General features: G+C 67.1%; 52 protein-coding genes (2 of these 52 cut by a window edge). 18 read left to right on the forward strand and 34 right to left on the reverse strand.

Features of this window, described 5'->3' with window-relative positions; genetic code table 11:
- Nucleotides 1-904, reverse strand: partial view of a tRNA 2-thiocytidine(32) synthetase TtcA gene (gene ttcA, locus AC5P98_RS16015; protein ID WP_032962383.1) — the 5' portion only. It extends 17 nt beyond the left edge of the window; the window shows 904 of its 921 coding nt (coding positions 1-904); it begins with the start codon at nt 902-904; its stop codon lies beyond the left edge, outside the window.
- 91 nt (nt 905-995) lie between these two features.
- Between ttcA and AC5P98_RS16020 the strand changes: the two genes are divergently transcribed.
- Nucleotides 996-1199, forward strand: a complete 204-nt coding sequence (locus AC5P98_RS16020) for a YdcH family protein (protein ID WP_032962381.1) — start codon at nt 996-998, stop codon at nt 1197-1199.
- A 100-nt stretch (nt 1200-1299) separates the two neighbouring features.
- Here AC5P98_RS16020 and plsB read toward each other — a convergent pair whose 3' ends face one another.
- The 5 genes from plsB to AC5P98_RS16045 all read right to left on the reverse strand — a co-directional run bounded on the left by plsB (nt 1300) and on the right by AC5P98_RS16045 (nt 7891).
- Nucleotides 1300-3936: a glycerol-3-phosphate 1-O-acyltransferase PlsB gene (plsB, locus tag AC5P98_RS16025; protein ID WP_032962379.1), complete on the reverse strand. Its 2637-nt coding sequence runs from the start codon at nt 3934-3936 to the stop codon at nt 1300-1302.
- Nucleotides 3936-4889: a hypothetical protein gene (locus AC5P98_RS16030; RefSeq protein ID WP_014645453.1), complete on the reverse strand. Its 954-nt coding sequence runs from the start codon at nt 4887-4889 to the stop codon at nt 3936-3938. Before AC5P98_RS16030 ends, plsB begins: the two co-directional genes overlap by 1 nt.
- 316 nt (nt 4890-5205) lie before the next feature.
- The gene (locus AC5P98_RS16035; RefSeq protein ID WP_032962376.1) at nt 5206-6027 is read right to left on the reverse strand and encodes a S1 family peptidase; all 822 of its coding nucleotides are present in this window, start codon (nt 6025-6027) and stop codon (nt 5206-5208) included.
- Between the two features lie 218 nt (nt 6028-6245).
- Nucleotides 6246-6971 (reverse strand): orotidine-5'-phosphate decarboxylase, encoded by a 726-nt coding sequence (pyrF, locus tag AC5P98_RS16040; RefSeq protein ID WP_032962374.1) that lies wholly within the window; start codon nt 6969-6971, stop codon nt 6246-6248.
- A complete protein-coding gene (locus tag AC5P98_RS16045) occupies nt 6968-7891 on the reverse strand; it encodes a 5'-nucleotidase, lipoprotein e(P4) family (protein WP_049408507.1) in 924 nt (307 codons plus the stop codon). The genes pyrF and AC5P98_RS16045 overlap by 4 nt, the downstream gene beginning before the upstream one ends.
- A gap of 101 nt (nt 7892-7992) precedes the next feature.
- Between AC5P98_RS16045 and AC5P98_RS16050 the strand changes: the two genes are divergently transcribed.
- Nucleotides 7993-8643 (forward strand): YceH family protein, encoded by a 651-nt coding sequence (locus AC5P98_RS16050; RefSeq protein ID WP_046427683.1) that lies wholly within the window; start codon nt 7993-7995, stop codon nt 8641-8643.
- Between the two features lie 131 nt (nt 8644-8774).
- Here the strand turns inward: AC5P98_RS16050 and AC5P98_RS16055 are convergent, their stop codons facing one another.
- Both AC5P98_RS16055 and AC5P98_RS16060 read right to left on the reverse strand, forming a co-directional pair.
- Nucleotides 8775-9299: a GNAT family N-acetyltransferase gene (locus tag AC5P98_RS16055; RefSeq protein ID WP_049408509.1), complete on the reverse strand. Its 525-nt coding sequence runs from the start codon at nt 9297-9299 to the stop codon at nt 8775-8777.
- A 259-nt stretch (nt 9300-9558) separates the two neighbouring features.
- On the reverse strand, nt 9559-11535 hold the full coding sequence (locus AC5P98_RS16060; protein ID WP_495230109.1) for a UvrD-helicase domain-containing protein: 1977 nt from the start codon (nt 11533-11535) through the stop codon (nt 9559-9561).
- A 99-nt stretch (nt 11536-11634) separates the two neighbouring features.
- Between AC5P98_RS16060 and AC5P98_RS16065 the strand changes: the two genes are divergently transcribed.
- The 3 genes from AC5P98_RS16065 (at nt 11635) to AC5P98_RS16075 (ending at nt 13704) form a co-directional block, all read left to right on the forward strand.
- On the forward strand, nt 11635-12306 hold the full coding sequence (locus AC5P98_RS16065; protein WP_049404934.1) for an SEL1-like repeat protein: 672 nt from the start codon (nt 11635-11637) through the stop codon (nt 12304-12306).
- Nucleotides 12307-12504: 198 nt separating this feature from the next.
- On the forward strand, nt 12505-13074 hold the full coding sequence (locus AC5P98_RS16070; protein WP_014645442.1) for an SEL1-like repeat protein: 570 nt from the start codon (nt 12505-12507) through the stop codon (nt 13072-13074).
- A gap of 9 nt (nt 13075-13083) precedes the next feature.
- Entirely contained in the window at nt 13084-13704 is a 621-nt protein-coding gene (locus AC5P98_RS16075) for a thymidine kinase (RefSeq protein WP_046427657.1), read from the forward strand.
- A gap of 525 nt (nt 13705-14229) precedes the next feature.
- Here AC5P98_RS16075 and AC5P98_RS16080 read toward each other — a convergent pair.
- From AC5P98_RS16080 to AC5P98_RS16100, 5 genes are all read right to left on the reverse strand, one after another.
- The gene (locus AC5P98_RS16080; RefSeq protein WP_014645440.1) at nt 14230-15834 is read right to left on the reverse strand and encodes an OpgD/OpgG family glucan biosynthesis protein; all 1605 of its coding nucleotides are present in this window, start codon (nt 15832-15834) and stop codon (nt 14230-14232) included.
- Between the two features lie 104 nt (nt 15835-15938).
- Nucleotides 15939-16751, reverse strand: coding sequence for a bifunctional DNA-formamidopyrimidine glycosylase/DNA-(apurinic or apyrimidinic site) lyase (mutM, locus tag AC5P98_RS16085; RefSeq protein ID WP_014645439.1), 813 nt, complete (start codon nt 16749-16751; stop codon nt 15939-15941).
- A 76-nt stretch (nt 16752-16827) separates the two neighbouring features.
- Nucleotides 16828-17646 (reverse strand): hypothetical protein, encoded by an 819-nt coding sequence (locus AC5P98_RS16090; protein WP_014645438.1) that lies wholly within the window; start codon nt 17644-17646, stop codon nt 16828-16830.
- 198 nt (nt 17647-17844) lie between these two features.
- Complete coding sequence (locus AC5P98_RS16095) at nt 17845-18177, reverse strand: EF-hand domain-containing protein (protein WP_014645437.1); 333 nt, start codon at nt 18175-18177, stop codon at nt 17845-17847.
- A complete protein-coding gene (locus AC5P98_RS16100; protein ID WP_014645436.1) occupies nt 18174-19376 on the reverse strand; it encodes a DesA family fatty acid desaturase in 1203 nt (400 codons plus the stop codon). The genes AC5P98_RS16095 and AC5P98_RS16100 overlap by 4 nt, the downstream gene beginning before the upstream one ends.
- A 151-nt stretch (nt 19377-19527) precedes the next feature.
- Here AC5P98_RS16100 and AC5P98_RS16105 point away from each other — a divergent pair, with 151 nt between their 5' ends.
- Nucleotides 19528-20349, forward strand: coding sequence for an ABC transporter ATP-binding protein (locus AC5P98_RS16105; RefSeq protein WP_032962356.1), 822 nt, complete (start codon nt 19528-19530; stop codon nt 20347-20349).
- A gap of 130 nt (nt 20350-20479) precedes the next feature.
- Here the strand turns inward: AC5P98_RS16105 and AC5P98_RS16110 are convergent, their stop codons facing one another.
- Complete coding sequence (locus AC5P98_RS16110; RefSeq protein WP_046427650.1) at nt 20480-21682, reverse strand: DUF4785 domain-containing protein; 1203 nt, start codon at nt 21680-21682, stop codon at nt 20480-20482.
- An 11-nt stretch (nt 21683-21693) separates the two neighbouring features.
- Complete coding sequence (locus AC5P98_RS16115; RefSeq protein WP_049408887.1) at nt 21694-22572, reverse strand: hypothetical protein; 879 nt, start codon at nt 22570-22572, stop codon at nt 21694-21696.
- 258 nt (nt 22573-22830) lie between these two features.
- Here AC5P98_RS16115 and AC5P98_RS16120 point away from each other — a divergent pair, with 258 nt between their 5' ends.
- Nucleotides 22831-23670 carry an acid phosphatase gene (locus AC5P98_RS16120; protein ID WP_049408886.1) on the forward strand — a complete coding sequence of 280 codons (840 nt, stop codon included), beginning with the start codon at nt 22831-22833 and terminating at the stop codon, nt 23668-23670.
- A 171-nt stretch (nt 23671-23841) separates the two neighbouring features.
- Here the strand turns inward: AC5P98_RS16120 and AC5P98_RS16125 are convergent, their stop codons facing one another.
- Nucleotides 23842-26112, reverse strand: coding sequence for a TonB-dependent receptor (locus tag AC5P98_RS16125; RefSeq protein ID WP_049408885.1), 2271 nt, complete (start codon nt 26110-26112; stop codon nt 23842-23844).
- A gap of 157 nt (nt 26113-26269) precedes the next feature.
- Here AC5P98_RS16125 and AC5P98_RS16130 point away from each other — a divergent pair, with 157 nt between their 5' ends.
- Both AC5P98_RS16130 and AC5P98_RS16135 read left to right on the forward strand, forming a co-directional pair.
- Nucleotides 26270-27289, forward strand: a complete 1020-nt coding sequence (locus AC5P98_RS16130; RefSeq protein WP_032962348.1) for a TIGR00266 family protein — start codon at nt 26270-26272, stop codon at nt 27287-27289.
- Between the two features lie 203 nt (nt 27290-27492).
- The gene (locus tag AC5P98_RS16135) at nt 27493-28485 is read left to right on the forward strand and encodes a patatin-like phospholipase family protein (protein ID WP_032958418.1); all 993 of its coding nucleotides are present in this window, start codon (nt 27493-27495) and stop codon (nt 28483-28485) included.
- A 39-nt stretch (nt 28486-28524) separates the two neighbouring features.
- Here the strand turns inward: AC5P98_RS16135 and AC5P98_RS16140 are convergent, their stop codons facing one another.
- Nucleotides 28525-29010 (reverse strand): Lrp/AsnC family transcriptional regulator, encoded by a 486-nt coding sequence (locus tag AC5P98_RS16140; protein ID WP_014645428.1) that lies wholly within the window; start codon nt 29008-29010, stop codon nt 28525-28527.
- A gap of 125 nt (nt 29011-29135) precedes the next feature.
- Between AC5P98_RS16140 and phhA the strand changes: the two genes are divergently transcribed.
- Nucleotides 29136-30029: a phenylalanine 4-monooxygenase gene (phhA, locus tag AC5P98_RS16145; RefSeq protein WP_014645427.1), complete on the forward strand. Its 894-nt coding sequence runs from the start codon at nt 29136-29138 to the stop codon at nt 30027-30029.
- 106 nt (nt 30030-30135) lie between these two features.
- Here the strand turns inward: phhA and AC5P98_RS16150 are convergent, their stop codons facing one another.
- Entirely contained in the window at nt 30136-31191 is a 1056-nt protein-coding gene (locus AC5P98_RS16150) for a LacI family DNA-binding transcriptional regulator (RefSeq protein WP_041862907.1), read from the reverse strand.
- A 240-nt stretch (nt 31192-31431) separates the two neighbouring features.
- Between AC5P98_RS16150 and AC5P98_RS16155 the strand changes: the two genes are divergently transcribed.
- The 4 genes from AC5P98_RS16155 to AC5P98_RS16170 all read left to right on the forward strand — a co-directional run bounded on the left by AC5P98_RS16155 (nt 31432) and on the right by AC5P98_RS16170 (nt 34462).
- Nucleotides 31432-32022 (forward strand): cysteine dioxygenase family protein, encoded by a 591-nt coding sequence (locus tag AC5P98_RS16155; RefSeq protein ID WP_049408884.1) that lies wholly within the window; start codon nt 31432-31434, stop codon nt 32020-32022.
- A 117-nt stretch (nt 32023-32139) separates the two neighbouring features.
- Nucleotides 32140-32778, forward strand: a complete 639-nt coding sequence (gene eda, locus AC5P98_RS16160) for a bifunctional 4-hydroxy-2-oxoglutarate aldolase/2-dehydro-3-deoxy-phosphogluconate aldolase (RefSeq protein ID WP_049408883.1) — start codon at nt 32140-32142, stop codon at nt 32776-32778.
- 96 nt (nt 32779-32874) lie between these two features.
- A complete protein-coding gene (adhP, locus tag AC5P98_RS16165; protein WP_014645423.1) occupies nt 32875-33903 on the forward strand; it encodes an alcohol dehydrogenase AdhP in 1029 nt (342 codons plus the stop codon).
- Between the two features lie 166 nt (nt 33904-34069).
- Nucleotides 34070-34462, forward strand: a complete 393-nt coding sequence (locus AC5P98_RS16170; RefSeq protein WP_049408881.1) for a hypothetical protein — start codon at nt 34070-34072, stop codon at nt 34460-34462.
- A 71-nt stretch (nt 34463-34533) separates the two neighbouring features.
- Here the strand turns inward: AC5P98_RS16170 and ligD are convergent, their stop codons facing one another.
- The 3 genes from ligD to AC5P98_RS16185 all read right to left on the reverse strand — a co-directional run bounded on the left by ligD (nt 34534) and on the right by AC5P98_RS16185 (nt 38513).
- Entirely contained in the window at nt 34534-37026 is a 2493-nt protein-coding gene (ligD, locus tag AC5P98_RS16175; RefSeq protein WP_049408880.1) for a DNA ligase D, read from the reverse strand.
- Nucleotides 37027-37029: 3 nt separating this feature from the next.
- Nucleotides 37030-37950: a non-homologous end joining protein Ku gene (gene ku / locus AC5P98_RS16180; protein WP_049408879.1), complete on the reverse strand. Its 921-nt coding sequence runs from the start codon at nt 37948-37950 to the stop codon at nt 37030-37032.
- A 164-nt stretch (nt 37951-38114) separates the two neighbouring features.
- On the reverse strand, nt 38115-38513 hold the full coding sequence (locus tag AC5P98_RS16185; protein ID WP_014035432.1) for a hypothetical protein: 399 nt from the start codon (nt 38511-38513) through the stop codon (nt 38115-38117).
- Nucleotides 38514-38660: 147 nt separating this feature from the next.
- Between AC5P98_RS16185 and AC5P98_RS16190 the strand changes: the two genes are divergently transcribed.
- Nucleotides 38661-39005, forward strand: a complete 345-nt coding sequence (locus AC5P98_RS16190) for a hypothetical protein (protein ID WP_049408878.1) — start codon at nt 38661-38663, stop codon at nt 39003-39005.
- 79 nt (nt 39006-39084) lie between these two features.
- On the opposite strand, the gene AC5P98_RS16195 is transcribed toward AC5P98_RS16190, so the two are convergent.
- Complete coding sequence (locus tag AC5P98_RS16195) at nt 39085-41178, reverse strand: TonB-dependent receptor family protein (protein WP_049408877.1); 2094 nt, start codon at nt 41176-41178, stop codon at nt 39085-39087.
- Nucleotides 41179-41349: 171 nt separating this feature from the next.
- Here AC5P98_RS16195 and AC5P98_RS16200 point away from each other — a divergent pair, with 171 nt between their 5' ends.
- The 3 genes from AC5P98_RS16200 to AC5P98_RS16210 all read left to right on the forward strand — a co-directional run bounded on the left by AC5P98_RS16200 (nt 41350) and on the right by AC5P98_RS16210 (nt 44725).
- The gene (locus AC5P98_RS16200) at nt 41350-42552 is read left to right on the forward strand and encodes an amino acid aminotransferase (RefSeq protein WP_014645417.1); all 1203 of its coding nucleotides are present in this window, start codon (nt 41350-41352) and stop codon (nt 42550-42552) included.
- Nucleotides 42553-42892: 340 nt separating this feature from the next.
- Nucleotides 42893-43909, forward strand: coding sequence for a class 1 fructose-bisphosphatase (locus AC5P98_RS16205; RefSeq protein ID WP_032957939.1), 1017 nt, complete (start codon nt 42893-42895; stop codon nt 43907-43909).
- A gap of 108 nt (nt 43910-44017) precedes the next feature.
- On the forward strand, nt 44018-44725 hold the full coding sequence (locus tag AC5P98_RS16210; protein ID WP_049408471.1) for a 2OG-Fe(II) oxygenase: 708 nt from the start codon (nt 44018-44020) through the stop codon (nt 44723-44725).
- Nucleotides 44726-44781: 56 nt separating this feature from the next.
- Here AC5P98_RS16210 and AC5P98_RS16215 read toward each other — a convergent pair whose 3' ends face one another.
- The 12 genes from AC5P98_RS16215 to gyrB form a co-directional block, all read right to left on the reverse strand.
- A complete protein-coding gene (locus AC5P98_RS16215) occupies nt 44782-45873 on the reverse strand; it encodes a PA0069 family radical SAM protein (protein ID WP_032957941.1) in 1092 nt (363 codons plus the stop codon).
- 142 nt (nt 45874-46015) lie between these two features.
- Nucleotides 46016-46759 (reverse strand): pyridoxine 5'-phosphate synthase, encoded by a 744-nt coding sequence (locus tag AC5P98_RS16220; RefSeq protein WP_014645413.1) that lies wholly within the window; start codon nt 46757-46759, stop codon nt 46016-46018.
- 9 nt (nt 46760-46768) lie between these two features.
- Nucleotides 46769-47038, reverse strand: coding sequence for a hypothetical protein (locus AC5P98_RS16225; RefSeq protein ID WP_014645412.1), 270 nt, complete (start codon nt 47036-47038; stop codon nt 46769-46771).
- Nucleotides 47039-47078: 40 nt separating this feature from the next.
- The gene (gene cls, locus AC5P98_RS16230; RefSeq protein WP_032957944.1) at nt 47079-48539 is read right to left on the reverse strand and encodes a cardiolipin synthase; all 1461 of its coding nucleotides are present in this window, start codon (nt 48537-48539) and stop codon (nt 47079-47081) included.
- Nucleotides 48540-48713: 174 nt separating this feature from the next.
- Nucleotides 48714-49127, reverse strand: a complete 414-nt coding sequence (locus tag AC5P98_RS16235; protein ID WP_005411740.1) for an ExbD/TolR family protein — start codon at nt 49125-49127, stop codon at nt 48714-48716.
- Nucleotides 49128-49130: 3 nt separating this feature from the next.
- Complete coding sequence (locus tag AC5P98_RS16240; protein WP_005421196.1) at nt 49131-49556, reverse strand: ExbD/TolR family protein; 426 nt, start codon at nt 49554-49556, stop codon at nt 49131-49133.
- A 61-nt stretch (nt 49557-49617) separates the two neighbouring features.
- Nucleotides 49618-50379, reverse strand: coding sequence for a TonB-system energizer ExbB (gene exbB, locus AC5P98_RS16245; protein WP_005411738.1), 762 nt, complete (start codon nt 50377-50379; stop codon nt 49618-49620).
- A gap of 94 nt (nt 50380-50473) precedes the next feature.
- Nucleotides 50474-51142, reverse strand: a complete 669-nt coding sequence (locus tag AC5P98_RS16250; RefSeq protein WP_049408447.1) for an energy transducer TonB — start codon at nt 51140-51142, stop codon at nt 50474-50476.
- A 143-nt stretch (nt 51143-51285) separates the two neighbouring features.
- A complete protein-coding gene (locus AC5P98_RS16255) occupies nt 51286-52479 on the reverse strand; it encodes a tetratricopeptide repeat protein (protein WP_014035419.1) in 1194 nt (397 codons plus the stop codon).
- Nucleotides 52480-52611: 132 nt separating this feature from the next.
- Nucleotides 52612-53418: a M48 family metallopeptidase gene (locus tag AC5P98_RS16260; protein WP_049408445.1), complete on the reverse strand. Its 807-nt coding sequence runs from the start codon at nt 53416-53418 to the stop codon at nt 52612-52614.
- 71 nt (nt 53419-53489) lie between these two features.
- A complete protein-coding gene (locus AC5P98_RS16265; RefSeq protein WP_032958467.1) occupies nt 53490-54338 on the reverse strand; it encodes a CPBP family intramembrane glutamic endopeptidase in 849 nt (282 codons plus the stop codon).
- 67 nt (nt 54339-54405) lie between these two features.
- On the reverse strand, nt 54406-56327 hold the 3' portion of the coding sequence (gene gyrB, locus AC5P98_RS16270; protein WP_014645407.1) for a DNA topoisomerase (ATP-hydrolyzing) subunit B. 538 nt of this gene lie beyond the right edge of the window; 1922 of the gene's 2460 nt are visible here — the last part of the coding sequence; the start codon falls outside the window, past its right edge; it ends in the stop codon at nt 54406-54408.

Here is a 56327-nt window from a genome sequence, read left to right on the forward strand (position 1 = left end):
CGGGATCTGCGTCGGCGTCGGCCGGGGAGCCGGCCAGCCAGGCATGGGCGTCGGGCAGCGGCGCGTCGTCGCGACGGCCCAGCGCCATGAAGTCGAACAGGGTGGTGTCGGCCAGCTGCGAGGGCCGGACTTCACCCATGGCGCGCGCGATCTGCTCGATGCGGCCCGGGTGGTCCTTTTCCCATTGCTTCAGCATCAGGCCGACCTGGCGGCGCTGCAGGTTCTCCTGGCTGCCGCACAGGTTGCAGGGAATGATCGGGAACCGGCGTGCCTGCGCGTACTCGACGATGTCACTCTCGCGCACGTAGGCCAGCGGCCGGATCACCACGTGCCTGCCGTCGTCGCTGCGCAGCTTCGGCGGCATGCCCGACAGCTTGGCGTGGTGGAACAGGTTCATGAAGAACGTGGCCACCATGTCGTCGCGGTGGTGGCCCAGCGCGATCTTGGTGAAGCCGTGGGTCTCGGCGTAGTTGTACAGCGCGCCACGACGCAGGCGCGAGCACAGCGAACACATGGTCTTGCCTTCCGGGATGACCCGGCTGACCACCGAATAGGTGTCCTGCTCGATGATGTGGTACGGCACGCCCAGGCCTGCCAGGTATTCCGGCAGCACGTGCTCGGGGAAGTCCGGCTGCTTCTGGTCCAGGTTCACCGCCACCAGCTCGAACGGCACTGGCGCCTTCTTCTGCAGCTGCAGCAGCACGTCCAGCAGGGTGTAGCTGTCCTTGCCGCCGGACAGGCACACCATGACCTTGTCGCCGGCCTCGATCATGCCGAAGTCGGCAATCGCCTCGCCGACCTGGCGGCGCAGGCGCTTGGCCAGCTTGTGCTGCTCGCGCTCGGCCACGCGCGGATCGCGGGCGGCGCGCGGTGGGGGATCGGGAAGGGAAATCACGGCACTCATGGGTTCCATTCTAACGGCTCGGAGCCGCCCCGGCCGGGGATCGGGATTCCCCTCTCCCGGCGGTCATCATCGCTGTGTATGCTCGGAGGCTGTGGACACCTACAGCCCCGCCGAGATCGTCGAGCGCCTCGTCGCCCTGCGCGCCGAGCACCGCCTGCTGGATGAACAGATCACCCGCATGGCCGCCAACGGCGAGGACGAGCTGGAGTCCAAGCGCCTGAAGCGGCGCAAGCTGCAGCTGAAGGACTGCATCGCCAGGCTGGAAAGCCTGCAGATTCCCGACGAGCCGGCCTGAGCGGTGGCCCATCCACGCATGGCGTGGACCTACTGCTTCGCCCCGGTAGATGCCAACCTTGGTTGGCATGCCGTTCGCCGGGCAGGACCCGGCGCTGCCTTCAATCCTGCGGCGCAGGCTCGTCCGGGCGGGCCGCTTCCGGGCTGACCCGTTCGATGGTGTGGCGCAGCTCACGGCCCAGGATGAACTTGGCATCCTTGGCCCAGGCATCCAGGCGCTCGTCGAACAGCAGCTTGCTGTTCTCGTCCGGCCACACCAGGCGCAGTTCGCGCAGCTTCTGGATGAAGCCACGGAACAGGGACTTGTCGAAGAACTCCGGCGCGGCCGGCGCATAGAGCAGGCTCAGCCGCTGCGCGGCCTGCTGGCACAGGCTTTCCAGCTCGGCAGCGCCGAGCACGCCCGGGCCGTTCTTCACCAGCACCGAGATGGCAATGTAATAGCGCTCGAACGCCTGCTGCAGCGAATGGCCGATCGCGCGCAGGCGGAACACCTCGTCGGTCTGCCCGGTATTGCGCGCCAGGATGCCGCCGTCGTCATCGTTGACGTTCTGCAGCAGGCCCTCGCGCACGAACACATCGATGGTCCGGTCGATTCGCTGGGCGAACTCGTCCTCGCTCCACGGCAGGAACAGCTCGGCCTGGAGGAACGGGTACACCGTACGGCCCAGCTGGACCAGGCCGGTGCGGCTCATGCGGCGGTTGTTCTGGAAGCAGCAGGCCACCCACGACGAGGCGGTGAACAGGTGCACCACGTTGTTGCGGAAGTAGCTCAGCAGCACTGCGGTGTCGCCACTGACGCTGAGCACATCGCCCAGCGGGTGCTTGATGCGGGTGAGGACGTTGATTTCCTCGGCGTGGGCGATGATCCGCTCCGGCGAGTGCGGCGTCACCGTCACCCGGTCCGAGTACGGCATCTCGACCAGCAGGGTCTTGCACAGTTCGATCTGCGCGATCAGGTCGGCCTCGCCCATCGCGTGCTTCGGCGTGGACAGCAGGGCCAGCGCCAGCAGGTTGATCGGGTTGACGTCGGCGGCGCCATTGATGCGCACCTGGATGCGTTCGGCCAGCGTGTCCACCGTGGTCGACAGCCAGGCCGGCTTTTCGTCCTCGGACACCGCCTCGCCCTTCCACTCCGGCGCCTTCTCGGCCAGCACGTCGTTCAGCGCGATCGGCTCGCCGAAGTTCACCACCACCTGGCCGTAGTTCTGCTTGAGCACCTTGGGGATGCCCCACAGCAGCGACCAGATCGATTCCTTCTCCTTCGGCCGGCCGGACAGTTCGTCCAGGTAGCTGCCGCCTTCCATCAGCTTCTCGTAGCCGATGTAGATGGGCTGGAACAGCACCGGCTTGCGCGGCTGGCGCAGGAACGCGCGCAGCGTCATCGAGATCATGCCGCCCTTGGGCTGCAGCAGCCGGCCGGTACGCGAGCGGCCGCCTTCGACGAAGTACTCCAGCGAGTAGCCGCCGGCCACCAGCTGCGCGACGTATTCGCTGAGCACCGCCGAGTACAGCGCGTTGCCACGGATCGAGCGGCGGATGAAGAATGCACCGCCCTTGCGCAGCAGGGTGCCGACCACCGGCAGGTTCAGGTTGATGCCGGCCACGATGTGCGGCGGCACGATGCCACGGTCGTACAGCAGGTAGGACAGCAGCAGGTAGTCCATGTGGCTGCGGTGGCTGGGCACGTAGACCACTTCGTGCCCCGGCGCGGCGGCCTTGAACTTGTCCAGGTGGTGCACCAGCACGCCCGCATAGATGCGGTTCCACACGTGGCTGAGCATGAAGCTGGCCGAGCGCACTACCGGGCTGGAATAGTCCGCAGCGATTTCCCAGGCGTAGGCGTGTGCCTTCTTCCAGGCATCGGCCGGCTTTGAGTTGTCGCGCTTGGCCTGTGCGGCGATCGCTTCGCGTACCGGCTCGGCGGCCAGCACCTGGTCCACCAGCAGGCGCCGGGTCGACAGGTCGGGGCCGATCACCGATTCACGGATGCGTCGGAAGTGCGTACGCAGCACGCGCTGCAGCTTGCGCACCGTGCGCTCCGGCTCCAGGCCTTCATCGACGGTGTTGCGCAGGGAGATCGGCGGGGCGAAGCGGACGATGGTGCTGCGGCCGTTGAGCAGCACCGCCAGCAGGCGACGGAAGCGGCCGACCAGTGCCCAGTTTTCCGAGAACAGCACCGCGAACCAACCGCTCTGCTTGTCCGGGGCGCGGCCGACGAAGATCGACACCGGCACCAGGTGCACGTCCAGGTCATCGCGAACGCGGTGCGCCTGCAGGACCTTGGCCAGCGAGTCGGAGTGGGTCTTGGCGCCGCGCTGCTCGGGAATCAGCGAGTTGCTGGAGCTGCGCCGCGACAGCGCCAGGTAGGCGCGCTTGCGGCCGGTCGGGTCACCGGCCAGCGGCACCAGCGGCGACGGCAGGCCGGCCTGGCGGCAGGCCTTGTCCAGGATCAGCGCGTTGGACAGGCCGTAGTCTTCCAGCACGTACATCACAGGGCGGCCATCGTTGTACTGGCCCGGGTCTTCCGGTTCGATCTTCAGCGACAGCCACGGCTCGACCAGGCGGCCGAGCAGGCGAGCCCACAGCGGGCGGCGGCCGGCCGGACGCGCGTGCGCGGGCGGCGGTACCGGGTTCGGGCCGGTACCGGTCGAGGGGGACGCCGGCACCGTATCGGCGGGCGTCGACTGGGATTCTTCGCCGGGGAACGGCAGCGGGTTCTGTTTCGACATCGGCGCCATTATGGCTTAGGCGGCGGCGTTGCCGCTTCCCCACCTTCGGCGGGGGCTTCAGCGGCTGCCGGCGACGCAGCCGCGCGGGCCGCGTCGGCCTTGCGCAGCAGCGCGTCGGTGTCGGCCAGGGTACGGGTCAGGTACCAGTGGCCCTCGCGCCGGCTCAGTGGCAGCTGCAGGCTCATCTCGCGGCCGGCCAGGTCGTAGTGCAGGCGTACCAGCGCATTGTCGCCTTCCACCGAGAGCAGCTCGCCCCGTACGCTGCGAAGCGCGTCATCCACGCCCAGCCCGTAGCTGCCAAGCACCGCCTTGAGGGTGTGGATGAACGGCGCCAGCTGCTGCAGGCTGCCCTCCATGCCAGCCGCCTGCAGGCCAGCCTCGTCATCGAAGCCGACCTTGCCGGCCGCGCCGACCAGCGCGGCGATGGTGCTGCGTGCACGGGCGCGGTCACTGATCGGCGCGCCCTGCGCCCAAACGGCAAGGGTTTCGACCAGGGCGATGTAATGGGCCTGCTGGCCGGGCGTGTAGCCCTTCTGATGGCGCAGGTACTGCACCCCGAAATTGCCCATCGACTGCGCGGCCTGGCGCACGGCGCTGGCCTGGCCGGCCAGCTGGCGGTCGAAGCTGCGCTGCAGTTCGGTGCTGGCATCGGGCTTGCGCAGCGCGGCCAGCATCGGCAGCAGCTGGTCCCCCAGCGGCAGCTCGGTCAGCGGCCACTGGCTATGTCCCTCCGCCCAGGCCTGCTGCAGCCGCTGATACTGGCCTGGCGGTACCGACAGCTTTGCGTAGCCGACCAGATCATCCTCGGCCAGGCGCAACGCCATCGCCTGCACCGCAGCCACCGGCTCGGCCGCCGGCCTGGCCGGATCGTTCACAGACTCGCGGCATGCCGCAACGGCCAGCAGCAGCATCGCCGCCAGCCCCCATCCACGCGCAGACCTTCCTCGCACCGCCACGCTCATGCACTCGGACTCCCCGGACCGGCCCGCATCTTGCGGCCTGCGACGTGACAGCGGCAAGCCGTGCGGTCACGTTTCCAACCAAGGGGGTCAGAGCCCTTCTGCCGGCAGGCAGAAGGGATCTGACCCCAGAACCACCAGCGGGATAAAAAAAGAGCCCGGATCACGGGGATCACAGGCTCTTCAAACCGGCACGGGGCCGGAGGACAGTGTTGTGGCACATGTCCGGTCCGAGGACCGGATGGCGGCGATCCTACGCTGCCCTTCAAGTTAAGGCAACACTTCACGTAATGCCATATATGTATTTGATTTTATTGAATCAATCGTGCTGCCAGACGGATTCAATGAAATCTACGGCGTGTTTTTCGGCGATTCGGGCATAAATCCCCGGATAGCCGGCCAGCGCGCAGCCCTCGCCCCAGCTGACGATGCCGAACTGGGTCCAGCCCTCACGCAGGCGCAGCAGCAGCGGCCCGCCGGAGTCCCCCTGGCAGCTGTCGATGCCCTCGCGGCCGGCGCAGATCACCTTGCCGCGCGACAGTTCCCCGCCGTAGGCCTGCTGGCATTCATCGAATGCCACGAACGGCACCTGCACGGTCTGCAGCTGGGTCGGGTAGACCCGGCCATCGCCGATGTCGGTGTCGCCCCAGCCGATCACGGTGAATTCGCGGCCCGGCTTGAGATAACTGGCGTCGGGCCGCAGCCGCAGCGCCACCGGCTGTGCACCGTCCAGGGGGGCGTTGAGCTGGATCAGGGCCACGTCGTGCTCCAGCGAGTTGCCGCTGTTGAATGCCGGATGGACGTGGATCGCCTTGACGTTGGAGGCGCGGGGCGAGGCTTCGGTGGACAGGGCCGCCGCGTTGCCGACGACGGCGATGCCGCCCGGCGCTTCCCCCTGCATGCAGTGCGCGGCGGTCAGCACCCACGAAGGCGAGATGAGGGTGCCCCCGCAGAAGTGGCGGTCATGATCCGAATCGCCGTCGAAGATGCCCTGGATGCTGACCATGAACGGGTACTCGCCAGCCGGCGCTGCTTCACCGCCGATGATGCGCGGTGCTTCGCGCACCTGTGGCGCAGCGAAGGCGGGTACGGCGGACGCGGCCAACAACAGGCCGATGAACAAAGAGGTGCTGCGATACATATCCCTGTACTCCTCTATCAATGGTTGGAACCGGCGCGGCCGCGGTCCGCGCCGGTGCATCGATTGGGAAGCAGGGATGAAGCCTGCAGCGCGAACGCGCGCACAGTTTCGGTGCAATGCGCTGCCTGCGACAGTCGCAGGCCAACAATTGCGAACGCCATCCCGCATGGATCGGAATGGCGTTCGTGGTGCCGGCGTGACCGGCGTCAGCGGTGGGCTCAGCGTGCAGCCAGAGCCGACGCGATTTCCTGCTGGATTGCCCGCGCAGCGGCCTGCGGATCAGCCGCCAGGCGGATCGGGCGTCCGACCACGATGGCGTCGGCGCCATCGGCGAAGGCCTGGGCCACGCCAACGGTGCGCTTCTGGTCATCGCCGACCGGACCACCGGGACGGATGCCCGGACAGACGATCGAGAACCCGCTACCGGTCGCGGCACGGATCGGTGCAGCCTCCTGGCCCGAGGCGATCACGCCATCGACGCCCGCTGCCTGGGCGGCCAACGCGCGTTCGACCACCACGTCCACCGGCTCGCGGTCGACGCCCATCTGCGCCAGATCGGCGCGCCCCATCGAGGTCAGCACGGTCACCGCCAGCAGCCGCATGTCGCTGCTGTTGGCGGCCGCGCAGGCCTCCATCATCGCCGGGTGCCAGCCATGGATGGTGGCGTAGCTGACCGGCCACTGCGACAGGCGCTTGATCACCGCTGCAGCGGTCGCCGGGATGTCGAAGAACTTCAGGTCGACGAACACGCGCTTGTCGCGGCGGGCCAGCTCATCCAGCACCTGGAAGTACTCGCCGGAGGCGAGCAGTTCCATGCCGATCTTGTAGAACGCCACGCTGTCACCAAGGCGATCGACCCAGTCCAGTGCCTGCACGCGATCAGGCACGTCCAGCGCGAAGATCAGGCGCTCATCGGCGCGCAACGGCAGCGGTGCGCGGCTCACGGGGCGTAGTCCAGGGCGGCGCGCTTGGCGTCGTGGCGGGCCTGGCGCGACTGGCTGTAGTCGTTGTTGAACTGCGCCGGCTCGAAGCCGCCGTAGGTCGGGTTCGGCAGCATCCACCAGCGCTCGCCGAACCAGTCGTGGTACTGCTGCAGCAGCGCGTCACGGCCGTCGTTGGTGTTGGCGGTCACTTCGACGAAGTCACCCAGCTGGTCGCCGAACTGCATCAGCACGCGGTACTTCTGCCCTGCCAGGCGGCGGCGGCAGTTCTTCTCGCTGCCGGCCTGCTCGCAGCCCGGCACCACCGTGCCCAGGCCAAGGAACACGCTGTCGTCGGCCACCGGCAGGCCCTGCTCGCGCAGGTTGGCCAGGGTCGCGTCCTTCAGGTGCACGGCGCGGTTGGAGATGTAGAGCAGGGTCACGCCCTTGGCATTGGCGGCCTTGGCGAAGTCGACCACGCCCGGGATCGCCTTGGCCTTCTTTTCGGCTACCCACTGGTCCCAGGTCAGTTCGTCGTATTCCTTGCCGTCGCGCACCAGGCGCGCCTGGTAGGGCGAGTTGTCCAGCACGGTCTCGTCCACGTCCAGCACCACGGCCGGCTTCAGGCCCTTGGCGTCGTTGCCGCGCTCTTCCGGCACCAGCGCATCCCAGTGGGCTTCCTTCAACGCCGCATCCAGGTGGTCGGCGGCGGCGCGGTAGGTCTGCTCGGTGATCGCCCTGTACTCCTGCGCGCGCTGCATCCACAGCACTGCGTTGAGGTTGTCGTTGGCGGTGGCATCGAGCGCGCCGTCGGCCTTGGCGGCGGCGGCGGGCGCCTGCGGGGCCGCGGCTTCGGCGGCGGGCGCCTCCACGCGCTTGCAGGCGGACAGGCCCAGCGCCGCAGTGGCGAGCAGGATCAGGGACAGGGAAACGGGACGACGCATGGATTCACCGGCAATCAGATATACCGGCGCATTTTACCGGCAAAGCCGGCCCCGGGACGGCTATGCTTGGCGGTTGACCCGTTGCCCTTCCGGAGGCCGCCATGACCGATTCCGCCCAGACCCCTGACGTCCCCCTGCTCGACGCCGTGCAGGCCCGCCTGCTGGGCTGCCTGGTGGAGAAGGAGGCGACCACCCCGGACACCTACCCGCTGACGGTCAACGCCGCCCAATCGGCGGCCAACCAGAAGACCGCGCGCGAGCCGGTGATGAACGTGGACGCTGGTAGCGTGCAGCACGCGCTGCGCCAGCTGGAGGCGTTGGGCCTGGCCCGCCAGCACTTCTCCTCGCGCGCCGATCGCTACGAACACCGCCTGCAGGCCGCGCTGGACCTGACCCGGCAGCAGACCGTGCTGCTGGCGCTGCTGCTGCTGCGCGGTCCACAGACGCTGGGCGAGCTGGTCACGCGCAGCGAGCGCCTGCACCGCTTCGCCGACACCGACGAAGCCCGCCATGCCATCGAGCGCCTGCAGCAGCGTGCCCTGCTGGTGGTGCTGCCGCGTGCCAGTGGCCAGCGCGAAGACCGCTACATGCACCTGCTGTGCGGTGAAGTGGATGGCGCGGCGCTGGCGGCGAAGTACGCCAGCAGCAGCGGCAGCAGCGATGCGGCCGACCCGGGCCTGGCCGAGCGCGTGGCCCAGCTGGAAGCGGCCGTGGCCGAGCTGCAGGCACAGCTGGCCGAACTGCGCGTCTGAAGCAATCTACTGGGGTCGGATCCCGCAAGGCGGGCTCTGACCCCAGTGCTATCCCGGGTTGCCGGCCAGCGGCCGGCACTACCGGATGTCCTGCCGATGCAGTGCAGACCAACTGTCGGCACCCATCATGATCAAACCTCGGCCGCGCCCGGCGTGGCATACAGCCGGCTCGGGCTGTCCACGCCCGGCAGCTGGATCACCCCGCGTTCCTGCATGCCCAGGCCCAGCAGGATCTTTCCGGACACCACGTTGTCCAGGTCGGTGATGCCATACAGATCGTGCAGGCCCAGCGCTCCGCGTGCATGCGCGAACACCGCCCGCGCCGCCTCGCCGGCATAGCCCTGCCCGGCAAATTCCGAAAGCACCGCATAGCCGATATCCGGCCCCGGCAGGCCATCACGCCGCACCAGCCCGGCGTTGCCCAGCCAGGCACCATCGGACAAGCGCTCGATGGCATACATGCCGAACCCGTTCAACGCATAGCTGTGCAGTACCCGCAGCGCGATGTACTCCCGCGCCTGCGCCTCACTGCGCACATCACGGTCGCCGATGAAGCGCAGGAAACCCGGATCGTTCAACAGCGCCAGCATCGGCTCCGCATCGCGATCAGGTTCGACCGCACGCAGGCGCAGGCGTTCACTCTCGATCGGTTGCACAGGTGGACCTCCAGCCGAAACCCCGATTCTGCCTCAACCCCGGCTGCTGCTTTTGATTTTCTTTTTCTTTTCCGTGGCTGGCGCGCACGGAAACTGTCAGAGGCCGGGTGGGTGGGCTGGGCGGGACCGTCTGCGGCATGGATGCCGCGGCCGAGCCCCCATGGATGGGTTTACGGCGTGTCCCGACCGGCCCACCCGCCCGGCCCCCACGAGTGCATTGCGAACGGCGCCAACCACGAGGGGCTGCGCCGTTCGCCGATCAGTCGAACAACGCCTCGATCGCCGCCAACCCGGCACTCGCCCGCTCCTTCTTCCGCGCCGCATCGGCCACCGGGTCCGCACCATCGCGCTGGATCTCCTCGGCCGGGATCTCATCGAAGAACCGGCTCGGCTTCAGCCGCACGTGCTCGCCAAACTTGCGCGTGAGCTTGCTGTAACTCATCCACAGCTGGATCTTGGCGCGGGTGATGCCCACGTACAGCAGGCGACGTTCTTCCTGCAGGTTGCCCTCGTCCAGGCTGACCTGGTGCGGCAGCACGCCGTCCTCGCAGCCGACGATGAACACGTACGGGAACTCCAGGCCCTTGGAGGCATGCATGGTCATCATGCGCACCTGGTTGCCGCCCTCATCCTTGTCGCTGCGCGACAGCAGCGCCAGCTGTCCGGCCAGGTCGGCCGCAGTGGCACCGCGCGGGCCGCCCTCGAACCACTGCGCCAGTTCCTCGATGTTGTTGGCACGGCGCTGGTAACTGACTTCTTCCTTGGCCTGCTGGCGAAGCTCGCTGAGCAGGCCGGACTCCTTGGCCACCTTGCGGATCATGTCGCCGGAACTGACCTGGCGCATCTGCGCACGCAGGTCGCGCAGGATGTCGGTGAAACGCGCCAGGCTGTTGGCCGCACGCGGCGGCAACTGCTGCAGGGCGCCGATCGCCTCGGCGGCCTGCGCCATCGGCATGTCTTTCTCCTGCGCCAGTTCGGCCAGCCTGGCCAGCGTGCCGGCACCGACATCGCGCTTGGGTGACTGCACCGCACGCATGAACGCGGTGTCGTCGTCCGGGTTCACCAGCAGGCGCAGCCACGCCAGCGTGTCCTTCACTTCCTGGCGCTCCAGGAACATGGTGCCGCCGGTCAGGTGATAGGGAATGCGCAGCAGCTGCAGCGCCTTTTCCAGCGGGCGCGACTGGAAGTTGCCGCGGAACAGGATGCAGAAGTCACTCCACGGCACGTTGCGCGATTGCGCCACGAAGGCGATCTCGGCGGCGACCTTCTCCGCTTCATGTTCGCTGTTGCGGCATTCCCAAACACGGATGCGTTCGCCGTCGGCCTGGTCGCTCCACAGCTTCTTCAGGTGCTCATGCGGGTTGTTGGCGATCAGCGCATTGGCCGCACGCAGCACGCGGTTGGAGCAGCGGTAATTCTGCTCCAGCTTGATGATTTCCAGCGCGGGGTAATCACGCCCCATCTGCTGCAGGTTTTCCGGGTTGGCGCCGCGCCAGGCGTAGATCGACTGGTCATCGTCGCCCACGCAGGTGAAATTGCCCTTCTCGCCGGCCAGCTGCTTGAGCAGGCGGTACTGTGCGTCGTTGGTGTCCTGGCATTCGTCCACCAGCAGGTAGCCGATGCGTTCGCGCCAGGCCAGCGCGATCTCCGGGTTCTCTTCCAGGATCTGCACCGGCAGGCGGATCAGGTCGTCGAAGTCGACCGCATTGAACGCGGTCAGCCGCAGCTGGTAGCGCTCGTAGACGCTGGCCGCTTCCTTCTCGCGGTTGCTGCGCGCGGCGGCCATCGCCTGTTCGGGCGACAGGCCAGCGTTCTTCGCGCGCGACACCAGGTTCTTCATGTCCTCGATGTCATCGGGCTTGGCGCCGTACATCAGGTCCTTGATCTGCGCGGCGGCATCATCGGCATCGAAGATCGAGAAACCGCGCTTCAGGCCCACGGCGGCATGTTCGATCTGCAGGAACTTCAGGCCCAGCGCATGGAAGGTACAGATGGTCACCTCGTCGGCGTCCTGCTCGCGCAGGCGCTTGGCCACACGCTCGCGCATTTCCTTGGCCGACTTGTTGGTGAAGGTGATCGCGGCGATGCGGCGGGCCGGGTAGCGGCCACAGCCGATCAGGTGGGCAATCTTCTCCACGATCACGCGCGTCTTGCCGCTGCCGGCGCCGGCGAGCACCAGCAACGGGCCTTCGACGTGCAGGACCGCGGCAGCTTGGGGAGGATTCAGACCGTGCATGGGGACAGGATTGTAGCGGGGTGCCGGCAGGCCCACCTGACTTGCATGGCGCCCGCCCGTAAGGTATTGAATCGGCACCGGAACACAGGAGCGTGGTCCATGTCCCCGACTGTCATCGCCCGCCCGCTTGCGGCCGCCCTGCTCGGCCTGCTGGCCCTGCCTGCGGCCGGGTCCGGCCCGCCGCCGCGCACGGATGCCTATGAAGCGATCGTGCTGCAGTCGCACGAGTTCCTCATCTACCATCCGGACCTGCGCTTCCGTGGGCTCGGCATGCAGGCCCGCGAACGGGGCCGCCACGAAGAAGCCCGCATCGACTTCCGCAATGCCGCGCGCTACGGCGACAAGCTGTCACAGGCAGCGCTGGCCGACATGCTCTGGAACGGGCAAGGCGGCCCGGCCGACCGCGCCCTGGGCTACGCGTGGATGGACCTGGCGGCCGAGCGCGGCACCGAGTGGCTGGTGGTGCAGCGCGAACGCTTCTGGGAGGCGCTGTCCGCCGACGAACGCGAGCGCGCGGTGCGCGAGGGCCGCGCGCTGTACGCCGAGTTCGGTGACCCCGCCGCCACACCGCGGCTGGAACGCGAACTGCGCGCCGGCAGCATGCAGCAGACCGGCAGCCGCGCCGGCTGGAGCGGCGCCATGCGCAGCCAGGGCCGCGGCGATGCCGGGCCGCGCGTGCTGCAACCGGAGAAGCACCAGCTGGCCCGTTACTGGGATCCGGTGGCCTACCGGCAATGGCAGGACGAGGCGTTGGCGAAGTCGGGGCGATGACGTTGGTTTTTTTCCATGGCCATGGCCAGGAGGGCGATCATGAAGGCGAAACACGCTCCACTCTGCCTGTTGCTGCTTCTGTCGACGGCCGCTGCCGTCGCCGCAAAGGAATGTCCGGTTGAGGCCCCGCGACGGATTCCGCCCACCGTCCTGACCGGAGGGTTTTTCGATTCGCACCCGGACCTCTTCTGGCGAAGCATGGCCCAACGGGCCGAACAGGATAAACAGCCCGCCAGGGCCCTGGTCTACTACAAACGCTCGGCACGCTACGCCGACAAGTTCTCCCAGGCAATGGTGGCAAGGCTGTACCAGGAGGGTATCGGCACTGCGCCGGACCCGGTGATGGCCTACATCTGGATGGACCTGGCCGCCGAGCGCATGTACCACGACTTCCTGGTCCTGCGGGAACACTACTGGGCACGCCTTGATCCGCTGCAGCAGGCACAGGCGATCGAGCGCGGCCAACAGGTATACGCCGACTATGGCGACCGCGTAGCCAAGCCCCGCATGGAACGGGCGCTCAGCGACGGGCGCCGGCAGATCACCGGCAGCCGCGTCGGCTACGTGAGCTCGGCCCTGGTCGTCGTGCAGCGACGCGGCGACGAGCAGGGCATCGCAACGCCAGGCAACATCGTCTACGACAACGACTACTGGAAGGCCGCCGACTACTGGTGCCTGCAGGACAACTACTGGCGGCCAGCGCTTGCGCCCAGCATCGAGATCGGTGCACCGCAGCAGATCCGCGACGGCGGGCCGGGTGGCGACTAGAATTGGCCGATGGCCAAGCTCTACTTCTACTACTCGGCGATGAACGCCGGCAAGACCACTACCCTGCTGCAGAGCGCACACAACTACCGCGAGCGCGGCATGCGGGTGGCGATCCTGACCCCACGCCTGGACGACCGCGCCGGCGCCGGCGTGGTCGCCTCGCGGATCGGCCTGCGCGCCGATGGCATGGCCTTCGACCGCGATACCGACCTGGAGCGCTGGGTGGAGCAGGATCTGGCGGCCAACGGCCCGATGGGCTGCGTGCTGGTGGACGAGGCGCAGTTCCTGACCCGCGGCCAGGTCTGGCAGCTCAGCGAGGTAGTCGACCAGCTGCGAATTCCGGTGCTGTGCTACGGCCTGCGTACCGACTTCCGCGGCGAGCTGTTCGAAGGCAGCCAGTACCTGCTGGCCTGGGCCGACGAGATGCAGGAGATCAAGACCATCTGCCACAGCGGCAAGAAGGCGACCATGACCGTGCGCGTGGACGAGCATGGCCACGCCGTGCAGGATGGCCCGCAGGTGGAGATCGGTGGCAACGACCGCTACGTGTCGGTCAGCCGTGCGGAGTTCAAGAAGATCACCCGCGGCGAAGGACGGATCGATCCGGCGCAGGCACCCCTGCCGCTGTAAGGGGTGTTCTTTTGCAGGGCTTGCAGCCCTGCACCTGCAGAGACAACAGCAACGGCAACAGCGGGCATTCCGTGGGATGGCGGGGCGGTGTCGGAGTGCGGGGACGCTGCAAGTACGTCCCTGTAAGCTTGGCAGCCGCATCCATGCGGCTGACACCCCGCACTCCGACACCGCCCCACCTCTGACAGTTGGCCGCGGCTGTTGGTAGGTGTCGACCTTGGTCGACACATCTGTCAGATATCGAATGAAATTCCGGGGTCAGATCCGTTTTCCTTCGTAAAACGGATCTGACCCCATGAGCAATTCCGACAGATCGCGGAGGTCTGTCGAAGGCGGGGTGGGTCCGGTGGCGGGAGTGTCCGCGGCATGGATGCCGCGACCAAGCCCCCAGGGAAGGGTTTACGGCGTCTCCCGCCACCGGACCCACCCCGCCTACCCTCAGGAAACCAGCTTCTGCTTCGGCTGTTGCTGTTGCTCTGGCCTCTGCAGGTGCAGGGCTGCAAGCCCTGCAAACCCAACCCCCTCTTAGTACAGCGTGCGCTCCGGCGCACCCGCCGGCGGCGGGGTGTACTGGTACAGCCAGGTTTCCGTAAGCGTCTTGCCGCCACTGCGCAGGAACAGACGGATGTCGATCTGCTCGGTACTGCCTTCCGGCGGCACCAGGTCGAACATCGCGCGATAGCCGTTGATCTCGCGCAGCGGGCGCGCCGACACGATCTCGACCCGGCCACGGCTGGCTTCCACCACCGCCTCGACCTCACCCTTGTCGATCAGGCTGGCCAGCTCGCCCCCTTCGAAGTCCACCGCGAAGCGCCAGCTGAAGTACTCGCGCTTCTTGCCGACCACACCGCCCAGGCCGGTGCGGCTGGCCACGCAGTGCGCCAGCGGCGGGCGCGCCGGCGGTTCGGCGCCCCAGTACAGGCGGTAGCCGACCAGCAGCTCCTGGCCCGGCTGCGGCTTTTCCTTCGGGTTCCAGAACGCCACGATGTTGTCGAACGTCTCGTCCACGGTGGGAATCTCCACCAGCTGCACCGAGCCCTCGCCCCATTCGCCCTTCGGCTCCACCCACAGGCACGGGCGCTTCTCGTAGAACACGCCGTCGTCCTGGTAATGGTCGAAATTGCGGTCGCGCTGCAGCAGGCCGAAGCCGCGCGGGTTGCGGTCCACGAACATGTTGAAGCGCAGGTTGCGCGGGTTCAGCAGCGGCCGCCAGATCCATTCGCCAGCGCCGGTCCACAGCGACAGGCCATCGGTATCGTGGATCTCCGGGCGCCAGTCCCATGCCATGCGGCGGTCGTTCTCGCCCACCTGGTACATGCTGGTGCACGGTGCGATGCCGAGCCGCTCGATCGGCTTGCGCGGGTACAGCGCGCTGTCGATGTCCATCAGCAGCACGTCGCCATTGGTGATCGCGAAGCGATAGGCGCCAGCCACGCTGGGTGAATCCAGCAGGCCGTAGACCACGATCGTGTCCGAATCAGCCGATGGCTGTTCCAGGTAGTAGGCGATGAAATCCGGGAATTCCTCCGGCTTGCCCATCCCGGTGTCGATCGCCAGGCCGCGCGCGGACTGGCCGTACTGGCCTTCCTTGCCGACCGCGCGGAAGTAGCTGGCGCCGAGGAACGCGGCGAAGTCGCGGTCAGTGTCCTTGCGGGTGTTCAGGCGGAAGCCGGCGAAGCCGAGGTCGGCCGGCAGCTCGCCATCCTTGATGCCGCTCTTGCCGTAGTTGAACGCCGCGCCGTCATAGGCCAGCTCCTGCGCCTTGCCGTCGACCACGTCGAACATGCGCACCGGCGAATGGAAGTACAGGCCCAGGTGGAAGAACTTGGCCTGGAACTTGCCGGGCTGGTCGGCCCACAGCGCATGGTCCTGGCGGTAGCCGATCGACTGGTACTGGTCCCAGTCCAGTCCTTCCAGACGGCCCGGCAGCACCCGCTTGTGGCTCTTGTAGGGCGCCTGCGCCAGCGCGCGCGCCTGGCCCTTCAGGGTGGCGAAGTCGAACGGTTGCGGCTGGCCGAGGCGGCGCAGGCCCATCTGGCCGCTCCTGCTGGCCGCGCACGCGGGCAGGGACGGCAGGCCGAATGCAGCCAGGGCGAGGGAGGCATTGCGGATGAAGTCGCGTCGTTGCATGCAGGCGCGTCAGGCACAGGGAGGAAGGTCGGCCATCATAGGCAGACAAACGTTAACGGGCAGCGGAGACGCGCCCTGCCCGTTCAGCTGCCGCTGGCAGCGGCTCAGCGCTGGCAGTGGCTGCACCAGACGCTGGCGCGCTGGCCGATGGTGGCGTGCTTCAGCGCGCGGCCACAGTTCGGGCAGGGCAGCCCGTCACGGCCGTACACCAGCAGTTCCTGTTCGAAGTAGCCCGGCGCGCCATCGGGGCTGATGAAATCGCGGAGGGTGGTGCCGCCACGGGTGATGGCATAGCCCAGGATCTCCTTCACCGCGTCGGCCAGCCGCTGGTAGCGTTCGCGCGAGATCTTCCCAGCCTCGCGCAGCGGACTGATGCCGGCCTTGAACAGGCTCTCGGCGGCGTAGATGTTGCCCACGCCCACCACCACCGCCTGGTCCATCAGGAAGGTCTTCACCGGCGCACTGCGGCCACGGCTGCGCGCAAACAGGTAGTCGCCGTCGAATCCCTCGTCCAGTGGCTCCGGGCCCAGCCCCTGCAGCAGCGGGTGGATCTCACCGGCGGGCTGCCAGAGCAGGCTGCCGAATCGGCGCGGGTCGTTGAAGCGCAGCAGGCGGCCGTTGTCCAGACTGATATCCACATGGTCGTGGGCGCGCAGCGGTGTGTCACCGGGCAGCACGCGCAGGCTGCCGGACATGCCCAGGTGCAGCACCGCGCTGCCGATGGCGGTATCCAGCAGCAGGTACTTGGCGCGGCGGCGGATGTCCTCGATGCGCTGCCCCGGCAGCAGCTCTGCCACTTCCGGTGGAATCGGCCAGCGCAGGTCGGCGCGGCGCAGGATCACGCCATGCACGCGGCGGCCCTGCAGGTGCGGCGCCAGGCCGCGGCGGGTGGTTTCGACTTCGGGCAGTTCAGGCATGCAGGGATTCTATCCCCGCTCTGCGGCCGGCACCTGGCCGTCGATGCCGGGGAATGATCCCCGGCATCGACCGGTGTCAGGCGCCCTGGCCGGCGCGCACAGGCTCCGCCGGAACCGGTGCCGCAGCGGCGGAACGGTCCGGGAACAGCGACGGCAGCGTTTCCACGAACCGGGCCAGGCACTGGTCGCTGTAGCGCTCGGCCGTCTGCTTGACCAACGCATAGTCGTCGGCCTGCCAGGCTTCCAGGGGTGCGGCCACCGGTGCGTCGACCTGGCACTGCACGCCTTCGCCACCGACCAGGCGCAACAGCTTGCGGGTATACGGGAAGCCGACGTGCTGGGTCTGGCGCAGCTCGTACTGGGTATCGGCATCGCCCAGTTCCTTGTAGATCAGGGTGAAGCCATCGGCGGTGATCTGCACCGGCCGTACCTCTGCCGGCACGGCGCCCGGATGCGCGGTGAAGTACTCGGCCAGGCGCATGCGCACCTGGTCCTGCAGGTAACCGAAGGCCGGGTTCGGAACGGTCTCCACCCGGGTTCCCTTCAGCTGGTCCTTCTTGAACGAGCTGCCGCCGAGCGTGCCGGAAAACAATGACACGGCAACCTGCGCGGCCACCAGCTTGCCGGTGGTGGAACGCTGCACCAGGCGCAGCGTCTTGTCGCCGACTGGCTGGCCATCCGCGCCCATCTGCAGCTTTACGCTCACCGGCACCCGGCTTTCCCAGGCAGGCAGCTCCGCCACGGCGGCGACAACGCCGGCATCAGCGGCGGGAACGTCTGCAGCCGTCGCCGTGTCGGACGGGGCGGTCGGGGGTGGCTCGTTGGCCAGCACAGGCGAGGCGATGACGAGGCTGCCGAGCAGCGCGGCCGCCAGCAGGGGTGGGTTCGATTTCATGGGGGATCCTTGGGTCGTGTCGGGCCAGTGCAGGCGATTCCGTTCGGCATCGATCATCGCAATGGCACCGCACTCCCTTCCATGTCCTTCCCCCTACCGCGATCCATCGCGGTCGACATGCCAGATCGCCTTACCCGTGCGGATCGACCGGTACCCGGGATCGCGTCGAACCCACCATCGGCAGCACGCCGGGAATCTTTAGCGCGGAGGCGCCGCCAGTTCGCGCGCATCCAGGAAACCATCACCGTTGGCATCCTGCTTGTGGAAGCGCTGCACGATCACCTGCCGCTGCTGCTCGCGGCTGATCGCCCTGCCCTTGCCACCGGGCAGCTCCTCGGCCGTCAGCACACCATCACCGTTGCGGTCCATGCGGTCGAAGGCATACAGCATCCACTGCACGTACTCGGCCTCGCTGACCCTGCCGTCGCCATCGCTGTCCATCCGCTGCAGATAGCTGGCGGTGTCGGTGACCTGGGCCAGCGCCGCGCCCGGCAGCAGTGCCGCCAGCAGAAGCCCGTACCCTGCCCTCACGCGCCCACCAGGCTGTAGCCCTTCAAGCGTGCGGCGTAGGCCTGCAACGCCGCGATACCGCTTTCCTCGGCCTCGCGGCACCACGCCTGCAACTGGTGCAGGCGCTCGGCGGCGTCGTGACCTCGGGCTTCCAGCAACGCCGCCAGCCGCGCGCGGTACTCAACCAGGGTGCGGATGCGCGGGCGCTGTGCCACCCATGCGCTGAGCTGGGCACGGCTGTCCGGCTTCAGCCAGCGACCATCGTTGACCAGTCCACGGCGCAGCCGGCGCGGCAGCAGGCGGCGCAGCTTGGCTCCGGCCTGGGCGGCTTCCTCGCGCAGGGCCGGCATGAACACATTGCGCTGGTAGTCGGTCATCGCCTGGAAGCGATGCGACAGCAGCGCCTTAAGGGTCTCGGCATCGGGCACGGCGATGTTCGGACGCACGTCCATGGCCGGTGCCACCCGCAGCACCTTGGCCAGGCGCAGCGCCTGCAGCAGGCGGATCGCACTCCAGCCGATGTCGAATTCCCAGCGCCGCATCGCGAAGCGCGCCGAGCTGGGGAAGGCATGGTGGTTGTTGTGCAGCTCCTCGCCACCGATCCAGAACCCCCACGGCGTGAGATTGGTGGAGGTATCGGCAGACTCGTAGTTGCGGTAGCCCCACCAGTGGCCCAGGCCGTTGACCACGCCGGCCGCCCAGAACGGGATCCATGCCATCTGGATCGCCCACAGGGCCACGCCGGGCAGGCCGAACAGCACGCTGTTGATCACCAGCAGCAGCACCGGGCCCAGCGTGGCGTGCGGGGTATACAGGTGGCGCTCGATCGCATCGTCCGGGGTACCGCGCCCGTACTGTTCGATGTCCGCGCGCATGCCGCGTGCCTCCCGGTACAGCTCCACGCCGTGCCAGAACACCCTGCCGATGCCGCGGGTGACCGGGCTGTGCGGGTCGTCCTCGGTCTCCACCTTGGCGTGGTGCTTGCGATGGATGGCCACCCACTCGCGGGTGATCATCGAGGTGGTCAGCCACAGCCAGAAACGGAACACGTGGGCCAGCGCCGGGTGGAAATCGACCCCGCGATGGGCCTGGCTGCGGTGCAGGTACAGGGTCACCGAGAAGATGGTGATCTGGGTGAAGACCAGCAGCACTGCCAGCATGGCCCACCACCCCAGGCCGAGCACACCACCGGTCAACAGGGACATCAGGGCATCAGGCATGACGGCTCTCCGGATCGACGCGGGGATGGCAGACATGATGGCCGCTTGCGTTGCAAACTGCATCCCTGCGGCGATGTATCGCATCGCCATCCGTGGCACCGTTCACAGTTGGGGACCTGAGTTGTCGAGCCTTGATCCACGCGCCAGCGCCATGACCGCCGCCCCGCCCGTCGCGGAGCTGCCCCCCTTGATCGAACTGGACCGCGCCACCGTGGTGCGCGGCCAGGTGAAGGTGCTGCACGGGCTCAGCCTGCGCATCGCGCAGGGCCAGCACACCGCCCTGCTCGGCCCCAACGGCTGCGGCAAATCCACCTTCATCAAGCTGATCACCCGCGAACTGTATCCACTGGCGCAGGGCGACGGCACGGTGGCGGTGAAGGTGCTGGGCCAGAACCGCTGGCAGGTGGACCGGCTGCGCTCGCAGCTGGGCATCGTCACCGGCGACCTCAGCAGCAACTTGGCCGACATGCCCGGCCTGACCGTGGAACAGGCGGTGCTGTCCGGCTTCTTCGCCAGCTACGTGGTGCCGGCCTTCCGCGAAGTGACCGCCGACATGCGTGCACGCGTCGGTGAAACGCTGGCGATGACCGGCGCCCTGACGCTGCGCGAGCGCGCCTATGCCGAGCTGTCGGCCGGCGAGACCCGCCGCGTGCTGATCGCCCGCGCGCTGGTCAATCGACCGCAGGCACTGCTGCTGGACGAACCCTCCACCGGGCTGGACCTGGTCGCCCGCGAGCAGCTGGTGGCGACCATGCGGGTGCTGGCGCAGCAGGGCATCACCCTGGTGCTGGTGACCCACCACATCGAAGAGATCATTCCGGAGATCGAGCGCGTGGTGCTGCTGCGCGATGGTCGCGTACTGGCCGACGGCACCCGCGCCGAGCTGCTGCGCAACGAACCGCTGTCGGCGGTGTTCGGCGGCGCGATCACCGTATGCGAGCAGGAAGGCCGGCTGACCGCGTACGCGGGGTGATCGACATGCCACTGTAGAGCCGAGCCGATGCTCGGCTGCTCCTGATCACGGCAAACAGCAGCCGGGCATCGGCTCGGCTCTACAGGATGCAATGCAGCGGGCCGGATATCCCGGCCCGCCACCGCCGTGCTCAGAACCGCAACGCCAGCGCGCGCGACTCGATCGGTGCCATCCGGCTCTGGTCCTGCAGCTGCAGGTCGCGCAGTTCGTACGGCGCACCGAAACCGGCCGGCAATGCGGCCTGGTCGAACGGCAGCACCAGCTGGCCTGCACCGGGGCCATCGAACCACGCCGCCGCATGTGCCTGCGCGACCGGCTTCAACTGGCCATCGCGGGCCGTGGCGTACAGCGTGCCGCGTGCTTCGTAGCGGCCAGCGGCGGCCACCTGCAGCGGCAGTGCCACCTGGCGGCTGGACGGGTCCGGTGCCGCCTGGCCACTGAAGCGCGCGGTCGGCCGTGCCACCGCGAAAGCCACCTTGCCGTCGCGCAGCACGCCATCGGCCTGGGCGAACACCTGCAGTTCCCACAGCCCCTGCACGCTGCCGAGATCGGCGGGGATGCGCACCTGCGCGCGCAGGCTGCCGTCGGTGGTGCGCAGCAGGCGCTGCGGCCAGCTGCGGCCATCCGGTGCGACCAGCAGGGCTTCACCGCCCAGGCCGCCACGGCGCGATGCCAGCTGCGCGGTGGTGGCGCCGTCTTCCAGCAGGCGTGCCTGCAGCTGCACGTTGCCACCAGCCAGCACCTGCGCCTGGTTGGCCTGCACTTCCAGCCGCAGCGGGCTGTTCGGCTCAAGCACCTGCACCACATAGCGGCCCTGCGCCTGCGTGCTCTGCAGCGTGTACGCACCGGCCGAACTGGTCGCGCCGGTGCGCAGCATGCTGCTGCCATCACTCACCGGCATGCCGGCATCCTGCAGCGCGCGCGCATCGACACTGCGGGCCACGCTGCTGCGGCCGGCCGGGTCGCGCACCTGCAGGGTGTTGGCAGGCAGCGCGCGGGCACCTGCGGCCGGGCTCAGCTGGATCACCGCATCGGGCGCCGTCAGCGGCAGGTCCAGGCCGCGTTGCAGCTGCGTGCCATCGACCTGCTGCCAGTAGCTGCGGCTGACCGAGGCATACGGCGTGGCCGCCTGCAGCGGTTGTGCCGGGTCCAGCGCCCAGGCAAAGGACAGCGGCGCGTGCTCGCTTTCATCGGCGGGCAGCGGCGCGGCCACCAGTGCGGCAGGCACCTGATCGCCCGCGCGGGCGGCCTGCAGCGGCTGCGCGGCCTGCGCTGCGGAAAGGGACAGCACGGCCAGCAAAGCACTGGCCAGCAGGGTGGAATGGTTCGTCATGGTCATCTCCCTCACTGGTTCAGGTCGTTGCGCAGCAGGGTGCCGAGGCCGAAGCACTCGCGCCGGCTCTGGTTGTGGCTGAGTGGTTCGGCGCCCTGGGTGCGTGCCTTGTCGGTGAACCAGGTGGTGCCGGCAGCCTTCTGGCTGCTGCACTCCAGGAAGCCATCGGAGCAGGACGACAGCCAGTTCTGGGTGAACTCCAGGCCGACATTGGCGGCGTAGCCACCGCAGTAGCTGTTGCTGTCCCACACCGCCGATTCCACATCGCTGCCGACCACCGCACGGAACGGTTTGGGCAGCGCCGGGCGACCGGCCGTGCCGTACAGGTTCTGCGCGTTGTAGGTGGCCATGCTCGCCACCTGCTGCTGGCGTACCGCGTCGTTCTTGTAGCCCAGCAGCCAGCCCAGCGACGTTTCGAAGGTATTGCCGTTGAGCACCGCATCGGCCAGCGGCGTGCCCGCCGAGGACGGAGCCAGTGCATTGACCTTGCGCACCGTGCGGATGATCTTCGCATAGCGGCTGTCGTAGGTCGGGTTGGACAGGATCCAGCGCATCACATTGCCGCCGTTGGAGTGGGTGATCACCACCAGCTGGGTGATGCCACGGCTGTCGATGAAGCCGGTCAGCTGGTTGGCCAGGCAACCGGCCGCTTCCGGTTTCCACATGTACTGGGTGAAGTCACAGTTGATGACGACGTAGTTGCTGCTGTTCGGCAGACCCTGGCGCACGGTGTCGATGATCGCCGGCTGCCAGTAGTCCTGGGTGGCATTGGTCTGCGCGCCGGTGCCATGCACGAAGGCCACGCCGACCACGTCGGCGGCCTGCGCCGGGGCGGTTGCCAGCCCGAGGAGCAGGGCCAGGACGGTACTTCCTGTTGCGGTGCTGCGCATCGCTTCTCTCCCTCTGTCAGTGGATCCCCCCGACCCGGCTGGAACTGGACGGCCTCTCGACCCCGTTGTGTCGATGCTCGCGGCGCAGGCGCGTGAAAGTCCGTGCGCTGCGCCCGGATTCAGGAGACTGACGACACTCGATGACGTTTTTCATACTGCCCCGATGACCATGCCGGGTCTGGCCGTATGACCGATGGCCACTGCGGTGTCGCATACGGGCTGCGATCATGACGCGATGTTTTTCCTCTGGAGCCGTCCATGTCGCTGATTTCCCACACCGCCCGCCCACTGCTCGGTCTCACCGTTGTCGCGGTCCTGGCTGGCTGCGCAGCCACCGCCAGCAAGCCGACCGCCGTCGAAGCCAACATCACCACCAAGGCGGTGGGCTATCTGGACACGAGCGCGGTTCCGGCCAGCCTGGACCTAGTGCCGGCACCACCGGCGGCCGGTTCGGCCGCCCTCGCCCTGGACGAACAGGTCAGCCGTGAAGCCCGCGCGCTGCGTGGCAGCCCGCGCTTCGCCCAGGCCGGCGTCGATGCGGAACTCGGCTTCCCCGAAGGCGCCAACCACTTCTCCTGCGCCGCCGACATCGACGTCGATGCAGTGAAGACCCCGGCGCTGTACCGACTGCTGGAGCGCAGCCGGATCGACGCCAGCGCCGCCACCAAGGCGGCCAAGAACCACTACCAGCGCCCGCGCCCGTTCATGGTCAACGGTGAGCCGACCTGCTCGCCGAAGGACGAGGACGGCCTGCGCAAGAACGGTTCCTATCCGTCCGGCCACACCTCGATCGGCTGGGCCTGGGCCCTGATCCTGTCGGAGATCGCGCCGGACCGCGCCGATGCCATCCAGGCCCGCGGCCGCAACTACGGCGAGAGCCGCCTGGTGTGCAACGTGCACTGGCAGAGCGACATCCTCGAGGGCCGCTTCATGGGCGCGGCCGCCGTGGCCCGCCTGCATGACAACGCTGCCTTCAACAAGGACCTGCTGGCCGCACGCAAGGAGATCGAGGCGGCGCGCAAGGCCGGTCGGCACTCCAGCCGCGACTGCGCCACCGAGAATGCGGTGCTGAAGGTGCGCCCGCAGAGCGCGCTGTAAGTGATGGTCCGGGGTCAGAGCCCTTCCCTGCGGAAAGGGATCCGACCCCGGCGCGGAATGCCGACCCCATCGGGGTCGGATCCCTTTCCGCAGGGAAGGGCTCTGACCCCGCACAGCAGAAGGGCCGGCATTGCGCCGGCCCTTCTGCATTGCATCAACGCAACCACCGCATCAGAACTTCGCGGTGAACTCCACGCCCCAGGTACGCGGCTCGTTGAGGAAGCCGGTCAGGTTGTTGAAGTCGATCGCGCCGACCACGCGGGTCTGGTTGGTCAGGTTGCGACCGAACACCGCCACGTCGTACTGGCCGTAATCCCAGTTGTAGCCCAGGCGCAGGCCGCCTTCCAGCGAACTGCGGCCGCGGAATTCCGGCGACTCGTAGATGAAGAAGTTCACCGCACTGCGGTAGGCCCAGTCGGTGTAGGCGTACAGCTCGCTGCCATCGCTGAGCGGGAAGCCCACGCGCAGGGTCGCGTTGTGGATCCACTTCGGCGCCTGCGGCAGCGGGTTGCCGTTCACCAGCGCATAGGTCTGGCCGTTGATCACCGTGGTCGGGTCGGTGATGGTGCAGCCACCGCCGCAGATCGCCACCGCCAGGTTCTTGTCCTTGATCTCGGTGTCATTGTAGCTGCTGCCGAAGGTCAGCAGGACGTTGTCGGCCAGGTAGGCCTCCAGGTCCAGCTCGACGCCCTGGCCGATGGTCTTGTCGGCGTTGAGCAGGGTGGCGGTGTTGTTGCTGCCGCCCACCGCGATCAGCTGCTGGCCATCGACGTTGTAGCGGAACACGCTCAGGCCCAGGCGCGCGCGGCGCTCGAACAGGTCGGCCTTGATGCCGGCCTCGTACGAGATCACCTTCTCCGAATCGGCCTGCGACAGGCCCGGCGCGAAGGCCAGGCGGCCCTGGATCGACGGCGCGCGGAAGCCCTTGGCCACGCGGGCGTAGGCGTTGATGTCGTCGGTCAGCTTGTAGACGCCGCTGAGGTCCCAGCTGACGTCGTTGACGTCGGTGTTGGCCAGGTACGGGCCACTGACCGGGGTGCCGAACGGAACGGCCTGCAGCACGCTGGCGCTGAAGTCCTTCTTGTCCTGGGTGTAGCGCACGCCGGCACGCAGCTTGAAGCGGTCGGTGACATCGAAGTCACCCGAGGCGAACACCGCCCAGGCCTTGTTGCGCTGGTTCTGCACCACGTGGCCGGTCTGCGGATTGCCCGGGGCCAGCGAGTCGTAGTTGAAGTTGTTGATGGTCACGTCTTCATCGAAGTAGAAGACCCCGGCCTGCCAGTCGAAGCGGCCCCACTCGTTGGACTCGATGCGGACTTCCTGCGTCCACTGGCGGTGATGCGGCAGGCCGTCAGCCGACTCCGACGAGAACGGAATCAGGCCGGGGCCGTAGTTGCCGGCGCCAAGGAACGCCGCGCCGTAGCCACCGTCGATGTCACCCCGGTTGAGCGATTCGGCGGTTTCGTAGCCGGTGATCGAGTGCAGCGTCACCGAGCCGAGGTTCCACTGCAGGCGCGCGCTGCCACCCCAGGTCTTCAGGTCGGAGAAGTTGACGCCGTCGTTGGCCACCTTGTCGCGGTCGAAGTTCTCGACCAGCGAGTTGCCACCCTTCTCGATGATGTTGGCGCGGAACAGGCGGGCGGTGCCATTGAGCTTGCGCTTGTGCAGGTTGAACAGCGCTTCGAAGTCATCGCCTTCGTACAGGAACTGCACGCGGCCGGCGGCTTCGTCATAGCCTTCGAAGCCACTGTTGGGAGCGCCGACGCGGGTGTTGTCGACCCAGTCATCGCGGCGCTGGTAGATCGCCGAGACGCGTGCCGACCAGCGATCGGTCAGCGGGCCGCCGTAGGCGCCCTGTACGTTCCAGCTGTTGTAGCTGCCGTAGCCGACGCGGATGTAGCCATCGGCATCCTGCGACGGACGCGCCGAATCGAACTTGACCACGCCGGCCGGGGTGTTGCGGCCGAACAGCGTGCCCTGCGGACCACGCAGCACTTCCACGTTGGCCAGGTCGAACAGCGGGAAGCCCTTCAGCAGCGGGCTTTCCTGCACCACGTCGTCGTACACCAGCGAAACCGGCTGCGACGCATTGAGGTCGAAGTCGGTGTTGCCCAGGCCGCGGATGTAGAAGCGCGGGAAGGCACGACCGTAGGACGACTCGATGTTGAGGCTGGGCACGCGTGCGGCCAGGAAACGGATGTCATCGCCGGCCGAACCGAGCACATCCAGCTTCTCGCCCTGGATCGCGGAGAGCGCGACCGGCACGTCCTTGGCGTTCTCGACACGGCGCTGCGCGGTCACCTGCAGGGCGTCGAGGGCAACCGGATCCTTGGCAGCGGGGGTTTCCTGGGCGGCTGCTACCAGCGGCAGCAGGGCGGAAAGAGCGGCAACGAGGGGGCGCGCGACCGGAAATCGGCCACGGGAAGTGCGGGTCGGGGACATGGCGGTAGGCTGTGTTTGGAGGGGTGGTAAAACGGCGCTACCAGATAATTGTTGCAATACAGCACCTACGCCGCAAATGCCCGCCGTTCATGGCCCCGTCGCCGGCACCCCCGGGCGCTCGCTAGACTCGGGGTTTCCACGCGACGGACCCGCCGCCATGACCCAGTGGTACTTCCATGCCTCCGCCCAGGCCGAGCGCATCGGCCCGCTTGATGACGGGGCCGCACGCCGCTACGCGCAGGCCAATCCACGCGCCCTGGCATGGTGCCAGGGCATGAGTGGGTGGACGCCGATCGCCGAGGTGGCCGAGCTGCAGGCTCCAGCCCCGGGCATGCCCAACACGCCGCCGCCGGTCCCGGTCCCCGCCGGCGCCGGCGGCCGCGCCGACGACATCGAGTTCCGCATCGTCGGCCATGAAATGCAGTTCGTGGAGATCGAGCTCGACCCCGGCGAGAGCGCCATCGCCGAGGCCGGCGCCTTGATGTTCAAGGACGCCACGGTGCAGATGGACACGGTGTTTGGCGCTGCCAACGGTGACCAGGGCGGCTTCATGGGCAAGGTGATGGCCGCCGGCCGCCGTGTGCTGACCGGCGAGAGCCTGTTCGCCACCGTCTACACCCAGAGCGGGCATGGCAAGGGCAAGGTCGCCTTCGCCGCGCCCTACCCCGGCACGGTGCTGGCGATGAAACTGGACCAGCACGGCGGCCGCCTGATCTGCCAGAAGGACAGCTTCCTGGCCGGCGCGCGCGGCGTGCAGATCGGCGTGCAGTTCCAGCGCAGGATCATGACCGGCCTGTTCGGCGGCGAGGGCTTCATCATGCAGAAGCTGGAAGGCGACGGCTGGGTGTTCATCCACGCCGGCGGCTGCGTGATCGAGCGCGAGCTGGCCGCCGGCGAGCGCCTGGACGTGGATACCGGCTGCGTGGTGGCCTATCACTCCAGCGTGGACATGGACGTGCGCCGGGTGGCCGGCATCAAGAGCATGCTGTTCGGCGGCGAAGGCGTGTTCCTGGCCACGCTGACCGGCCCCGGCAAGGTCTGGCTGCAGTCGCTGCCGTTCTCGCGCCTGGCCGGCCGCATGTGGATGGCCGCACCGCAGGGCGGCGGCCAGAGCCGCGGCGAAGGCTCGGTGCTGGGCGGCCTGGGCCGGATGCTGGATGGTGACAACCGGTTCTGACCCACTCATTTGGTAGGTGCCAACCTTGGTTGGCACATTCCTTCAGCGCGCGACCAGGCATTTGTGCGGACCAAGGTCCGCACCCACCAGAAGCGATTCACGTTTTTTTGCTGAATAGGGAGTTCCCCCCACCCTGCCCGCCCCGCCACGGCTTCGGTATGCTGGCGCCCTTTCCTGAATCCAGCGCCGCGAGCGCACTGCCGATGAGCCTGTTCCGCCCCCGCATGCTGCTGTCCGTCGCCCTGATCGGCCTGCTGGCCGGCTGCGGTGGCGACCCGGTCCGCCCCACGCCGCCGCCGGCGCCGACCGTGGTGCCGCAGGCCAAGCCGATCAGGATCGGCATCGCCCTCGGTGGCGGCGCGGCCAAGGGCTTCGCGCACATCGGCGTGATCAAGATGCTGGAAGCCAACGGCTTCGAGCCGGCCGTGGTCTCCGGCACCAGCGCCGGCAGCGTGGTCGGTGCGCTGTATGCCAGCGGCATGGACGCCTTCCAGATGCAGAGCAAGGCAGTCGCGCTGGACGAAGCCAGCATCCGCGACGTACGCCTGTTCTCCGGTGGCCTGGTGCAGGGCCAGAAGCTGCAGGACTACGTCAACGAGCAGGTCGCCAACCGTCCCGCCGAGCGCCTGAAGAAACCGTTCGCCGCCGTTGCCACCCAGCTGGAAACGGGCGAGCGCGCGATCTTCGTGCGCGGCAACGTCGGCCAGGCGGTGCGCGCGTCGAGCAGCATCCCCGGTGTGTTCGAGCCGGTGAAGATCGGCGGCCGCAATTACATCGACGGCGGCGTGGTCAGCCCGGTGCCGGTGGATGCCGCGCGCCAGCTCGGCGCCGACTTCGTGATCGCCGTGGACATCTCCAGCAAGGCCAGCGGCAAGGCACCGACGGACATGCTGGGCATCGTCAACCAGTCCATCTCGATCATGGGCCAGCGCCTGGGCGAGCAGGAGCTGGCGCGCGCCGACATCGTCATCCGTCCGAAGGTACTGGACATCGGCGCCGCCGATTTCAGCCAGCGCGGCACCGCGATCCTGGAAGGCGAGAAGGCCGCAATGGCGGCCATGCCGCAGATCCGCGCGAAGATCCAGCAGTTGCAGCGCGCGCGCGCCGCCGCAGCGGCACCCGCGCCGGTGGCCGCACCAAAGTGCGAGGAAGCCTCGCGCCTGGGCAAGCTGATGGGCCGCAAGGACAAGTGCTGATCCATTGATGCCAGGCCACCGGGCACGCCTGGTGGCTGCTCAGGGCTCCAGCTGCGACAACGGCAACGCCTGGAAACCCTTCACCGTTCGCAGCACGAAGCTGGAATTGGCATCGGCCACGCCGCCGGCGTTGAGCAGCCGGTCCAGCAGGAAGTGCGAGAAGTGCTCCAGGTCGCGCACGTAGACGTGCAGCAGGTAGTCCATGTCGCCGGTCAGCGCATGGCAGGCCACCACCTCGTCCCACGCTTGCACGCTGTCCACGAAGTGGCCGATGGCGGCCTGGTCATGCTTTTCCAGCTGCACGCGCACGAAGGCCTGCAGGCCCAGGCGCAGCTGGCGCGGTTCCAGCCGCGCGCCATAGCCGACGATCACGCCCTCGCTTTCCAGCCGCTGCAGGCGGCGCAGGCAGGCCGAGGGCGAGAGGTTCACCCGTGTCGCCAGCTCGGCGTTGGTGGCGCGCCCATCCCGCTGGATTTCAGCCAGTAGACGTATATCCGTGCGATCGAACTGGACTTCTCCGGCCATTGTTGCCCCGCAACATGGTGAGTACGCAAGGATATTGCGCCAACAAGGCCAATCGACGCAACTTTTGCAACCCTGTTGCGCGCGCCCTGCCCTAGCATCGTGGGTATCCCGTCAAGGAGTGCCCCATGGACCTCGCCCAGCCCCGCCGCGTCGAACACCAGCAGACCGACAAGGGCTACGTGCCGGTGTATACCACCGCGCTCGTCGAGCAACCGTGGGACACCTACAGCGCCGACGACCACGCCACCTGGAGCACGCTGTACCAGCGCCAGCGCGAACTGCTGGTCGGCCGTGCCTGCCAGGAGTTCCTGGACGCGCAGGACGAGATGGGCATGAGCGCACACATGATTCCGCGCTTCGACCAGCTCAACGAAGTACTGGGCGCCGCCACCGGCTGGACCCTGGTCGGCGTTGAAGGCCTGCTGCCGGAACTGGATTTCTTCGACCACCTGGCCAACCGCCGTTTCCCGGTGACCTGGTGGATCCGTCGCCCGGACCAGATCGACTACATCGCCGAACCGGACCTGTTCCACGATCTGTTTGGCCACGTGCCGCTGCTGATGAACCCGGTGTTCGCCGACTACATGGAGGCGTACGGCCGTGGCGGCGTCAAGGCCCACGCGATCGGCCCGGATGCACTGCAGAACCTGACCCGCCTGTACTGGTACACGGTGGAGTTTGGCCTGATCGATACGCCCGACGGCCTGCGCATCTACGGCGCCGGCATCGTGTCGTCGAAGGGCGAGTCGCTGTACTCGCTGGAGTCGCCCGCGCCCAACCGCATCGGTTTCGACCTGCAGCGGATCATGCGCACCAAGTACCGCATCGACACCTTCCAGAAGACCTACTTCGTCATCGACAGCTTCGAACAGCTGATGCAGGCGACGTCGCCGGACTTCACCCCGATCTACGCGGCACTGGCCGACCAGGCGCATCTGCCGGCCGGTGATGTGCAGGACGACGACCGCGTGTTCCAGAAGGGCACGGGTGAAGGCTGGGCCGACGGCGGCGACGTGTAAGCGCGTAACGCACACCGCTTCGCAGTGGAAACGGCGCACCCTGGTGCGCCGTTTTCGTTGTTGCCTGCACCGTTCTGTCGCGACGGCGCAGGCGAGGGCAGGACACTCAGCCGTCCACGGCCCGGCAGGAACCGCGCACCATCAGTTGCGGATGCACGCTGGCCGCAGCCGGCGCCTCCGGTACGTCGGTCTGCACCAGCATCGCGGCAGCCATGCGGCCGATGTCGGAGACGTGGCGGCGTACCGACGTCAGCGGCGGCCACAGCCGCGACGCCAGCGGGCTGTCGTCGTAGCTGACGATCGACAACTGCTGCGGCACCGCGATGCCCGCACGCAATGCCACCTGGTAGACGCCCGCGGCGATTTCGTCGTTGCCGGTGAAGATCGCACTGGGGCGTTGTCCGCCCATCAGCAGGCGTTCGGCGGCATGCACGCCGGACTCGAAGGTGTCGCCCGCTTCCAGCACGCGCTCGCCCGGCAGGGTCACGCCGACCTGGGCCAGCCGATCAAGGAAGCCGTGGGTCCGCTCGCGGGCAGCGCGCCGGTCACCGGGACCGGCAATCACCGCGATGTCGCGGTGGCCGAGCGAGAGCAGGTAGCCCGCAGCCGCCGCCGCACCATCGCGATCGTGGGTGACCACCGCCTGCACGTCTTCTTCCGACGCATGCGCGTTGATGCGGATGTGGCGGCAGTCGATCGCGTCGAGCATCTGCGCCAGCGCCATCGATTCGGAGGCACGCGGGCCGAGGATCACGCCATGCAGTTTCTGCTGCTGCACGAAACGGCGCACGCCGTCCGCACAGTCCGGATCCTGGCTGTTGCACGGGTGCACCACCAGTTCATAGCCGGTGCCGCGCAGCGCTTCCAGCGCGCCGTGCTGCAGGTCGACAATGCACTGGGCGCCGGGGTCGTCATACACCAGGCCGATCAGGAAGGAGCGGCGGAACGCGAGTCCGCGCGCCAGCGGGTCGGGCACGTAACCGACCTCGCGCATCAACGCCTCGACCTTGTCGCGGGTGTCTTTGCGCACCAGCGGCGAGTTGTTGATGATTCTTGAAACCGTTTTCTTGGAAACTCCCGACAGTCGTGCGATGTCGTTGATCGTGGCAGCCTTGCCTTTCGATGCCGGCAACGCGGCATCGCTCATATTTCGCACTGACATGTATAGAACCAGGTAAGTCGGAGAATTCTAGCCTTGCACCCGTCGGATGCGAAGTTGCGGAACGTCGCAGCGGATCTGAATCGCGTCGTGTTCGACACGTTTTGCTTCGCGAGGTTCCCTTGTGATCGCTCTAGTGCCTCTGCATCTGAACCGTTCTTCTGCGCGTGTTCACCCTGAATGCGGACGCGACGCGCGCGAACGCCAACATTCCCTTAACCATGCTCCGCTACAGTCAGGTGCATGGGCCTGCAGACCTCTCCGTTTCCGCCGTTCCGTGGCCGCGACCGGTTGATCGCTGCGGTCGACGCCGCGGTGACCGCCGGTGATGCCGGGCGCATCACCGCCGACCTGCAGCTGGCGCTGCAGGAAGCCATAACCGACAGCCGCATCGAATTGCCCGAGTGCGTGCATCGGCCGGTCAGTGATCATTACGCGCGACGTCCGCTGTACCACAGCCGCGAACACGGCTACAGCGTGATCGCCATGAGCTGGGGCCCAGGGCAGGGCACGCCGCTGCACGACCACGATGCCATGTGGTGTGTGGAGGGAGTGTGGTTGGGCGAACTGGAGATCACCCGTTACGAGCTGCTGGAGCGCGCCGGCGAGCGCTGGCGTTTCCACCGCCACGCCACGCTGCGCGGAGGCTGCGGCAGTGCCGGCAGCCTGATCCCGCCGCACGAGTACCACACCCTGCGCAACGCCAGCGACGACGCATTGGCGATTTCTGTGCACGTGTACGAGTCGCAGATGGAGCGCTCGGCGGTGTTCGACCCGCTCGGTGGCGACTGGTACCAGCGCCGCATCCAGGCGCTGCAGGCCGACCCGGCCTGACCGGGGCAGGGCGGGGCGACGCTGCCAGCACCTTCGTGAGCCACGTGGCATCATGCGCCGCTGCGCTGCCGTACCCGGCGGCGATCCGCGATGCCCCATCGGGCAAGGAGCAAGACCATGTCCAGCGCTGATCCGCGCCTGCGCGCGCTGTTGAAGCTGGCACCGGTGATCCCGGTGTACACCCCCGAAGATGTGAATGAAGCGGTCGACGTCGCCCAGGCACTGTTCCGCGGCGGCCTGCCGGTAATCGAGGTGACGCTGCGCACGCCGCAAGCGCTGGATGCGATCAAGGCGATGGTGGAGGCCGTGCCGGACGCGGTGATCGGTGCCGGCACCGTACTCGACGCCGCGCAGATGCAGGCAGCAAAGCAGGCCGGCGCGCGCTTCGCGGTGTCCCCCGGTGCCACGCCGGCGTTGTATGCGGCCGCGCGTGATGCCGACCTGCCGTACCTGCCCGGTGCCGCCACCGCCTCGGACCTGATCCTGGGCCTGGAGCATGGCCAGGACACCTTCAAGTTCTTCCCGGCGGTACAGACCGGCGGCGCCGCGCTACTGGCCGCCTGGCACGGTCCGTTCGCCGATGTGCGCTTCTGCCCGACCGGCGGCATCAGTGCGCAGACCGCACCGCAGTTCCTGCACCTGCCCAACGTGCTGTGCGTGGGCGGTTCGTGGCTGACCACCCCGGCACTGCTGCAGACCCGCGACTGGGAGGCGATCGAACGCCTGGCCCGCGAGGCGTCCGTGCTGGCCAGCTGAACCTGCTCGGCGAATCTTCAAAGGTTTGATCGTGATCAAAGCGCCGGCCTCGTGCCGGCGTCATTCTGTGGGCAAGCGCACTACGGAGATCCGAACATGAATTCGACCATGAAGGCCGCTGTCGTGCGTGAGTTCGGCAAGCCACTGGTGATCGAGGAAGTCTCGGTACCACGCCCGGGGGCGGGCGAGGTACTGGTCAGGATCGAGGCCTGTGGCGTCTGCCACACCGACCTGCACGCCGCCGAGGGCGACTGGCCGGTGAAACCGAACCCGCCGTTCATCCCCGGCCACGAGGGCGTGGGGCACGTCGTGGCCGTGGGAGGCGGGGTAGGGCACGTCAAGGAAGGCGACAGGGTCGGCATCCCCTGGTTGTACTCGGCGTGTGGCCATTGCGAACACTGCCTGGGTGGCTGGGAAACGCTGTGCGAGACACAGCGCAATACCGGTTACTCGGTCAACGGCGGCTTCGCCGAGTACGCACTGGCCGATGCCAACTATGTCGGCCTGCTTCCGAAGGACGTGGGCTTCGTCGAGATCGCACCGGTGCTGTGCGCCGGCGTGACCGTCTACAAGGGCCTGAAGGTCACCGACACCAAGCCCGGCGACTGGGTGGCGATTTCCGGCATCGGTGGCCTGGGCCACATGGCGGTGCAGTACGCCCGTGCGATGGGCCTGAACGTGGCTGCGGTGGACGTGGACGACAACAAGCTGGCATTGGCCCGGCAGCTCGGCGCGCAGATCACCGTGAACGCGCGTACCACCGATCCGGCCGCCTTCCTCAGGAAGGAGATCGGCGGCGCGCACGGCGCCCTGGTCACGGCGGTCTCACCGAAGGCGTTCGAGCAGGCGCTGGGCATGGTCCGCCGTGGCGGCACCGTCTCGCTCAACGGCCTGCCGCCCGGTAATTTCCCGCTGGACATCTTCGGCATGGTGCTCAACGGCATCACCGTGCGCGGCTCGATCGTCGGCACCCGGCTGGACCTGCAGGAGTCGCTGCAGTTCGCCGCCGAAGGCAAGGTCGCGGCCACGGTCAGCACCGACCGCCTGGAGAACATCAACGACGTGTTCGCGCGCATGCACGCGGGCACCATTGAGGGCCGCGTGGTACTCGACTTCGCTGCCTGACCGCCCGTGCATGGCCGCCGTCGCTCCGTCCCCCTCTCCCACGGACGCGGCGGCCATGCCGATTCATCGGTAGTGCCGGCCGCTGGCCGACAAACCCCAGGCGGTTCGGTAGTGCCGGCCGCTGGCCGGCAACGCGGGCACTCTGTGGCCGCCGTACAATGCGCGCATGCCCGGCCTGCTCAAGACCCTGTTCCTGTCCATCGTCGCCCTGATCGGCGGCGTCCTGTCGCTTGCGCTGGTCAGCAGCGTCGCCAGCTGGCTGCCCCCGTTGCTGGGCCTGTCGCCGGACAACAACAGCGTGCAGCTGGGCTGGGACCTCACCTTCAGCGTTCTTGGTGGCATCGCGGGCGTTTCCTTTGCCACCTATTACGCCCCCTGCTGGCCGCGTTCGCATGGCTTCTCGATCTGGTCGCTGATCGCGCTGGGCTGTGGCTACGCGATGTGGACGGCCGGTGCGGATTTCCCGTTCTGGTTCGTCATTTCGCTGCTGACATCGCTGCCGCTGCAACTGCTGGCCGGTTGGTGGTTCGGCCGTCGCGCCTCGCGCGATCCGCGCTGAGCGCATGCAGGTAGTGCCGGCCGCTGGCCGGCAACCTCGGCCATCCTGCCGTTGCCGGCCAGCGGCCGGCACTACCGCTTCAGCGACGGCAGCGTCTGCTTCAACTGCGTGATGCCCTGCCATGGGTCACTCTTCAGGCGTTGCGCCCTCGCCAGCGCCTTGCCCATGGGAAAGGCGTCGGCAGCACTGATACGCGCCAGTTCCTCCCAGCGCAGCGGCACTGCCACACCGGCGGAATCGCGCGCGCGCAGCGACCACGAGCACACGCTGGTGGCTCCTCGGGTGTTGCGCAACCAGTCGATGAAGATGACGCCACTGCGCTTGGCCTTGCTCATCGTCGCCACATAGCGATCAGGTTGCTCCTTTGCCATTGCCTGCGCAAAGGCCTCGCAGAACGCCTTCGCCTCGTCCCAGCCGGCCTTGGGCTGCAGCGGTACCACCACATGCAGCCCCTTGCCGCCAGACAGCCGCACGAAGCTCTCCAGGCCCACCTGCTGCAGACGATCACGCACATCACGTGCACCCGATTTCACCTGTGCCCAGCTGACGCCGTTGCCAGGATCGAGATCGAATACCAGTCGATCCGGATGCTCGGTGTCTGCTACGGTCGCACCCCACGGATGCAGCTCCAGCGTGTTCATCTGCACCAGCTGCAGCAGGCCCCGTGCGTCGTCGATATAGACATAGTCCTCGCGGCCGCTCTTCTGCTGCAGGGGCACCGCGTGCACCGCGTCGCCCAGGCCGGGGCCATGATGCTTCTGGAAGAAACAGGCCTTGCCCACCCCATCGGGGCAGCGCAGCAATGACAGCGGCCGTCCGGCAATTTCGGGCAGGATCCAGCGCGCCATGCGCCGGTAATAGTCGGCCACGTCGCCTTTGCCCAGTCCCTGACTGGGAAACACCACCCGCTCCGGATGCGTGATCTGGACCTCGCCCCCGGCTTCAGCAACTGCTGTTGCGTTGCTCATTCCCAGGTCCTCCTTCTGCTTGTCGCTGCGCAGCCGCTTGAAACTGGCCTGGCGCAGCAGGCCTTCCTTGCCCCAGCCACGGAACGCCACTTCCGCCACCGTCACCGGCTTCACCCAGCGCACGCTGGCGGCGCGGAACGGCACATGCGCCGGAAGCTGCAGCACGGGCGTCTTTACTGCCAGTGGCTGCAATGCCTTGAGCAGCGCGCGCAGGTTCTCGTCGTCGAAGCCGGTACCGACGCGGCCCACATAGCGTAGACCCTCCTTGTCCGGCGTTGCCAGCAACAATGATCCGAAACCCACCCGCGAGCCCCTGGGGGCCGTGTAGCCGACAATCACGAACTCGTCGGTGTCTTCGTGCTTCACCTTCACCCAGCTGCGTGCGCGGGTGTTCACGTACGGCGCGTCCACCTGCTTGCTGACGATGCCTTCGAATCCCGCCTCGCCACTGGCATCGAACACCTGCGGGCCCTGGTCGATCACATGTTCGCTGAAGGCCAGGATGCCGGGCACGGGTCCGATGAGATCCTTCAGCAGCGCTTTGCGTTCCAGCAATGGCGCACGACTGATATCCGCGTTGGCCACACCCGGAAGATCGAACACGATGTAGCGCAGCGGTTGCTTCGAGCTTCCATCGATCACGCGCTGCAACGCTGCGAAATCGCTGCGCCCTTCCTTGTCCAGCACCACCAGCTCACCGTCCAGGCGCGCATCGCGCACCGGCAGCGCCTGCACGGCCTGCACGACCTCGGGGAAGTCATCGGTCCAATCCAGGCCATTGCGGGAGCGGAGCTTCACCTCGCCGTCGTGCAGATCGGCCAGCAGGCGATAGCCGTCCCACTTGATCTCGTGCAGCCAACGCGCGCCGTCCGGCGCGCTGTCGCGATGATCGGTCAATTGCGGTTTGAACCCATGCGGGTAGGGCGTGTCACGTGCGCCGTCCAGTTTCAGCGCGCGCGCATGCCAGCGTGCATCGGCCTTGCGGGTAGCCGTGCGTGCGGCGGGCACAGCACGCCCTGCCTTCCCCTCAGTGCGCTTCATCACGGTGGATGCGCGCTTGGGCACGTGCGCGTCCAGCAGATCGTCTGCTTCGGCATCGCGCGCCTGCTCGTCGTCGCGCTTGATCAGCAGCCACTGCACCTGGCGTCCCTTCATTGCCGTGCGCACCAGCTTCCAGCCACCGGCCAGGCGTTGTCCATGCAGTACGAAGTCGATCTTTCCAGCTGCCAGCGCCTGCAGTGGATCGCCTTCGCAGGCCCAGGTGCCCTGATCGAACACCTCCACGTGCCCCGCGCCGTAGTGGCCTTCGGGAATGTCGCCCTCGAAGCCAGCGTAGGACAACGGGTGATCTTCCACTTCCACGGCCAGCCGCTTCTCGCCGACGCGAAGCGAAGGACCTTTCGGCACCGCCCAGCTCTTCAGCACGCCGTCCATCTCAAGGCGGAAGTCATAGTGGCGCGAACTGGCATGATGCAGCTGGATGACGAAGGTTGGCCGCCGCTGCGGATCACCGCGTGCGGGTGTGTCGTCAGGCTCCGGCGTCTGCCCTGTGCCTCCGCCAAGCCGGCGCTTGCGCCGGTACTGGTGCAGCGACATGGTTCAACCTGCCTTGCGCCGTGGTGCGGCCTTCTTTGCAGCCTTCTTCGTTGTCTTCTTTGCGGCCTTCTTCACCGTCGACTTTGCGGCTGCCTTGCGCGTTGCGGTCTTCTTCGCCGGCGTGCGCTTGTTCGCATCCAGGCTCTTCTGCAGCAATGCCATGAAGTCGACAACGTTCGTTGTCGCATCCTCGTGTGGTGCGGGCTCATCTTCCACCCGCGTGGTGCCGCCCTTGGACTTGATGCGCTTGTTCAGCACCTGCTGCAGGCGCTCGCGGAATTCATCGTGGTAGTGCGATGGGTCCCAATCGCCGGACATCGACTCGATCAACTGCTCGGCCATCGCCGTTTCCTTGCTGGTGATGCGGTAGTCGGACAGCTTGCCGGCAGGCAGCTTGTAGTCCTCGGGATCCACCAGTTCCTGCGGATAGCGCAGGATCATCAGCACCAGCGCGTCCGCATGCGGCATCACCGCACACAGGTACTCGCGCGTGCGCACCACCACCCGGGCAATGCCTACCTTGCCGGTACTGCGCAGCGTTTCGCGCAGGAGCACGTAGCCCTTTTCGGCCTTCTTGCCGGGCACCAGCAGGTACGGCTTCTCGTAGTAGCGCGGGTCGATCTGCGCTGCGTCCACGAAGGATTCCACCTCCACCGCTTCGTGGCTTTCCGGCGCCGCCGAGCGGATGTCGCCTTCCTCCAGCACGACATAACTGCCCTTGTCGTACTCATAGGCTTTGACGATGTCCTTCCAGGGCACTTCCTCGCCGGTGTCGGCGTTGACCCTTTCGAAACGGATCGGCTTGCGATCGCGCGAGTCGAGCATGCGGAACTGCAGGTCAACCTTGCGTTCGCCGGACATCAGCGACACCGGCACATTGAGCAGTCCGAAGGACAGCGTACCGGTCCAGATCGGGCGGGCCATGGACGCACCTTTGATGGGGCAGGGCACCCAGCTTCGGATGGGCGGTGTAAACCACCCGTGTCGATACCGTGCACGTGGGTTCCACGCAGGTGCGGTAGTGCCGGCCGCCGGCCGGCAGAGCTCGCGGCCTGAAGTGTCCTGGGGTTGCCGGCCAGCGGCCGGCACTACTGCAGCAACGGCCTCACCGCCGCCGCCGGAATATGGTCCAGCGCGCGCCAGGCGTCCTCCACCACCGGCCGCGCCTGCGACCAGCCCAGCCGCGACTGCCCGCGCATCTGTTCCCAGTGCTCGGCCAATTCCTCGCAGGTATCGGCAGCGTCGCCGCGCGGCCAGTCGGCAGCATGGGTTGTCAACGCGAAGGCATAGACCGGGCACAGGTCACGCCAGTTGCGATGACTTTGCCCGCGACGTTCCTCGTAGTCACTGAGCATGTACTGCAGATAGTCCTGGGCCACCGCCTGCGGATCCTCATGGCGGCGCGTGCGGCGCTGCGCGGTACGTTGGCCGAGCGGATCGAGCAGGGCGTTGAACACGGACGGTGCGGGTCGTTCAAGACGGGGCATGGCCGGCTCCTGCAGCGGGGGCGGGTGGGCAGGAATACGCGCGGTGCCGTTACCGGGGGGTGAGCGAGATGTTCATGACGCCAGGTTCGCAACGGCTTTACCTGCGGGGCGGTGTAGTGGAATCCCCCCAAGGGCAGGTACCAGACCATGAGCCGAGAGACCTCGCGAGACCCGCTGCGGGAGAACCACCCGCCCATTCCGGGCGAGCAGCGCGGCAAACGCGATGCCGACAACGCCGACTACCGTGGCACCGGCGCACCGTTCTTCGATGCCGAGCACGGGAGCGACCATCTGCCGGTGAAGCACGAGGCTGAACAGGCGGCCCAGGACCGCAAGGATGGCGGTGACCGCCATCGCGGTGGCCAGGAAAGCCCGCTCAAGCGCCGCGAACGCAAGCAGCGCGCCAGCGACAACCAGGACGAAGCGCTGGAGGAGACCTTCCCGGCTAGCGACCCGACATCGCCGTTCGTGCCAGCCAAGGCCCCCGACTGACGGGTAGTGCCGGCCGCTGGCCGGCAACCTCCTGACGTCCTGCACGGCGCGATGCCGGCCAGCGGCCGGCACTACCCCTTCAACGCCACGACCATTGCAGGCCGACGTTGGCCCGCCGTCCCGGTCCCGGTTCGTAGAAGCGCCCGTTGCCATCGTTGACGATCACCGAGCCAATGTAGGCGTGGTCCAGTACGTTCTCCATCCGGGCGAAGGCGCGCAGCTCGCCACCCGGCAGGGCCCAGCGACGGCCGGCTTCCAGATGCAGCAGGGCGAAGCCGGGCGCGCGTTCGGTCGCCGCGTCGTTGACTACGGTATCACTGCTGGCGGAGGCCTCCAGCGCCCACTGCCACTGGCCGGGCGACCATTGCAGCCGGGCAAAGGCCTGCTGGCGCGGTACCCCGGGCAGGCGGCTGCCGGCGGCAACCAGGGTGTTGGAGGTGAGGTACGGCGAACGCGCCTGCGCCTGCAGCCAGGTCCACGCCAGCTGCAGCTCCAGCTGCTCGGCCAGCGGCTGGCGATACTGCAGTTCCACACCCTGGCGGCGGGTGCGGCCGATGTTGCGATACGTGCTGCGACCGCCGATGTTGCTGGCAACTGCCAGCTCATCGTCGGTATCTGCACGGAACAGGCTGACATCGAGCTGGGTTCCATCCTGTGCGTGCCACTTGCTGCCTAGCTCCAGGCTGCGGCTGCGGGCGGCCGCCAGATCCAGCGCCAGACCCGCCTGACCATCGGCGCGATACCCCAGCTCGTTGAAGGTGGGGGTCTCGAATCCACGCCCCACGGCGGCATGCAGGCGCCACTGCGGGCTGGCCTCGAAGCTGACGCCTGCCACCGGCGTGGTCGCCTGGTAGCGCCGGTGGCCACTGTCATCCGGGTTGCGGGTGGTGATGTAGCGATCGTCCGAGTCGAAACGCACCGCGCTGTGGCGCACCCCGGCCAGCAGCGACCAGCGCGGACTCCATTGCCACCAGGCCTGGGCGAACTGGTCCACGTTCTGCACGGTATCGATCTGGTCACGGCGCAGGCGCCCGCGCACCCCGAGGGCGCTGCCCACGAAGTTCTCGTAGCCGGTGCGGTGCTGGCGCTGGCGGTCGGCGCTGAGCCCGGCCACCAGGTCCAGCGGCCGGCCGGCGAGGTCGCCGTGCCAGCCCCAGCGCGCGTCCAGCCCGCCATACCCGCCCTGCAGATCGATCACGCCGCCGGCATGCAGCGGGCTGTTGGTCTGGGGTGCCGGCGGAATCGGCAGGTATTGGGTCACCGTGCGTTGGCCGGCATAGCCCATCAATTGCCAGCGCTCTGCCCCGGTCTCCCGGGTCCAGCGCAGGCCAGCCTGCTGCTGGCGCACCGATTTGCGGGTGTTGTACTGGTGCGCGACTGCCGTGGCCTGGCGCGGATCAGCCGCCACCTGGGCACGGCTCAGGCCCAGCGGATCCTGCGCATCGGGGGCATCCAGCGCATTGAGCAGCAGCTCCAGCCGCCCACCGCTTAGATCACCACCAATGCGTGCGTTGAGCGATTCGCGGCGCGCACGGCTGTGGTCCCGCCAGCCATCGGTGCGGAAGTGGTTGGCCGCGATGTTGTAGTCCAGCGCTGGGCCGGCACCCTTGAGCTGTGCGCCGACACTGAGCGTGTTGTCGGCGCCGGCATTCACGCGCAACCGCCACGGGTCACCGGCCTGGCCCTGCGCGCTCCAGACCTGCAGCACGCCGCCGGAGGAATTGCCGTACAGCGCCGAGAACGGCCCGCGCAGCACCTCGATGCGCTCGGCGCCCAACAGGCTGGCATGCGACAGCTGGCCCTGGCCGTCAGGCATGGTGGCCGGCACGCCGTCGATCAGCACCCGCACCCCGCGCACGCCGAAGGTCGAGCGTGCGCCGAAGCCACGAATCGACAGCTGCGTGTCCTGGGCGAAGTTCTGCCGGTCACGTGCCAGCAGTCCGGGGACCCCGGCCAAGGCCTCAGACAGCTGCGCACCGGTGCCCGCGCGGCTGGCGTCGATCCAGACCGTGTCCTGGCTGGCCGGCAGCGCGAACGGATCGATGCCCGGCACCCGGGCGGCCTGTACCTGCACCGCAGGCAGGGCGGTGGGCGCAGGCTCGGCCACCGCCGTCCAAGGCGACAGCAGCAGGGCGGACAGCGGCAGGCAACGGCGTCGTGCGGCGGGATTCATGATTCAGGTTGATGGATCGGGCGGCAACGCACGCCATGGTACGGGGCCGCGGATGACGATGGCGGCGGCCAGCCCCGGCAGGCTTTGTTACGATGGGATGTTTCCGGCCGAAAAGCCGCGGACCGCGTAGCGCACTTCCTCCCCCTTTCCGTCTACCGAACGAGTACCGCCGTGTCCTTCTTTGCAAACGTGGAACTGGTCCCAGGCGACCCGATCCTGGGCCTGACCGAGGCGTACAACGCCGACAGCCGCCCGACCAAGGTCAACCTGGGTGTGGGCATCTACTACGACGAGAGCGGCCGCATTCCGCTGCTGCGCGCCGTCAAGCAGATCGAGCAGCAGCTCGCCGCTGAAGCCAAACCGCGCGGCTACCTGCCGATCGATGGCCTGCCGGCGTACACGCAGGCGACGCGTGAGCTGGTGTTCGGCAAGGATTCGCCGCTGCTGGCCGCCGGCCGCGTGACCACCGCGCAGACCGTTGGTGGCAGCGGTGCGCTGCGCGTCGGCGCCGACGTGCTGAAGAAGCTGCTGCCGCACGCCACCGTTGCGCTGAGCAACCCGAGCTGGGAAAACCACCGTGCGGTGTTCAGCGCCGCCGGTTTCGAGGTGCTGGATTACACCTACTTCGACCCGGGCACCCATGGCGTCGATTTCGACGGCATGCTGGCCGACCTGGGCAAGCTGGAAGCCGGCACCGTGGTGCTGCTGCACGCCTGCTGCCACAACCCCACCGGCGCTGACCTCACGGTCACCCAGTGGAAGCAGGTCGCGCAACTGCTGAAGGACAAGCAGCTGTTCCCCTTCATCGACATGGCCTACCAGGGCTTCGACAAGGGCATCGAGCAGGACGGCGCAGCGGTGCGCATCATCGCCGAAGCCGGCATCGACAGCTTCATCGTCGCCAACTCGTACTCCAAGTCGTTCTCGCTGTATGGCGAGCGCGTGGGTGCGCTGTCGATGGTGGCGCCGACCGCCGCTGACGCCAAGGCCGTGCAATCGCAGGTCAAGCGCGTGATCCGCACCATCTACTCCAGCCCATCCACCCACGGCGCTGCACTGGTGGCCGGCGTGCTGACCAACCCGGAACTGCGTGCGATGTGGGAGCAGGAGCTGACCGAGATGCGCGAGCGCATCCACGCCCTGCGCCACGGCCTGGTCGAGAAGCTGGCCGCTGCCGGTGCACCGCAGTTCGGTTTCATCAACGAGCAGGCCGGCATGTTCTCCTACTCCGGCCTGAGCCGTGAGCAGGTCGAGCGCCTGCGCGACGAGTTCGGCATCTACGCCGTCGGCACCGGCCGTATCTGCGTGGCCGCGCTGAACCAGAACAACCTGGAATACGTCGCCAAGGCCGTGGCCACCGTCGCCAAGGGCTGAAGCAACGCTCCAGTAGCTTGAGGACAAAGGCGCCGAAAGGCGCCTTTGTTTTTTGCTTTTGCTCTTGCCTTTGCCATCCCCACCGCGCTCGCGGCGAACCCTGAAGCGCGTGGGAGGGGGAGGTGATGCAGGACCGTTGGCGCCATGGATGGCGCCATCGAGCTTACATGGACGTACTTGCAGCGTGTCCTGCATCGCCTCCCCCTTCCACGCGCCTCGACAAAAGGAAGGCGCCACAAGCGCAACGCATCTGGAAACGATTACGCCTTCCCGCGCTCACGCACGCCCCCGCCAGACGGGCGACAATAGGCGTTTTCCCGCTGCCGAGACCTGCCCGCTCATGTCCCGTACTTCGTTGACCCGCTTCCTGATCCAGGAACAGCACGCCGGCCGCATCAATGCCGACCTGCGCCAGCTGATCGCGGTCGTCGCCCGCGCCTGCACCAGCATCTCCATCGCCGTCAGCAAGGGCGCCCTCGGTGGCGTGCTCGGCGACGCCGGTACCGGCAACGTACAGGGTGAAGCGCAGAAGAAGCTCGACGTCATCAGCAACGAGATCCTGCTCGAAGCCAACGCCTGGGGTGGCCACCTCGCCGCCTGCGCCTCGGAGGAAATGGACCACAGCCAGCCGGTGCCGGACATCTATCCCCGCGGTGATTTCCTGCTGCTGTTCGATCCCCTCGATGGCAGCTCCAACATCGACGTCAACGTCTCCGTCGGCACCATCTTCTCCGTGCTGCGCTGCCCGACCAATGTCGAGCTGCCGGGCGACGACGCCTTCCTGCAGCCGGGCAGCAAGCAGATCGCCGCCGGCTACTGCATCTACGGGCCCAGCACCCAGCTGGTGCTGACCGTCGGCCATGGCACCCACGCCTTCACCCTGGACCGCGAGAAGGGCGAGTTCGTGCTGACCACCGAGAACATGCAGATCCCGGCGGCCACCCAGGAATTCGCGATCAACATGTCCAACCAGCGCCACTGGGAAGCGCCGATGCAGGCCTACGTCGGCGACCTGCTGGCGGGCAAGGAAGGCGTACGCGGCAAGAACTTCAACATGCGCTGGATCGCCAGCATGGTGGCCGACGTGCATCGCATCCTTACCCGCGGCGGCATCTTCATCTACCCGTGGGACAAGAAGGACCCGTCCAAGGCCGGCAAGCTGCGCCTGATGTACGAAGCCAACCCGATGGGCCTGCTGGTCGAGCAGGCCGGCGGTGCCGCCTGGACCGGCCGCGAGCGCATCCTCGACATCCAGCCCGACCAGCTGCACCAGCGCGTGCCGGTGTTCCTCGGTTCGCGCGAGGAAGTGGCCGAGGCCGTGCGCTACCACCACGCACACGACGACGCACAGGGCTGACAACCGATCGCCTGACAGCGGTCATGGCAGATCGATGACATGACCGTGGGGTGACACCGAGGGCGGCAAACGGCACCATCAAGCCGTTGCCGCCGAAGGAACGCACGCATGCACGAGCAGGGCCCGGTCGATTTCATCGAAGTCATCCACAACGCCGTCCCCAGCGAGGTCTGCGCGGCGATCGTCGAGCGCATGCGTGCCACGCGTGGCCTGCTGCCCGGTGCGGTGGGCAGTGGCGTGTTCCCGGAACTCAAGCACAGCAAGGATCTGCGCATCAGTGGCCTGGACGGCTGGCAGGATGTTGATCAGCAGCTGCAGATTGCGGTGTTCAACGGCCTGCTGACTTATCTACGCCGTTATCCACAGGCGTTGATCGCCCCACTGATGTTGCAGATCCAGGACAGCAACGGCCAACCGCGACGCCTGTCTGCCGAGGACTTCCCCGACATGCCGCAGCAGCAGCTGGCCGACCTGGCCCGCACCTGCCTGCGCCCGGGTGCGATCAACCTGCAGTGGTATGCGGCGGGCGAGGGCGGCTACCCGTACTGGCACTGCGAGCTGTACCCGAAGGATGCGCAGGCCGAGACCCTGCACCGGCATGTGCTGTGGACGCTGTACCTCAACGACGAATTCGAAGAGGGCGAAACCGAGTTCATGTTCCAGGGCCGCAAGATCGCGCCGCGTACCGGCAGCCTGCTGATCGCCCCGACGGCGTTCACCCACACCCATCGTGGCAACCGGCCGCAGGGTGGCGACAAGTTCATCGCGACGAGTTGGATCCTGTTCCAGAGTGCGCAGAAGTTGTTTGGGGGGTAATGCCGAGCTGCTCGTCGGCCGCGTATGTAGAGTCGAGCCATGCTCGACTGATGGACTCAGAACAACGAGCCCTGCGGCGACTCCTTCTTCGGCGGCAGCGGCTTCTGGAAACGGCTGCAATCCAGCTTCGGCCAATGGCTGTTCTGTGCATTGAAGCCCAGACGCTTGCGTGCCAGCTTGAAGCGGTTGTTCAACAGATCGGCATACACGCCCTGGCCACGCATACGCGTGCCGAACTGGCTGTCGTAGTCCTTGCCACCGCGCAGCTGCTGGATGGTGCTCATCACGTGCGCAGCGCGATCGGGATGGTGCGTATCCAGCCAGTCGCGGAACAGCGGTGCCACTTCCAGCGGCAGGCGCAGCAGCACGTAACCGGCGGTGCTCGCACCTGCGCCGTGCGCAGCCTCCAGCACGGCTTCCAGCTCGCTGTCGTTGATCCAGGGAATCACCGGCGCCACCATCACACCGACCGGAATGCCGGCGTCATGCAGGCGCTTCATCGCGCGCAGCCGTGCATGTGGCGCTGATGCACGCGGTTCCAGCTTCGCGGAAAGATGCGGGTCCAGCGAGGTCACCGAGAAGTGCACGCTGACCAGGTTCTCCGCGGCCAGCGGCGCGAGCAGATCGATGTCGCGCTCGACCAGTGCGTTCTTGGTGATCAGCGAGAACGGATGCCGGGTCTCCAGCATCACTTCAATCAGCTGGCGGGTCAGCTTGAACTTGCGTTCGATCGGCTGGTACGCATCGGTGTTGATGCCCAGTGCGATCGGCTGCGGCACATAGCCCGGTTTCGACAGTTCCTTGCGCAGCAGCTGCGGCGCATTGGTCTTGGCGAACAGCTTGGTCTCGAAGTCCAGCCCCGGCGACAGGTTCAGATAGGCATGCGAAGGGCGGGCGAAGCAGTACGAGCAGCCGTGCTCGCAACCGCGGTAGGGATTCACCGATTGACTGAAGCCGACGTCGGGCGAGTTGTTGCGGGTGATGATGCTGCGCGCGGTTTCGGCGCGTACTTCGGTGCGCAGGCGCGGGGCCAGGAACTCTTCGCTTTCGTCGACCGCCCAGCCGTCGTCCACCGCCTCGCTGACGGTGCTTTCAAAGCGCCCGGCAAGGTGGGACGTGGAACCTCGGCCCTTGATCGCAATACCCATTGCGGCAGGGTACGTCGTGGCCGTCTCAATGGCTGCGACGGCCGCCTGAAGGGTTCAGGGCGAGGCTGAGCCGAGCATGGACTCGGCTCTACAGTTGATGCAGAGACCTTGTGGAGCCGAGCCTACGCTCGGCTGCAATGCATCAAAGCAGCGCCAGGTACCCGCGCACGGTGGCATCCAGCCCGTCATACAGTGCCTCGCCGATCAGCGCGTGACCGATCGACACCTCCAGCACCTCCGGCACGTGGGCCAGGAAGTCGCGCAGGTTGTCCTGCGACAGGTCGTGGCCAGCATTGACACCCAGGCCGACGGCCTGCGCTCGTCGGGCAGCAGTGGCGAACAGCGCCAGCATCGCATCGGCATCGCCCGCCGCATGCGCCTCTGCATAGGGCCCGGTATACAGCTCGATGCGGTCCGCCCCCACCTCAGCTGCCTGCTCCAGCAATGGGTTGCCCGCGTCAACAAACAGGCTGACCCGACACCCCATGGCCTTCAGCGCAGCCACCAGCGGACGCAGGCGCTCGGCATCGCGTTCGAAGTCGAAACCGTGGTCGGAGGTGATCTGGCCATCATCATCGGGGACCAGGGTGGCCTGCGCCGGACGGGTCTGTTCGCACAGCGGCAGCAGCCCCGGGTAGCCCTCGCGCGGCGGCGCGAACGGGTTGCCTTCGATGTTGAATTCAACGCCACGCGCGCGGGTCAGCGTGGACAGGGCCAGCACGTCCTCGGCGGTGATATGCCGGCGGTCCGGCCGTGGATGCACGGTGATGCCATGCGCGCCGGCATCCAGGCAGGCCTGGGCGGCGCGCACCACGTCCGGTTCGGCGCCGCCGCGCGAATTGCGCAGGACGGCGATCTTGTTGACGTTGACGCTGAGCTGGGTCATGGAACGGAACTACTTGGAAAGAGGGGACGGGTCGTGGTCGTTGTGGTCGTCAGTGCGGCGGGCCTGGGCCTGTTCGCGCAGGCGGCGCAGCTCCTCGGCATCGATCAGCGTGGCCGGGTCGCGCTGCAGGTCGCCGAAACGGGCCACGTAGCGGCCGCGCACCCAGGCCAGCAGGAAGCCGAGCGCCGCCAGCAGGCACAGGGTCATCAACCCCGCGCTCGGGGTCTTCAGCGCGAAGGCAAAGCAGCCCAGCGCCAGCAGCAGATACAACCAGTACATAGTCGGGCTCCCCGGATGATCGCCGCAGTGTAGCGCTGCGTCAGAGCAGCGGCGAGGCCAGCCGGGCGAAGGCCTCGGGCAGGCGGTGCAGCCACAGCGAGCGGCCGGCCTGGTCGTGCACCCGCGTGGAACGGTCGAATTCGCCCTGCAGCAGTTCGGCCAGCGCAGCGACGCGGTCACGGTCGCTGATCATCATCGACAGTTCGAAGTTCAGCCGGAAGCTGCGGTGGTCGAAGTTGGCGCTGCCGACGATGCAGACATCGTCGTCGGCGATGAACGCCTTGGTATGCAGCATGCGCGGGCCGTACTCGTAGATCTTCACGCCCGCGTGCAGCAGTTCGTCGAAGTAGGACCGTGCGGCCTGGGTGACGAACCAGGAGTCGCTCATCTTCGGCACCAGCAGGCGCACGTCCAGGCCGCCCAGCGCGGCCGAGGTCAGCGCCATCCGCGCTGCTTCACCGGGCACGAAGTAGGGCGTCACCAGCCACACGCGCTCGTGTGCTTCCTGGATCGCCGCCACGTGCAGGCGGTGGATGGTCTCCCAGCCCGAGTCGGGCCCGGACACCAGCACCTGGGCGCTGATCGGTCCATCCGCACGCAGCGGCATGTCGGCTGGCCACAGGCGGGCGATGTCGAAACGCGAGTGGTCCTGGCCACTGGCATAGAGCCAGTCCTCGGCGAACACCAGCTGCAGGCTGCGCACCACGTGGCCGCGGATACGCATGTGCAGGTCGCGGTAAGCGTCGGGCCTGCGGCTCTCGTCTTCCTCGTCAGTGATGTTGATGCCGCCGGTGAAGGCGAGGCGACCGTCGACGATCACCAGCTTGCGGTGGGTGCGCAGGTTCAGCCACGGGCGCTTGAACGGCTTCAGCAGCTGTCGCGGATGGAACCAGATCGCTTCGCCGCCGGCGTCCAGCAGTGGCTGCAGGAAGCGCCGGGGCAGGGCGGAAGAGCCCACCGCATCCAGCAGCAGGCGCACCTGCACACCGGCCTGCGCACGTTCGACCAGGGCATCGCGCAGTGCGGTGCCGGCATGGTCGGGGTTGAAGATGTAGTACTCCAGGTGCACGTGGTCGCGCGCCTGCGCGATCGCGTCGAGCAGCGCGGCATAGGTGGCTGCGCCGTCGACCAGCCAGGTCACCTCGGTGGCACTGCTGGGCGCCAGTCCGGTGGTGGCCTGGGCAACCTTGGCCAGCTCGGTGCAGTCCGAATCGGGCGGGCAGACATCGCTGTAGTGCTCCATGCCCGAGCGTGCACGGCCACGACGCAGCCGTTGCCGCTTCACCTTCTGCGGCCCCAGCAGGTAGTAGATGAAGAGCCCGAGGTAGGGCAGCAGTGCCAGCGAAAGGATCCAGCTCAGCGTGGCCACCGGCTCGCGCTTCTGCAGCATGATCCAGCCTGCCAGCGCGAACAGGTAGAGCAGGTAGGCCACCGCCAGGATCGTGCCGAGGTGGGCGATGCCGTCGAGCCAATGGCGCAGGGAGTCGAAGAGGGCGAGCATCCGCCGATCATAGCGGCGCCTGCTGCCGGATGGGGTCGGATGGGGTCAGATCCCTTTTCCTCAGGAAAAGGGATCTGACCCCAATCCGTGCGCCACGACGAGAACACAAAAAAACGCCCCTGTTTCCAGGGGCGTCTGCAGTCGCGTCATGACTGTTGTATTGCGGTGTAGCGTTTACTGCTGCACAAATCCGATCTTCTTCATCTGAGCATTCTTCGCGGCGGCCAGAACCTTGGCCATCACGTCGTACTCGGAATCCGGGCTGGCGTCGATGCGCAGTTCCGGCTGGTTGGTCGGGTCACGCTGGACCTCCTGCTCCATCCGCTGCTGCAGCTCGCTGGTATTGATCGGGCTGTTGTTCCACGAGACCTGGTTGCTGGCGTCGATCTTCAGTTCGATCGGCGGCGGCGGTTCGACCAGCTGCGGCGGTGGGTTGAGCACGCGCTGCGGCAGGTCCACGGCGATCGGGTACGTCATGATCGGCGCGGTCACGATGAAGATGATCAGCAGAACCAGCATCACGTCCACGAGGGGCGTGACGTTGATGTCTGCCATGGGGCCCTTGCCACCACCACTACTGAATGCCATGGCTTATTGCCCCTTTTCTTTGGTCGCAACGAAGCCGACGTCCAGCATGCCCTGTTCCTGCGCGACCTTGGTCAGGTCGTTGATGACGCGCATCTTGGTGGTGCGGTCACCACGCAGGTTCAGCGGCGGCTGCGGGGTCTGCTGTGCGGCGGTCGCCAAGCGGGACTCGAGAGTCTGCTTGTTGATTTCTTCGTCGTTCCAGTAGATCGAGCCGTCTTCCTTGACTGCCAGCGTGATCGGGTTCGGACGCTTTTCAGCATCTTCCGGCTTCTGGATCAGGTTGGCTTCCGGCAGATCCACCTTGACCTTGTGGGACATCAGGGGCGCCGTGATGATGAAGATGATCAGCAGCACCAGCATCACGTCCACGAGGGGCGTAACGTTGATGTCGGCCATGGGGCCGCCGCTGTTACCACTACTGAAAGCCATAACGGGCTCCGTCTAGATCTTGGTGACTACTTACTTCGTCGCTGGGTGACGCGCGCCGCAATTAGCGGACGCGCGAACCGGTGGCGAAGAAGTCGTGCAGGTCGTGCGCGAAGGTATCGAACTTGCTGATGGTCGCGCTGTTGATCTTGCTGAAGAAGTTGAAGGCGAACACGGCCGGGATTGCGACGAACAGACCGATCGCGGTCATGATCAGCGCTTCACCCACCGGGCCGGCAACGGCGTCGATCGAAGCGGAGCCGGTGGCACCGATCTTGATCAGCGCGCCGTAGATGCCCCACACGGTACCCAGCAGACCGACGAACGGAGCGGTCGCGCCGACGGTGGCCAGCAGGGTCATGCCCGACTGCAGCTTGTTGCTTTCGCGGGTGACGGCCTGGCGCAGAGCGCGGTCGACGAACTCCGAACGGCTCAGGTTCTCACCGACGCCGCCGGTAGCACCGCCTTCAGCGCGCTGGTGGTGGGCAGCGGCCTGGGCAGCGTCCAGGGCGATCTTCGAGAACGGCTCCGAAGCCGGCTGCTCTTCCATCGCACGGATGGCGTCCTGCGCGTTCGGGGTGTCCCAGAACAGGCTGACGACGCGGTCAGCGGCGCTCTTCAGGCGGGTGGCACGGAAGATGTTGATGACGGTCCAGTACCAGGACATGGCCGACATGGCGATCAGGGTCAGCAGCACGACCCAGGAAACCGCGAAATCACCCGGCTTGGTGGTCATTTCGTGGATCAGGTGCTCGAAGCCCATCTGCGACAGGGCGTTGGACGGATTGCCCCCGGCAGCAGCGGCGATGAAAATTTCCTGCAGCATGACGCTTACCTTTGTTGTGTGTGGTGATAAAGGGTGTAGCTAAGCTAAACAATCGAACCGGGAGCGGGGGTGGCCGGAGGGCCACCCGGACGCATCAGTTCAGCGCAAAGTTGACCGGGACGCGAACGCGACCTGCCGCCTTCTTACCGCCAGATTCAGCGGCGTTGAAGCGCCACTTGCGAGCTGCTTCCATCGCAGCACGGTCCAGGTCGCGGTTACGGCTGGACTTTTCCACCGTGACATTGGTGACGTTGCCGTTGGCATCGACATCAATGATCAGGATCACTTCGCCCTGGATACCCGCGCGGAAGGCGGCCGGCGGATAGCGCGGCGGATTCATGGCCTTCGACGAGATGTCCACGCTGGCCTCGATCGAGGTCGGCGGAGCCGGCGGCGACGGGGGCGACGGCGGGGTGACGATATCGTTCGGGCGCGGCTCCGGCACGTCCACGACCGGCGCCTGCGGCGGCGGCGGTACGGGCGACGGCTTCGGCGGCGACAGATTCTTCACCGGCGGTGGCGGAGTATCCTGCGGCGGCGGCGGCGGCGGCGGCGGTGGGGGCGGCGGCGGCGCGTCGACGATGGTCACCATGACGTTGCGCTCCTTCTCCGCGACGGCCTTGGGAGCCACGGCGGGAATGAGGAGCATCATGAAGGCGGCCAGATGCAGGGCAATTACAAACGCGATGCCGACGATGCGAGGCCAGCTCAGCCCCTTGTCATCGGGTTGTTCGTACCGGTGAACGACTAGTTGTTCCGTCATGCGCCAAGAGCTCAATAGTGGGGCCGGAATCCCGGGGGCGGGATCCCTGATCAGCGGTGCATGACACCGCAGGAACCTCCAAGCTTATACCAATCCTGAGCGCCTGCGCATCAACTGAGCAGGCATTCAGGCGTTATTCCTACTTACTTCAGGTTGATGATTTTTTTGGCATCCGCCTGGTTCTTCACGCCCTTCGCCAGCGCCTGCTGGGCGGCCTGCTTGGCCTCGGGGACGCGACCTTCGGCATGCAGGACGCGTGCCAGGTTCAGGTAGGTCTCACCGTCCTTGGAGAGCGGGGCAGCCTTCTGCCACGCATCGATCGCCTGCGGCACCTGGTCGGAGTAGTAGTAGGACTGGGCCAGCGCCAGGTAGACCTGGTAGTCCGGCTTCAGGATGCCCTTCTGCAACCCTTCGTTGATGACCGCGATGACGTCCTTTTCCTTGTTCTCGGTGTTGGCATAGATCGAGTACAGCTGCTTGTACTCGCGCTCTTCGGTGAGCTGGCCGCTGCTGCGCAGCTTGTCCATCACCGCGGCGGCCTTCGGCATCTGGTCAGCCTGCATGTACATGTTGGCCAGATTCAGCTGGGCCTTCTTGTCCGTCGGGTTCTTGGCCGCCAGCGCTTCTGCGGCCTGCACGGCCTCACCGGTCTGGCCGGCTTCGGACAGGGCCGCCATCAGCAGCTGGTTCCAGTTGTCCTTCGGTTCGGCGGCGCCGGCGATGGCCTGCTTCAGCACCGGGATCGCTTCCTGGTAGCGCTCCAGCTGGTACAGCGCCTGGCCCTTGGCGATCAGCTCTTCCGGCTTGGTCGACTTGCTCTCTGCGAAGTACTTGTCCAGGGTGGCCAGGCCTTCGGCGGTCTTGTCTTCCTGCAGCTGCAGCTGGCCCAGCATCAGCATCGACTGGAAGTGGCCGTTGTTGTCCAGGCCGTTGAACTGGATCACCTGCTTCAGGTACGCGATGGCGCCCGGCACGTCGTCGGTCTGGTAGGCGGCCTGCGAGGCCAGCTGCGCGGCCAGCGACTTGTCGTACTCGTTGGAAGCGCTGTCGGCCAGGATCGCGTCAGCCTGTTCGCGCGTCTCCGGGAACTTTTCCTTGTTGTAGCTGTCGATCATTTTCTGCAGCTTGCTGCCCATCTTGGCCGAGGCCTTGGCGGTCGGCTCCTGGCGGGTCGCATTCGGGTACAGCGGTTCGGCCTTGGCCTGCTTGCTGCTACCGCCGCGGCTGCCACGGTCGGAGGAACGCGAGGACTGCGCAAAGGCATCGGTGACCACGGCGCCGGTCAGGGCGGTCGCGACGAGGACGGAAAGCACAGCTTTGTGGTTACGGAAAATCATCGTTCACCTCGATCGAACCGCCGGATAGCGGCAAAGTCGGACTGTCAGAAAAATCTGAGCCGCCAAACGTATCAGAAACAGATGGCGTGAGAAATCGTTTTATGTGCTGCAATACAGCATAGAACTGCGCACTCATCCGCACTTTGGCCGCAGCCCGGCCGCCTGCGCCTGCTGGTAGACCGGCGTCAGGCCCGGTGCATCACGTCGCAGCTCCTGGATCCGGTTGGCCGGATCGGGGTGGGTGGACAGCCATTGCGGGCTGCGACCACCGCTGGCGGCCATCATGTTCTGCCACAGGTCCACGGCCTGGGCCGGGTTGAATCCAGCCTGCGCCATCAGCCGCTGGCCAATCACGTCTGCCTCGCTTTCCTGCGTGCGCGAACCCGGCAGCAGGAAGGCCGCCTGCGCGCCCATCCCACCCAGCTGGTTGACCGTGCTGGCGGCGCCATCGCCATAGGCGGCACCGGCCAGCGCGCCCAGCACGGCCAGGCCGGTCTGCGCGCCCATCTGCCGGGTGATGCGTTCTTCGTGGTGACGCGCGATGACATGGCCGATCTCATGGCCGATCACGGCAGCCAACTGGTCCTGGTTCTTGGCGACGGTGAAAATGCCGGTGTTCACGCCCACTTTTCCGCCGGGCAGGGCAAAGGCGTTCGGTTCTTTGTCGACGAACACGGCGGTCTCCCACCGTACGCCACGGTACTGAGCCGGCAACTGCGCGACCAACGCGTTGACCACGCACTGCACGTAGCCGTTCTGGCGGCCATCGGTGCTGATCTTCTCTTTCTGCTTGGTCTCGGCAAACGCCTGCGCGCCGAGCTGGTCAAGCTGTGCCTGCGATACGCCGCCCACCATCTGCCGTCTTCCGGTTGGCGAGGTGGTGGTCGCACAGGCACTGACCACGGTGGTGATGACTAGAGCCAGCAGCAGTTGTTTCATGGGTCCGCCCCCGTGTTCATGTGCGCAGTGTGTAGCGTACCTGCTTAATCTTTCGTCAAGCGGGCACGGCGTTACGTTGACCCCAGGAACACCATTGCGGCGAGCGCCACCGCGTTGTTCAGCGCATGCGCCGTGATCGCCGCCCACAGGGTGCCGGTGCGGCGGTACAGCCAGCAGAAGGCGGCACCCATGCCGCCGTAGACCAGCCACAGCTGCGCCATGCCCAGCAGCGAGTTCTTGCTGACACCGGGCACTTCATGGACCAGGGCGAACGCCAGGCTGCTGAGGATGAGGCCCAGCCAGGGGCGGCCGGCCTGCCACAGGCGCCCGAACAGGACACGACGGAACAGCAGCTCTTCGTAGGCGGGGGCGAGGACGACCGCAAACAGCACCAGGAACAACGGGAAGCGCGCGATCGCGCTCTGCATCAGTTCCACGTTGGTCGGCACCGGCTCGATGCCGAACTGCTTGGAAAGGAAGGCGACGCCGTTGCTGCCAACCACGATCAGCGTGGCCACCAGCAGGGTCCAGCCCCAGGTGGAAGGACGCTGCAGCGCCTGTCGCGAGGCCAGGCGTTCGCCGGCGTTCGCCGGGCGCCGCCAGAAGTACAGCAGCAGCGCGGCACCACCGGTGGCGATCAGGGCCATCAGGATCTGGGCCAGGGCCCCGGGCTGGCCCACTGCCGCGCCGGCGTTGTCAGGTGTGAGTGCACCGCCATTGGCCGCGACGTTGGCGCGGCTGACCACGATCGCACGGTAGAAGCCCCAGAACAGTCCGGTGACCATGCTCAGGCCGACCAGGGTGACGGCGGCGATGCCCAGGTCGATGAAGAAACCTGCCAACGGTGCCACGGCGCGCGGCGGGGTAGACGGCGGCGGAACCGGAGGCGGAGCGGCGGAGACCGGGGCGGATGCGGACATCAGGTACCTGCGTTCAAGGGACGAAGGCCGGTGCAGCTCCCCGCGCACCGGCCAGGTCCCGATTGTGTCAGATATCCAGGTTGGCGACCTTCAGCGCATTGTCTTCGATGAAGTCACGACGCGGTTCGACCACATCGCCCATCAGGGTGCTGAAGATCTGGTCGGCAGCGACCGCATCCTCGATGCGCACCTGCAGCAGGCGACGGGTCTCCGGGTTCACCGTGGTATCCCACAACTGCTCCGGATTCATTTCACCCAGACCCTTGAATCGCTGGATCTGGCGGCCGCGCTTGGCCTCCTCGAGCAGCCAGTTCTGCGCCTTCGCGAAGCTGTCGACTTCGATCGACTTGGCGCCGCGGGAAATCGTTGCACCTTCGCGCACCAGCCCGTGCAGCAGCTTGGAGGCCTGGTGGATCGCACGCAGTTCGCCACTTTCGAACGCCGACAGCGGCAGCACCTGGATGTGCTCCTCGCCCATGTGGCGACGGGTCACCAGCACGGCGGCGGGGCGCTCCTCGTTGGCCTCCTGCAGTTCCAGGCTGAAACGCGGGCTGCCCAGGCTGCCCTGGTTGAGGCGCTTGGCCAGCGCATCCAGGCCTTCGCCTTCGCCCGCATTGCGCAGGCTGTCCATGTCCATCGGCACGAAATCGACCAGCGCTTCGAGCAGGTTGCGGTCATAGCGGTGGGCATTGCGTTCGATGGAATCGAGCGCGGCGGCATAGGCCAGCAGCAGCTTTTCCAGCGCCAGGCCTTCGATGCCCGGTTCGCCGGTGGCCGGCACCAGCGCGGCGTTTTCCACCGCACTGCTGGCCAGGTAACTGTCCAGCGCCGGGTCGTCCTTCAGGTACAGCTCCTGCTTGCCCTGCTTGATCTTGTACAGCGGCGGCAGGCCGATGTAGACGTAACCGCGCTCGATCAGCTCCGGCATCTGACGGTAGAAGAAGGTCAGCAGCAGGGTGCGGATGTGGGCGCCGTCGACGTCGGCGTCGGTCATGATGATGATCTTGTGGTAACGCAGCTTGTCCGGGTTGTACTCGTCACGGCCGATGCCGGTGCCCAGGGCCGTGATCAGCGTACCCACCTGGTCGGAGGACAGCATGCGGTCGAAGCGTGCGCGTTCCACGTTGAGGATCTTGCCGCGCAGCGGCAGCACCGCCTGGTTCTTGCGGTTGCGACCCTGCTTGGCCGAGCCACCTGCCGAGTCACCCTCGACGATGAACAGTTCGGACAGCGCCGGGTCCTTTTCCTGGCAGTCGGCCAGCTTGCCCGGCAGGCCGGCGATATCCAGCGCGCCCTTGCGGCGGGTCAGGTCGCGGGCCTTGCGCGCCGCTTCGCGTGCACGCGCAGCGTCGACGATCTTGCCGGCGATCGCCTTGGCTTCGTTCGGGTTTTCCTGCAGGAACTCTTCCAGGCGCGCGCCGAAGGCGTTTTCCACCGCCGGGCGCACGTCGGAGCTGACCAGTTTTTCCTTGGTCTGGCTGGAGAAGCTCGGGTCCGGCACCTTCACCGACAGCACCGCGATCATGCCTTCGCGCATGTCATCGCCGGTCAGGTTGATCTTGGCCTGCTTGGCGATGCCGTTCTGCTCGATGTAGTTGTTGAGCACGCGGGTCAGCGCACCGCGGAAGCCGGCAAGGTGGGTGCCGCCGTCCTTCTGCGGAATGTTGTTGGTGAAGCAGTACATCGTCTCCTGGTAGGAGTCGGTCCACTGCAACGCCACATCCACGACGATGCCGTTGTGCTCGCCGGTGACCGAGATGACGTTCGGGTGCAGCGGGGTCTTCAGCTGGGCCAGATGCTCCACGAAGCTGCGGATGCCGCCTTCGTAGTGGAAGTCATCACGGCGGCCATCGCCACGTTCGTCGGCAAGGACGATCTTGACGCCGGAGTTCAGGAACGACAGCTCGCGCAGGCGGCGAGCCAGGATGTCGTAGTGGAATTCCACGTTGTCGTGGAAGGCGACCGTCGACGGCCAGAAGCGCACGGTGG

This window comes from Stenotrophomonas sp. YJH_SMC_135 (assembly GCF_059372355.1).

Coding starts and splice junctions, on each gene's coding strand:
- plsB (WP_032962379.1), bottom strand. CDS start 3,936: ATGGCGCCGATGTCGAAACAGAACCCGCTGCCGTTCCCCGGCGAAGAA.
- AC5P98_RS16030 (WP_014645453.1), bottom strand. CDS start 4,889: ATGAGCGTGGCGGTGCGAGGAAGGTCTGCGCGTGGATGGGGGCTGGCG.
- AC5P98_RS16035 (WP_032962376.1), bottom strand. CDS start 6,027: ATGTATCGCAGCACCTCTTTGTTCATCGGCCTGTTGTTGGCCGCGTCC.
- AC5P98_RS16045 (WP_049408507.1), bottom strand. CDS start 7,891: ATGCGTCGTCCCGTTTCCCTGTCCCTGATCCTGCTCGCCACTGCGGCG.
- AC5P98_RS16050 (WP_046427683.1), top strand. CDS start 7,993: ATGACCGATTCCGCCCAGACCCCTGACGTCCCCCTGCTCGACGCCGTG.
- AC5P98_RS16060 (WP_495230109.1), bottom strand. CDS start 11,535: ATGCACGGTCTGAATCCTCCCCAAGCTGCCGCGGTCCTGCACGTCGAA.
- AC5P98_RS16065 (WP_049404934.1), top strand. CDS start 11,635: ATGTCCCCGACTGTCATCGCCCGCCCGCTTGCGGCCGCCCTGCTCGGC.
- AC5P98_RS16070 (WP_014645442.1), top strand. CDS start 12,505: ATGGCCCAACGGGCCGAACAGGATAAACAGCCCGCCAGGGCCCTGGTC.
- AC5P98_RS16075 (WP_046427657.1), top strand. CDS start 13,084: ATGGCCAAGCTCTACTTCTACTACTCGGCGATGAACGCCGGCAAGACC.
- AC5P98_RS16080 (WP_014645440.1), bottom strand. CDS start 15,834: ATGCAACGACGCGACTTCATCCGCAATGCCTCCCTCGCCCTGGCTGCA.
- mutM (WP_014645439.1), bottom strand. CDS start 16,751: ATGCCTGAACTGCCCGAAGTCGAAACCACCCGCCGCGGCCTGGCGCCG.
- AC5P98_RS16090 (WP_014645438.1), bottom strand. CDS start 17,646: ATGAAATCGAACCCACCCCTGCTGGCGGCCGCGCTGCTCGGCAGCCTC.
- AC5P98_RS16100 (WP_014645436.1), bottom strand. CDS start 19,376: ATGCCTGATGCCCTGATGTCCCTGTTGACCGGTGGTGTGCTCGGCCTG.
- AC5P98_RS16105 (WP_032962356.1), top strand. CDS start 19,528: ATGACCGCCGCCCCGCCCGTCGCGGAGCTGCCCCCCTTGATCGAACTG.
- AC5P98_RS16110 (WP_046427650.1), bottom strand. CDS start 21,682: ATGACGAACCATTCCACCCTGCTGGCCAGTGCTTTGCTGGCCGTGCTG.
- AC5P98_RS16115 (WP_049408887.1), bottom strand. CDS start 22,572: ATGCGCAGCACCGCAACAGGAAGTACCGTCCTGGCCCTGCTCCTCGGG.
- AC5P98_RS16120 (WP_049408886.1), top strand. CDS start 22,831: ATGTCGCTGATTTCCCACACCGCCCGCCCACTGCTCGGTCTCACCGTT.
- AC5P98_RS16125 (WP_049408885.1), bottom strand. CDS start 26,112: ATGTCCCCGACCCGCACTTCCCGTGGCCGATTTCCGGTCGCGCGCCCC.
- AC5P98_RS16130 (WP_032962348.1), top strand. CDS start 26,270: ATGACCCAGTGGTACTTCCATGCCTCCGCCCAGGCCGAGCGCATCGGC.
- AC5P98_RS16135 (WP_032958418.1), top strand. CDS start 27,493: ATGAGCCTGTTCCGCCCCCGCATGCTGCTGTCCGTCGCCCTGATCGGC.
- AC5P98_RS16140 (WP_014645428.1), bottom strand. CDS start 29,010: ATGGCCGGAGAAGTCCAGTTCGATCGCACGGATATACGTCTACTGGCT.
- phhA (WP_014645427.1), top strand. CDS start 29,136: ATGGACCTCGCCCAGCCCCGCCGCGTCGAACACCAGCAGACCGACAAG.
- AC5P98_RS16150 (WP_041862907.1), bottom strand. CDS start 31,191: ATGTCAGTGCGAAATATGAGCGATGCCGCGTTGCCGGCATCGAAAGGC.
- AC5P98_RS16155 (WP_049408884.1), top strand. CDS start 31,432: ATGGGCCTGCAGACCTCTCCGTTTCCGCCGTTCCGTGGCCGCGACCGG.
- eda (WP_049408883.1), top strand. CDS start 32,140: ATGTCCAGCGCTGATCCGCGCCTGCGCGCGCTGTTGAAGCTGGCACCG.
- adhP (WP_014645423.1), top strand. CDS start 32,875: ATGAATTCGACCATGAAGGCCGCTGTCGTGCGTGAGTTCGGCAAGCCA.
- AC5P98_RS16170 (WP_049408881.1), top strand. CDS start 34,070: ATGCCCGGCCTGCTCAAGACCCTGTTCCTGTCCATCGTCGCCCTGATC.
- ligD (WP_049408880.1), bottom strand. CDS start 37,026: ATGTCGCTGCACCAGTACCGGCGCAAGCGCCGGCTTGGCGGAGGCACA.
- ku (WP_049408879.1), bottom strand. CDS start 37,950: ATGGCCCGCCCGATCTGGACCGGTACGCTGTCCTTCGGACTGCTCAAT.
- AC5P98_RS16185 (WP_014035432.1), bottom strand. CDS start 38,513: ATGCCCCGTCTTGAACGACCCGCACCGTCCGTGTTCAACGCCCTGCTC.
- AC5P98_RS16190 (WP_049408878.1), top strand. CDS start 38,661: ATGAGCCGAGAGACCTCGCGAGACCCGCTGCGGGAGAACCACCCGCCC.
- AC5P98_RS16195 (WP_049408877.1), bottom strand. CDS start 41,178: ATGAATCCCGCCGCACGACGCCGTTGCCTGCCGCTGTCCGCCCTGCTG.
- AC5P98_RS16205 (WP_032957939.1), top strand. CDS start 42,893: ATGTCCCGTACTTCGTTGACCCGCTTCCTGATCCAGGAACAGCACGCC.
- AC5P98_RS16210 (WP_049408471.1), top strand. CDS start 44,018: ATGCACGAGCAGGGCCCGGTCGATTTCATCGAAGTCATCCACAACGCC.
- AC5P98_RS16215 (WP_032957941.1), bottom strand. CDS start 45,873: ATGGGTATTGCGATCAAGGGCCGAGGTTCCACGTCCCACCTTGCCGGG.
- AC5P98_RS16220 (WP_014645413.1), bottom strand. CDS start 46,759: ATGACCCAGCTCAGCGTCAACGTCAACAAGATCGCCGTCCTGCGCAAT.
- AC5P98_RS16225 (WP_014645412.1), bottom strand. CDS start 47,038: ATGTACTGGTTGTATCTGCTGCTGGCGCTGGGCTGCTTTGCCTTCGCG.
- cls (WP_032957944.1), bottom strand. CDS start 48,539: ATGCTCGCCCTCTTCGACTCCCTGCGCCATTGGCTCGACGGCATCGCC.
- AC5P98_RS16235 (WP_005411740.1), bottom strand. CDS start 49,127: ATGGCATTCAGTAGTGGTGGTGGCAAGGGCCCCATGGCAGACATCAAC.
- AC5P98_RS16240 (WP_005421196.1), bottom strand. CDS start 49,556: ATGGCTTTCAGTAGTGGTAACAGCGGCGGCCCCATGGCCGACATCAAC.
- exbB (WP_005411738.1), bottom strand. CDS start 50,379: ATGCTGCAGGAAATTTTCATCGCCGCTGCTGCCGGGGGCAATCCGTCC.
- AC5P98_RS16250 (WP_049408447.1), bottom strand. CDS start 51,142: ATGACGGAACAACTAGTCGTTCACCGGTACGAACAACCCGATGACAAG.
- AC5P98_RS16255 (WP_014035419.1), bottom strand. CDS start 52,479: ATGATTTTCCGTAACCACAAAGCTGTGCTTTCCGTCCTCGTCGCGACC.
- AC5P98_RS16260 (WP_049408445.1), bottom strand. CDS start 53,418: ATGAAACAACTGCTGCTGGCTCTAGTCATCACCACCGTGGTCAGTGCC.
- AC5P98_RS16265 (WP_032958467.1), bottom strand. CDS start 54,338: ATGTCCGCATCCGCCCCGGTCTCCGCCGCTCCGCCTCCGGTTCCGCCG.